Origin of the sequence: Oscillibacter valericigenes, from assembly GCF_021531435.1 — a bacterium.
Classification (GTDB): Bacteria; Bacillota; Clostridia; order Oscillospirales; family Oscillospiraceae; genus Oscillibacter; species Oscillibacter valericigenes_B.
Map to the genome: position 1 here is coordinate 55,151 of NZ_JAFBIS010000009.1, position 55,385 is coordinate 110,535.

At 58.8% G+C, this 55,385-nt stretch carries 60 protein-coding genes (2 of these 60 running past the window's edge); 55 read left to right on the forward strand and 5 right to left on the reverse strand.

Annotated elements, in window-relative coordinates; genetic code table 11:
- Positions 1-306 carry the end of a dTMP kinase gene (locus JQM68_RS06760; protein WP_235222237.1) on the forward strand. Its footprint begins 360 nt before the window's first position, so only the last 306 of its 666 coding nucleotides appear in the window; its start codon lies beyond the left edge, outside the window; its stop codon occupies positions 304-306.
- Positions 307-365: 59 nt separating this feature from the next.
- On the opposite strand, the gene JQM68_RS06765 is transcribed toward JQM68_RS06760, so the two are convergent.
- Positions 366-509, reverse strand: a complete 144-nt coding sequence (locus JQM68_RS06765; protein ID WP_235222238.1) for a hypothetical protein — start codon at positions 507-509, stop codon at positions 366-368.
- Between the two features lie 136 nt (positions 510-645).
- Here JQM68_RS06765 and mltG point away from each other — a divergent pair, with 136 nt between their 5' ends.
- The 4 genes from mltG (at position 646) to JQM68_RS06785 (ending at position 5,402) form a co-directional block, all read left to right on the forward strand.
- Positions 646-1,797 carry an endolytic transglycosylase MltG gene (gene mltG / locus JQM68_RS06770; protein ID WP_235222239.1) on the forward strand — a complete coding sequence of 384 codons (1,152 nt, stop codon included), beginning with the start codon at positions 646-648 and terminating at the stop codon, positions 1,795-1,797.
- Positions 1,787-3,010: a peptidase U32 family protein gene (locus JQM68_RS06775; RefSeq protein ID WP_235222240.1), complete on the forward strand. Its 1,224-nt coding sequence runs from the start codon at positions 1,787-1,789 to the stop codon at positions 3,008-3,010. The genes mltG and JQM68_RS06775 overlap by 11 nt, the downstream gene beginning before the upstream one ends.
- A gap of 33 nt (positions 3,011-3,043) precedes the next feature.
- A complete protein-coding gene (locus JQM68_RS06780) occupies positions 3,044-4,441 on the forward strand; it encodes an NAD(P)/FAD-dependent oxidoreductase (protein WP_235222241.1) in 1,398 nt (465 codons plus the stop codon).
- Positions 4,442-4,601: 160 nt separating this feature from the next.
- Positions 4,602-5,402 carry a helix-turn-helix domain-containing protein gene (locus tag JQM68_RS06785; protein WP_235222242.1) on the forward strand — a complete coding sequence of 267 codons (801 nt, stop codon included), beginning with the start codon at positions 4,602-4,604 and terminating at the stop codon, positions 5,400-5,402.
- A 37-nt stretch (positions 5,403-5,439) separates the two neighbouring features.
- Here the strand turns inward: JQM68_RS06785 and JQM68_RS06790 are convergent, their stop codons facing one another.
- The gene (locus JQM68_RS06790; RefSeq protein ID WP_235222243.1) at positions 5,440-5,970 is read right to left on the reverse strand and encodes a DUF5662 family protein; all 531 of its coding nucleotides are present in this window, start codon (positions 5,968-5,970) and stop codon (positions 5,440-5,442) included.
- Between the two features lie 119 nt (positions 5,971-6,089).
- Between JQM68_RS06790 and JQM68_RS06795 the strand changes: the two genes are divergently transcribed.
- From JQM68_RS06795 to JQM68_RS06815, 5 genes are all read left to right on the forward strand, one after another.
- Positions 6,090-6,536, forward strand: coding sequence for a hypothetical protein (locus JQM68_RS06795; RefSeq protein ID WP_235222244.1), 447 nt, complete (start codon positions 6,090-6,092; stop codon positions 6,534-6,536).
- 31 nt (positions 6,537-6,567) lie between these two features.
- Positions 6,568-6,762, forward strand: coding sequence for a hypothetical protein (locus tag JQM68_RS06800; RefSeq protein ID WP_235222245.1), 195 nt, complete (start codon positions 6,568-6,570; stop codon positions 6,760-6,762).
- A 324-nt stretch (positions 6,763-7,086) separates the two neighbouring features.
- Positions 7,087-9,732 carry an alanine--tRNA ligase gene (gene alaS / locus JQM68_RS06805; protein WP_235222246.1) on the forward strand — a complete coding sequence of 882 codons (2,646 nt, stop codon included), beginning with the start codon at positions 7,087-7,089 and terminating at the stop codon, positions 9,730-9,732.
- A 94-nt stretch (positions 9,733-9,826) separates the two neighbouring features.
- Positions 9,827-10,000: a DUF4250 domain-containing protein gene (locus JQM68_RS06810; protein ID WP_412758460.1), complete on the forward strand. Its 174-nt coding sequence runs from the start codon at positions 9,827-9,829 to the stop codon at positions 9,998-10,000.
- Between the two features lie 31 nt (positions 10,001-10,031).
- Positions 10,032-10,376, forward strand: a complete 345-nt coding sequence (locus JQM68_RS06815; RefSeq protein ID WP_235222247.1) for a histidine triad nucleotide-binding protein — start codon at positions 10,032-10,034, stop codon at positions 10,374-10,376.
- Positions 10,377-10,568: 192 nt separating this feature from the next.
- Here JQM68_RS06815 and JQM68_RS06820 read toward each other — a convergent pair whose 3' ends face one another.
- Positions 10,569-11,954: an S-layer homology domain-containing protein gene (locus JQM68_RS06820; protein ID WP_235222248.1), complete on the reverse strand. Its 1,386-nt coding sequence runs from the start codon at positions 11,952-11,954 to the stop codon at positions 10,569-10,571.
- A gap of 220 nt (positions 11,955-12,174) precedes the next feature.
- On the opposite strand from JQM68_RS06820, the gene JQM68_RS06825 reads away from it, so the two are divergent.
- The 6 genes from JQM68_RS06825 to JQM68_RS06850 all read left to right on the forward strand — a co-directional run bounded on the left by JQM68_RS06825 (position 12,175) and on the right by JQM68_RS06850 (position 18,471).
- Positions 12,175-12,396, forward strand: coding sequence for a helix-turn-helix domain-containing protein (locus JQM68_RS06825; RefSeq protein WP_235222249.1), 222 nt, complete (start codon positions 12,175-12,177; stop codon positions 12,394-12,396).
- Positions 12,393-14,630: a DNA internalization-related competence protein ComEC/Rec2 gene (locus JQM68_RS06830; protein ID WP_235222250.1), complete on the forward strand. Its 2,238-nt coding sequence runs from the start codon at positions 12,393-12,395 to the stop codon at positions 14,628-14,630. Before JQM68_RS06825 ends, JQM68_RS06830 begins: the two co-directional genes overlap by 4 nt.
- Positions 14,631-14,640: 10 nt before the next feature.
- A complete protein-coding gene (gene holA, locus JQM68_RS06835) occupies positions 14,641-15,696 on the forward strand; it encodes a DNA polymerase III subunit delta (protein ID WP_235222251.1) in 1,056 nt (351 codons plus the stop codon).
- A complete protein-coding gene (locus JQM68_RS06840; RefSeq protein WP_235222252.1) occupies positions 15,693-16,298 on the forward strand; it encodes a toprim domain-containing protein in 606 nt (201 codons plus the stop codon). The genes holA and JQM68_RS06840 overlap by 4 nt, the downstream gene beginning before the upstream one ends.
- Before the next feature lie 112 nt (positions 16,299-16,410).
- On the forward strand, positions 16,411-16,659 hold the full coding sequence (locus JQM68_RS06845) for a DUF6514 family protein (protein ID WP_235222253.1): 249 nt from the start codon (positions 16,411-16,413) through the stop codon (positions 16,657-16,659).
- Between the two features lie 81 nt (positions 16,660-16,740).
- Positions 16,741-18,471: a glutamine--tRNA ligase/YqeY domain fusion protein gene (locus tag JQM68_RS06850; protein WP_235222254.1), complete on the forward strand. Its 1,731-nt coding sequence runs from the start codon at positions 16,741-16,743 to the stop codon at positions 18,469-18,471.
- A gap of 41 nt (positions 18,472-18,512) precedes the next feature.
- Here the strand turns inward: JQM68_RS06850 and JQM68_RS06855 are convergent, their stop codons facing one another.
- Complete coding sequence (locus tag JQM68_RS06855; RefSeq protein ID WP_235222255.1) at positions 18,513-18,923, reverse strand: PaaI family thioesterase; 411 nt, start codon at positions 18,921-18,923, stop codon at positions 18,513-18,515.
- Positions 18,924-19,127: 204 nt separating this feature from the next.
- Here JQM68_RS06855 and JQM68_RS06860 point away from each other — a divergent pair, with 204 nt between their 5' ends.
- Positions 19,128-20,516, forward strand: a complete 1,389-nt coding sequence (locus tag JQM68_RS06860) for an MATE family efflux transporter (protein ID WP_235222256.1) — start codon at positions 19,128-19,130, stop codon at positions 20,514-20,516.
- A 36-nt stretch (positions 20,517-20,552) separates the two neighbouring features.
- Here JQM68_RS06860 and sigG read toward each other — a convergent pair whose 3' ends face one another.
- On the reverse strand, positions 20,553-21,323 hold the full coding sequence (gene sigG / locus JQM68_RS06865; RefSeq protein ID WP_235222257.1) for an RNA polymerase sporulation sigma factor SigG: 771 nt from the start codon (positions 21,321-21,323) through the stop codon (positions 20,553-20,555).
- Between the two features lie 143 nt (positions 21,324-21,466).
- On the opposite strand from sigG, the gene JQM68_RS06870 reads away from it, so the two are divergent.
- From JQM68_RS06870 to pknB, 38 genes are all read left to right on the forward strand, one after another.
- Positions 21,467-21,751, forward strand: coding sequence for a YlmC/YmxH family sporulation protein (locus JQM68_RS06870; protein WP_235222258.1), 285 nt, complete (start codon positions 21,467-21,469; stop codon positions 21,749-21,751).
- 207 nt (positions 21,752-21,958) lie between these two features.
- Positions 21,959-22,699: a 30S ribosomal protein S2 gene (gene rpsB / locus JQM68_RS06875; protein ID WP_235222259.1), complete on the forward strand. Its 741-nt coding sequence runs from the start codon at positions 21,959-21,961 to the stop codon at positions 22,697-22,699.
- A 53-nt stretch (positions 22,700-22,752) separates the two neighbouring features.
- A complete protein-coding gene (gene tsf, locus JQM68_RS06880; protein ID WP_235222260.1) occupies positions 22,753-23,673 on the forward strand; it encodes a translation elongation factor Ts in 921 nt (306 codons plus the stop codon).
- Positions 23,674-23,815: 142 nt separating this feature from the next.
- Complete coding sequence (locus JQM68_RS06885; RefSeq protein WP_235222261.1) at positions 23,816-24,475, forward strand: site-2 protease family protein; 660 nt, start codon at positions 23,816-23,818, stop codon at positions 24,473-24,475.
- Between the two features lie 10 nt (positions 24,476-24,485).
- On the forward strand, positions 24,486-25,268 hold the full coding sequence (locus JQM68_RS06890) for a segregation and condensation protein A (protein WP_235222262.1): 783 nt from the start codon (positions 24,486-24,488) through the stop codon (positions 25,266-25,268).
- Between the two features lie 19 nt (positions 25,269-25,287).
- Positions 25,288-25,941, forward strand: a complete 654-nt coding sequence (gene scpB, locus JQM68_RS06895; RefSeq protein WP_235222263.1) for an SMC-Scp complex subunit ScpB — start codon at positions 25,288-25,290, stop codon at positions 25,939-25,941.
- 80 nt (positions 25,942-26,021) lie between these two features.
- Entirely contained in the window at positions 26,022-26,633 is a 612-nt protein-coding gene (locus tag JQM68_RS06900) for a DUF2953 domain-containing protein (protein WP_235222264.1), read from the forward strand.
- Positions 26,634-26,649: 16 nt separating this feature from the next.
- Positions 26,650-27,048, forward strand: a complete 399-nt coding sequence (gene ytfJ, locus JQM68_RS06905) for a GerW family sporulation protein (protein ID WP_235222265.1) — start codon at positions 26,650-26,652, stop codon at positions 27,046-27,048.
- A gap of 72 nt (positions 27,049-27,120) precedes the next feature.
- Positions 27,121-28,197, forward strand: coding sequence for a D-alanyl-D-alanine carboxypeptidase family protein (locus JQM68_RS06910; protein WP_235222266.1), 1,077 nt, complete (start codon positions 27,121-27,123; stop codon positions 28,195-28,197).
- A 3-nt stretch (positions 28,198-28,200) separates the two neighbouring features.
- Positions 28,201-28,908, forward strand: a complete 708-nt coding sequence (locus JQM68_RS06915; RefSeq protein WP_235222267.1) for a pseudouridine synthase — start codon at positions 28,201-28,203, stop codon at positions 28,906-28,908.
- Positions 28,909-29,098: 190 nt separating this feature from the next.
- Positions 29,099-29,965 (forward strand): MurR/RpiR family transcriptional regulator, encoded by an 867-nt coding sequence (locus tag JQM68_RS06920; RefSeq protein WP_235222268.1) that lies wholly within the window; start codon positions 29,099-29,101, stop codon positions 29,963-29,965.
- The gene (locus JQM68_RS06925) at positions 29,958-31,193 is read left to right on the forward strand and encodes a BaiN/RdsA family NAD(P)/FAD-dependent oxidoreductase (protein ID WP_235222269.1); all 1,236 of its coding nucleotides are present in this window, start codon (positions 29,958-29,960) and stop codon (positions 31,191-31,193) included. The genes JQM68_RS06920 and JQM68_RS06925 overlap by 8 nt, the downstream gene beginning before the upstream one ends.
- Positions 31,194-31,207: 14 nt before the next feature.
- Complete coding sequence (gene cmk, locus JQM68_RS06930) at positions 31,208-31,885, forward strand: (d)CMP kinase (protein WP_235222270.1); 678 nt, start codon at positions 31,208-31,210, stop codon at positions 31,883-31,885.
- A complete protein-coding gene (locus JQM68_RS06935) occupies positions 31,882-32,517 on the forward strand; it encodes a lysophospholipid acyltransferase family protein (protein WP_235222271.1) in 636 nt (211 codons plus the stop codon). The genes cmk and JQM68_RS06935 overlap by 4 nt, the downstream gene beginning before the upstream one ends.
- Positions 32,514-34,481, forward strand: a complete 1,968-nt coding sequence (locus JQM68_RS06940) for a bifunctional 4-hydroxy-3-methylbut-2-enyl diphosphate reductase/30S ribosomal protein S1 (RefSeq protein ID WP_235222272.1) — start codon at positions 32,514-32,516, stop codon at positions 34,479-34,481. Before JQM68_RS06935 ends, JQM68_RS06940 begins: the two co-directional genes overlap by 4 nt.
- 173 nt (positions 34,482-34,654) lie before the next feature.
- Entirely contained in the window at positions 34,655-36,001 is a 1,347-nt protein-coding gene (locus JQM68_RS06945; protein ID WP_235222273.1) for a butyryl-CoA:acetate CoA-transferase, read from the forward strand.
- Between the two features lie 197 nt (positions 36,002-36,198).
- A complete protein-coding gene (locus tag JQM68_RS06950; protein ID WP_235222274.1) occupies positions 36,199-36,690 on the forward strand; it encodes a CarD family transcriptional regulator in 492 nt (163 codons plus the stop codon).
- A gap of 23 nt (positions 36,691-36,713) precedes the next feature.
- Positions 36,714-37,445: a 2-C-methyl-D-erythritol 4-phosphate cytidylyltransferase gene (gene ispD, locus JQM68_RS06955; protein ID WP_235222275.1), complete on the forward strand. Its 732-nt coding sequence runs from the start codon at positions 36,714-36,716 to the stop codon at positions 37,443-37,445.
- Positions 37,442-37,927 carry a 2-C-methyl-D-erythritol 2,4-cyclodiphosphate synthase gene (gene ispF / locus JQM68_RS06960; RefSeq protein ID WP_235222276.1) on the forward strand — a complete coding sequence of 162 codons (486 nt, stop codon included), beginning with the start codon at positions 37,442-37,444 and terminating at the stop codon, positions 37,925-37,927. The genes ispD and ispF overlap by 4 nt, the downstream gene beginning before the upstream one ends.
- Before the next feature lie 89 nt (positions 37,928-38,016).
- Positions 38,017-38,277, forward strand: coding sequence for a DUF3343 domain-containing protein (locus JQM68_RS06965; protein ID WP_235222277.1), 261 nt, complete (start codon positions 38,017-38,019; stop codon positions 38,275-38,277).
- Positions 38,264-39,388, forward strand: a complete 1,125-nt coding sequence (locus tag JQM68_RS06970) for an aminotransferase class V-fold PLP-dependent enzyme (RefSeq protein WP_235222278.1) — start codon at positions 38,264-38,266, stop codon at positions 39,386-39,388. Before JQM68_RS06965 ends, JQM68_RS06970 begins: the two co-directional genes overlap by 14 nt.
- Before the next feature lie 103 nt (positions 39,389-39,491).
- The gene (cdaA, locus tag JQM68_RS06975; RefSeq protein ID WP_235222279.1) at positions 39,492-40,376 is read left to right on the forward strand and encodes a diadenylate cyclase CdaA; all 885 of its coding nucleotides are present in this window, start codon (positions 39,492-39,494) and stop codon (positions 40,374-40,376) included.
- 4 nt (positions 40,377-40,380) lie between these two features.
- Complete coding sequence (locus JQM68_RS06980; RefSeq protein WP_235222280.1) at positions 40,381-41,667, forward strand: CdaR family protein; 1,287 nt, start codon at positions 40,381-40,383, stop codon at positions 41,665-41,667.
- Between the two features lie 17 nt (positions 41,668-41,684).
- Complete coding sequence (locus JQM68_RS06985; RefSeq protein WP_235222281.1) at positions 41,685-42,095, forward strand: SoxR reducing system RseC family protein; 411 nt, start codon at positions 41,685-41,687, stop codon at positions 42,093-42,095.
- A gap of 3 nt (positions 42,096-42,098) precedes the next feature.
- Entirely contained in the window at positions 42,099-43,004 is a 906-nt protein-coding gene (locus JQM68_RS06990; protein WP_235222282.1) for a DUF5685 family protein, read from the forward strand.
- On the forward strand, positions 43,001-43,642 hold the full coding sequence (locus JQM68_RS06995; RefSeq protein WP_235222283.1) for a J domain-containing protein: 642 nt from the start codon (positions 43,001-43,003) through the stop codon (positions 43,640-43,642). Before JQM68_RS06990 ends, JQM68_RS06995 begins: the two co-directional genes overlap by 4 nt.
- 19 nt (positions 43,643-43,661) lie before the next feature.
- Complete coding sequence (locus tag JQM68_RS07000; protein ID WP_235222284.1) at positions 43,662-44,540, forward strand: YicC/YloC family endoribonuclease; 879 nt, start codon at positions 43,662-43,664, stop codon at positions 44,538-44,540.
- Positions 44,541-44,543: 3 nt separating this feature from the next.
- The gene (locus JQM68_RS07005) at positions 44,544-44,798 is read left to right on the forward strand and encodes a DUF370 domain-containing protein (protein WP_235222285.1); all 255 of its coding nucleotides are present in this window, start codon (positions 44,544-44,546) and stop codon (positions 44,796-44,798) included.
- A complete protein-coding gene (gene gmk / locus JQM68_RS07010; protein ID WP_235222286.1) occupies positions 44,795-45,391 on the forward strand; it encodes a guanylate kinase in 597 nt (198 codons plus the stop codon). Before JQM68_RS07005 ends, gmk begins: the two co-directional genes overlap by 4 nt.
- 59 nt (positions 45,392-45,450) lie before the next feature.
- Positions 45,451-45,663 carry a DNA-directed RNA polymerase subunit omega gene (gene rpoZ, locus JQM68_RS07015; protein ID WP_235222287.1) on the forward strand — a complete coding sequence of 71 codons (213 nt, stop codon included), beginning with the start codon at positions 45,451-45,453 and terminating at the stop codon, positions 45,661-45,663.
- Positions 45,664-45,693: 30 nt separating this feature from the next.
- Entirely contained in the window at positions 45,694-48,138 is a 2,445-nt protein-coding gene (gene priA / locus JQM68_RS07020) for a replication restart helicase PriA (protein WP_235222288.1), read from the forward strand.
- An 18-nt stretch (positions 48,139-48,156) separates the two neighbouring features.
- Positions 48,157-48,657: a peptide deformylase gene (def, locus tag JQM68_RS07025; protein WP_235222289.1), complete on the forward strand. Its 501-nt coding sequence runs from the start codon at positions 48,157-48,159 to the stop codon at positions 48,655-48,657.
- 4 nt (positions 48,658-48,661) lie between these two features.
- Positions 48,662-49,576: a methionyl-tRNA formyltransferase gene (gene fmt / locus JQM68_RS07030; RefSeq protein ID WP_235222290.1), complete on the forward strand. Its 915-nt coding sequence runs from the start codon at positions 48,662-48,664 to the stop codon at positions 49,574-49,576.
- Between the two features lie 12 nt (positions 49,577-49,588).
- On the forward strand, positions 49,589-50,332 hold the full coding sequence (locus tag JQM68_RS07035) for a zinc metallopeptidase (protein ID WP_235222291.1): 744 nt from the start codon (positions 49,589-49,591) through the stop codon (positions 50,330-50,332).
- Entirely contained in the window at positions 50,329-51,654 is a 1,326-nt protein-coding gene (gene rsmB, locus JQM68_RS07040; protein WP_235222292.1) for a 16S rRNA (cytosine(967)-C(5))-methyltransferase RsmB, read from the forward strand. The genes JQM68_RS07035 and rsmB overlap by 4 nt, the downstream gene beginning before the upstream one ends.
- A 13-nt stretch (positions 51,655-51,667) precedes the next feature.
- Positions 51,668-52,708 carry a dual-specificity RNA methyltransferase RlmN gene (gene rlmN / locus JQM68_RS07045; RefSeq protein WP_235222293.1) on the forward strand — a complete coding sequence of 347 codons (1,041 nt, stop codon included), beginning with the start codon at positions 51,668-51,670 and terminating at the stop codon, positions 52,706-52,708.
- The gene (locus JQM68_RS07050; protein WP_235222294.1) at positions 52,705-53,442 is read left to right on the forward strand and encodes a Stp1/IreP family PP2C-type Ser/Thr phosphatase; all 738 of its coding nucleotides are present in this window, start codon (positions 52,705-52,707) and stop codon (positions 53,440-53,442) included. Before rlmN ends, JQM68_RS07050 begins: the two co-directional genes overlap by 4 nt.
- A 15-nt stretch (positions 53,443-53,457) precedes the next feature.
- On the forward strand, positions 53,458-55,385 hold the 5' portion of the coding sequence (pknB, locus tag JQM68_RS07055) for a Stk1 family PASTA domain-containing Ser/Thr kinase (protein ID WP_235222295.1). The gene runs 55 nt beyond the window's last position; the window shows 1,928 of its 1,983 coding nt (coding positions 1-1,928); it begins with the start codon at positions 53,458-53,460; the stop codon falls past the right edge of the window.

Below are 55,385 nucleotides of genomic sequence, written 5' to 3' on the forward strand. Positions count from 1 at the left end.
TATTTGGACTGGCTGTTTGACCTGGAATATCGCCTGCTGGGACTGCCAAAGCCCAATCTGGTCATTTACCTGGATATGCCCACGGAGATCACGGAGCAGATGATGCGCCGGCGGGAGCAGACCACCGGCACCCACGCTGATATTCACGAGCAGGATGAAGCGTATTTGAAAAACTGCCGTGCAAACGCGAAGGAGATCGTAAAAGCGTGCGGGTGGTCTGTCGTGGATTGCGCGGAGGATGAAAAGCCGCGCACGCCGGAAGACATCCATGCGCAGGTTTATCAACTGGTAAAGAAGCTGCTGTAAGGCCTGTCCCTGCCGAAAGCATGGAAAGCGGGACGCCTGGCGTCCCGCCGTTCCGAAGCTCAGCAGCAGCCGCAGTTGTCATCACGGTCGTGACGGCGATCACAGTCGCAGTCATGGTTGCCGCCGCAGCAGCAGAAGATCAGGATGAGGATGATGATCAGCCACAGGCAGGAGCAGTTATTGTTTCCGTTGTTGAACCACATGAATCTCACCTCACTTCAGGATAGTTTATGCGCCGGGGGCCCAAAGGGAGCCTGACCGCCGAAAAAAACACCGGGAAGCGAAATTGCAAATTGAACACCGTCCAGCGATACCGGGACGGAGAAAATGGAGGAGTCCATGTCTGATTTCAAAAGAGGAGATACGGCCAGTTGGGATACGGAGCAGGTGCGCAGCAGCCAGCAGCAGCACCCCCGCACCGCGACCCGTCGGCGCCGCCGCAGGCGGATCAACCCGCTGGCCTATATTTTGTTCGTATTGGTCGCATCCGCGATCCTGGCCTGTGTAGGCTGGCTGCTGATGAGCGACCTGTGCGCCTTTAACCGGGGCACGCCGGTAAAGGTGACTGTGGAGATCACGGCGGAGGACACGGTGTCCACGGTGGCGGATAAGCTGTATGATGCCGGGCTCATCAAGTACAAGTGGTTTTTCAGGACCTTTGCTGGGGTGGCCCACGCCAAGGACAAGATCGGTATGGGGACCTATGAGCTGAATACCGATATGGACTATAACGCCCTCATTACGGGAATGCACAGTTCCTCCGGCAACATGAACGCCGAGACCGTGCGTGTTACGATCCCGGAGGGCTATACGGTGCGGGATACCATCCGCCTGCTGGCGAAGAACAATGTCAGTACGGAGGAAGCGCTGCTGGACGCTGCCCAGAACTACAAGTTTGATTACAGCTTCATTGACAACGAGTCCACGGAGATTAGCCGTCTGGAGGGCTATCTGTTCCCAGACACCTATGAATTCTACACGAATATGAAGAAGCCCGCCGCGGCGCTGGAGAAGATGATCTCCAACTTCAACAGCAAGCTGGATGACGACCAGCTTGCCGTCGCCGAGGCCAGGGGCTATGACCTGAAGAAGATCATCACCATCGCGTCTCTGATCGAAAAGGAGACGGACGGCACCGACCAGGGGAAGATCGCTTCCGTGATCTACAACCGTCTGGAGGGTCCCGGCGACAAGGGCGGCACCTATGGCCTGCTGCAGATCGACGCGGCCCTGCTGTACGCCCTGCCGGACCACACCGGTGCCATCACCAACGAGGACAAGGCTGTGGATTCTCCCTACAACCTGTATAAAAACGCCGGCTTGCCTCCCACGCCTATCGCCAACCCCGGCATGAAGGCGATCCAGGCCGCTCTGGAGCCGGAAACCACCGATTACTATTACTATGCTCTGGGCAAGGACGGAAAGCATCATTACTCTACCACGCTGAATGAGCACAACAACTTCCTGAACAGCGGCGACTATGCGGGATAAGAGACCGGAACTGCTGGCTCCGGCAGGGGATATGGAGCGGCTGAAGATGGCGGTGCTGTACGGCGCGGACGCCGTGTACCTGGCGGGGACGGACTTTGGAATGCGGGCTTTTGCCGGAAATTTTAGTCCGGAAGAGCTGCCCGAGGCAGTGGCGTTTGCCCATGCGCACAATGTCCGGGTACACTGCACCATCAACACGATGCCCCGGAACGATGAAATTGCCCGCCTGCCGGAGCATCTGGAGCGTCTGAACGACGCCGGGGTGGACGCCCTGATCGTGGCAGACCTGGGGGCCTTTACCATGGCTGGGAAGTATGCCCCCAACTGCCAGCGGCATATTTCAACCCAGGCGAGCATCTGCAATTACGAGACCGCCCGGGCCTGGTACGACCTGGGCGCGTCCCGGGTCATTCTGGCCCGGGAGGTGGGCCTGGAGGAGATCCGGACGATCCGGGAAAAGACGCCGGAGGATCTGGAGATCGAGGCGTTCGTCCACGGCGCCATGTGCGTCAGCTATTCCGGCCGGTGCCTTCTCTCCAACTACATGACCGGGCGGGACTCCAGCCGGGGCGCCTGTGCCCAGCCCTGCCGCTACCAGTACGCCCTGATGGAGGAGAAACGCCCCGGCGAATACTTTCCCATTGAGGAGGATGAAAAGGGAACTTACATCCTCAATTCCCGGGACATGTGCATGATCGACCACCTGGGTGACCTGGTCGATGTGGGCCTTTCCAGCCTGAAAATCGAGGGCCGGGCTAAATCCGCCTATTACGCTGCCATCGTGACCGGCGCCTACCGCCATTGCCTGGATGATGCCATGGCAGGGAGAGAGACAGACCCCGTCTGGCGGGATGAAGTGGAACATGTCAGCCACCGGCCCTATTCCACAGGCTTTTACTACGGGCCTCCCGGCCAGTATTACGCGAATTCCCGGTACATCAGAGAGTGGCAGGTGGTTGCCCTTGTCACCGACTGCGACGCAGAGGGAAATGCCACCTTATCTCTGCGGAATAAGTTCCGCACAGGTGATACCGTCGAGCTGGTGGGGCCGAATCTGCGACCCTTTGCCATGACTGTGCCGGACATGACGGATGGGGAGGGGCAGCCCATGGACGAGCCCCGGACGCCCCAGATGGTATTCCATATGAAGCTGCCGCGGCAGGTGCCGGCTTTTACGCTGGTGCGCCATGCGGTGGAGCTTTCAGCCAAATAAACGCCAAACGGATTAAAATAAGGAGAGAAAACTATGAACGCAGACGTCGTCATCGTCGGCGCCGGCCCCGCCGGTATTTTCACCGCCCTGGAGATGATCAAAAAGGGCAGCAAGCAGAAAATCATCATGGTGGAGAAGGGCCAGGCGGTGGAAAACCGCCACTGCCCCAAGGACAAGACCCGCAAGTGCGTAAACTGCAAACCCTACTGCCACATCACCACCGGCTTTTCCGGCGCCGGAGCGTTCTCTGACGGCAAGCTGTCCCTCAGCTATGAGGTGGGCGGCGACCTGCCCACGCTGATCGGCGAGGACCTGGCACAGGAAACCATCAACTACGCCGATCAGATCTATCTGGAATTCGGCGCGGATACCCACATAGAGGGCCTGGAGCATGAGGAGGAGCGGAAAGAGATCCGCAAGCGGGCTATCCAGGCGGGATTGAAGCTGGTGGACTGTCCTATTCGCCACATGGGTACGGAAAAGGCCCAGGCTATCTATCTGGCTATTGAGAAATATCTCCAGGAGAACGGCGTGGATATGTACTTCGGCTACGAGTGCAGCAACCTGATCCTGGAGAGCGATGTCTGCAAGGGCGTTTCCATTTCCAACGGAAAGACCGATTTGGAAATTTACGCAAAGCATACCGTGGTGGCTACCGGCCGCCGGGGTGCCGACTGGCTGGAGAAGCTGTGCGCCGAGCACAACATCGCCCATGCCCCCGGCACCGTGGACATCGGCGTCCGGGTAGAGGTCCGCAACGAGGTCATGGAGATGGTGAACCGGGTCCTTTACGAGTCTAAGCTGGTGGGCTATCCCAGGCCCTTCAAGAACAAGGTCCGCACCTTCTGCCAGAATCCCGGCGGCTTCGTCAGCCAGGAGAACTACGACAACAACCTGGCGGTGGTCAACGGACACTCCTACAAGGACCTCAAGAGCGACAACACGAACCTGTCCATTCTCTGCTCCCACAACTTCTCCGTGCCCTTCAACCAGCCCATTGCCTATGCCCAGAAGGTGGGTGAGCTGACTAATATGCTGGCCAACGGTCAGATCCTGGTCCAGCGGTTCGGCGACATTTTGGACGGCAAGCGCACCTGGCAGAAGGAACTGGCCCAGTCCAACATCCGGCCTACTCTACCGGACGCCGTGGCCGGCGACATCACCGCCGCCATGCCTTACCGGGCCATGATCAATATCATCAACTTCATCCAGGCCATGGATCATGTGGTGCCCGGATTTGCCTCCTATGAGACGCTGCTGTATTCCCCCGAGCTGAAGTTCTACTCCAACCGGGTGAAGATGGACACCGACTTCAACACCAGTCTCCAGGGCCTTCACTGCCTGGGCGACAGCTCCGGCTGGACCCGTGGCCTGATGATGGCCTCCGTCATGGGCACCCTCATGGGCCGGAAGATCGCCGAAGAGGGCTGATCCAGGAGAATACAAAACCGCTGGGACCTCCCGGCGGTTTTTCCTTGCGGCACAAGGAATGCAACCTGTGGTTGACAAACTTCCACCCAACCCGTTCTTGTCAAAACGCGGTGGGTGTCTTATCATCAGCCCATCCAAACAGAAAGCGAGCGTGCCCTATATGGAATTTGCAGAAAAGCTAATGACGCTGCGGAAACAGGCGGGCCTGTCACAGGAGCAGCTGGCGGACCGGCTGGGCGTCACCCGGCAGTCAGTCAGTAAGTGGGAGAGCGGAACAGCATTCCCAGAGCTTGTGAAGCTGGTTACCTTGTCAGAGATGTTCGGCGTCAGCGTGGACTATCTGGTGAAAGACTATGTGGAGGAACCGGAACAGCAGAGAGCGGACAGCCCCGACACTGCCCGGCTGGAGCAGAAGGTGGACGATTTGACCCGGTATGTCAAGGGCTCCTTCTATGCCTATGACAGCCAGACCAAAATTTTCGGCCTGCCGCTGGTGTCCGTCCGGGTGGGGTTCGTGCGGAGACAGCAGATGTCCTGGGAGAATGTGGCAAAGGGCGTCTTTGCCATCGGAAACGTGGCAATCGGTGTAGTGTCTTTGGGGTTGGTCAGCGTCGGTTTGCTGAGCTTCGGATGCATCGCCCTGGGGCTGCTGGCGCTGGGAGTCATCGCTATGGGACTGGCCTCTCTGGGGGTGGTGGCGGCAGGGTGTATCGCCTTTGGCGTCTGCGCCATGGGACTGTATGCCGGCGGCGTTTGCGCCGTGGGCTTCAAAATCGCCGTTGGCGTGGCGGCCGCCGCCGGGGAAACAGCGGTGGGCTATGATGCTGACGCTCCCCAAGTTCTCCTGTGGGGCAGCGGATTGAGCAGGGAAGAGGTGGAAGCCTTTCTCCTGAGACATCACCCGGATTTATGGAAGCCGCTGCTGCGTTTCTTCAGCGCACTGGGCGCCAATATCAAATAAAAAAGGAAGCGCATCCTATACCAGATGCGCTTCCTTTTTATTTTCCCAGTACTTCCCGCCGCACAAAGTCAAAGGCGGCGTCTTCCCCCTGATCCCGGAGAGTCAGCAGGATGGTTTCCAGCAGCGCCTCCGTGTTGGGGTGGAGCAGCAGGCGCCGCTGTTTGCCCCGGAGAAAAAACTTATAGGGATCGCCCGGGTCAAAATCCTTTCCCCGGTAGACCTTGCTGGCGGCCAGCCGGTCGCAGAACATCTCCGCTACGTACTTTTTCGGCATTTCCACGCCGGAAATGCCGGAGCCGTCTGGATCGTAGTCTGTCCAAAATTCGAAGTGGTGGCGGTTGCGGCCCTTGTGATGCATCCAAGAGGCGCTGTATCCGTGGGCTTTCCGCTGGGCGTCGTTGGGGCTGTGGTCGCCCTGGAAGTATTTCGCCCCGGCCCAGAACTCGGTAGGAGAGTATTTGGAGAGGTCATGGGTCAGCCCCTGCCAGTACAGCCCCAGCCGGAAGCAGTATTTTCGCACCAGCGCCCGGTGGCGGTGGACGGTTTTCAGATGTGCCCAGATGTGCAAGAACAGTCACCTCGATGCTGAAGTCTTCCTGTATTATAGCATAAGCCCGAAAAAAAGACGAGAGGAATTTTGCATGGAAATTCCGCGCTCCGCGAAAACTAGCCTGGAGGTGGTTTCGGATGGAGTACGCGCTCTTTGAGTGTCCGACGGCGTGGAGACCCTGGCTCCCGCCCGGCGTCCGTGGACTGGAGCGGAAAGAGGAACTGGCGGAGCGGACCTGGGACCTGCTGGCCTTGACGCCTGCCGGCCTGCTGCACACGGAAAAGGGGCTTGTCCGCTGCCGCATCCTGCTGCTTCCCGGCGGCTGTCCGCTGGAGCTGGCGGCGCAGGTCCGAGCGGAGTGGGTCATTACCTACGGCCTGTCCAGCCGGGACAGCCTGACGCTCTCCAGCCTGGAAGACCCGGTATTGTGCGTGCAGAGGACTCTGCCGAGGCCCGATGGGGGCGTAGTGGAACCCCAGGAGTTTCCGCTCAGCGATCTGCCTGCCCCGGCGGAGGAGCTGCTGCCCCTGTTGGGGATGCGGGTGTTGCGGATGCAACTGACAGATGACGCCGCTCTCTGGTAAATTCTCCATAGAAAAAACAGGAGGCGGTTAGATGGTCTGGTATGGATGGTTAGCGCTGGCGGTAATTTTGGGCGGTACTGGCTGGCTCTGCGCAAAGCTCCATGACCCAAAGGGCGGCACGGTGGGCTGCTGCGGCTGCGGAAAGTGTGCCGGCACGGGGGAATGTGTCTACGTGAAAGAGCGGCGCCGCCAAATGGCGGAAGAAAAACGTGAAGAAAAACCCTGAAAATGCACAAAGGCTGTCTTGACAAAGCTTACAAAAAGGATATAATATCACTGTTCGATATGCCAAAGGCTATGACAAAGCCAGCTTTGCGAAACAGGTCTTAGCGAGAGGGGAGACGGTGAAAGCCCCTTGCCGACGGCGCTGAGCAGCCACTTTGAAGCAGTCCGCGACGAGCGGAACGGTTCATCCCCGTTACCGGATGGCTAAGATGCCCCTGCAAAGGGGATAATTAGGGTGGTACCGTGAAGCAAGCCTTCGCCCCTAACATGGGGTGAAGGCTTTTTTGATGTCAACAATAAAATCAACATAGGAGGAAGAAACATTATGGCACATCCCTACCACGGGCTGAACGAACTTCGGGAGATGTTCCTCAGCTATTTTGAGAGCAAGGGCCATCTGCGGCTGCCCAGCTTTTCCCTGATCCCTCCCGCCAACGACAAGTCCCTGCTGCTGATCAACTCCGGCATGGCCCCCATGAAGACCTGGTTCACCCGGGAGGAAGAACCTCCCCGGAACCGTGTCACCACCTGCCAGAAGTGCATCCGCACCGGTGACATCGAGAACATCGGCAAGACTGACCGCCACGGCACCTACTTTGAAATGCTGGGCAACTTCTCCTTCGGTGACTACTTCAAAAAGGACGCCATTCCTTTCTGCTGGGAGTTTTTGACGAAGGTCGTGGGCTTGGAGGAGGACCGCCTGTATCCCTCTATTTACCTGGACGACGATGAGGCATTCGAGATTTGGAACAAAGACATCGGCATCCCCGCCGAACGCATTTTCCGCTTCGGCAAGGAGGACAACTTCTGGGAGCACGGCGCCGGCCCCTGCGGTCCCTGCTCAGAGGTGTATTATGACCGCGGCCCCGAGCACGGCTGCGGCAAGCCCGGCTGCACCGTGGGCTGCGACTGTGACCGATACATCGAGGTGTGGAACAACGTGTTCTCCCAGTTCGTCAACGACGGCGAGGGCAACTACACAGAGATGACCCACAAGAACATCGACACCGGCATGGGCCTGGAGCGTCTGGCCTGCGTGTGCCAGAACGTAAACTCCCTGTTCGATGTGGACACCGTCATGAACATCACCAACAAGGTCAGCGAGATCACCGGTGCCCACTACGGCGAGAGCCACAAGACCGATGTCTCCCTGCGTGTCATCACCGACCACATCCGTTCCTCCGTTATGATGATCTGCGACGGCATCCTGCCCTCCAACGAGGGACGGGGCTATGTGCTGCGCCGTCTGCTGCGCCGGGCTGCCCGCCACGGCAAGCTCCTCGGCGTGGAGAAGCCCTTCCTGTATGAGGTGGTGGACACCGTCATCCACGAGAACGAGAGCGCCTATCCCGACCTGCGGGAAAAGCAGACCTATATCACCAAGGTCGTCCGCACCGAAGAGGAAAACTTCGCCAAGACCATCGACGGCGGCATGAAGATCTTCACCGATCTGCTGGCGGCTCACAAGGCCAAGGGCGAGACTGAGTTCTCCGGCGCTGACGCTTTCAAGCTGTACGATACCTACGGCTTCCCCATCGACCTGACCGCCGAGATGGTGGAGGATGAGGGCATGACTCTGGACCGCGAAGGCTTCGACCGTGAGATGGAGGAGCAGCGTGTCCGCGCCCGCAAGGCCCGGGAGGCGCTGGGCGACCTGGGCTGGGCCGGTATCGAGTTCGGCTCCGAAATGCCTGCCACCGAGTTTGTGGGCTATGACCACAATGAGGCTGACGGCAAGATCCTGGCTATCGTGGCCGACGAGGAGCTGCGGGACGAGGTAGTCTCCGGCGCTGACGCCATCCTGGTGCTGGATCAGACCCCGTTCTATGCCGAGATGGGCGGCCAGGTGGCCGACCACGGCGTCATCACCACCGCGAAGGGCGCCAGGTTTGAAGTGACCAACGTCCTGAAAAACAAGGGCGGAAAGTTCATGCATTACGGCAAGGTGGTCTCCGGCGAGTTCCAGGTAGGCAAACTCATTACTGCCTCCATTGATACGGAACGCCGCAAGGCCATCATGCGTGCCCACAGCGCCACCCATCTGCTGGACGCTGCCCTGAAGAAGGTCCTGGGTGACCACGTGCATCAGGCCGGTTCTCTGGTGGAGCCCGACCGCCTGCGCTTCGATTTCACCCACTTCGAGGCTATCACCCCGGAGCAGCTCAGCGAGATCGACCGCCTGGTAAACGACGCGATCCTGGAGGGCTATCCCGTGGTCACGGAGATCCTACCTATTGAGGAGGCCAAGAAGAAGGGCGCCGTGGCCCTGTTCGGCGAGAAGTACGGCGAGACCGTCCGCGTGGTGGAGATGGGCGATTTCTCCATGGAGTTCTGCGGCGGCACCCATCTGGACAACACCGCCAAGGCAGGCCCCTTCCGCATCAAGAGCGAGGCGTCCATTGCCTCCGGCGTCCGCCGTATTGAGGCCACCGTGGGTAAACTGACCCTGGAGACCGTGAACCGTAACCAGCAGGTGCTGTTCCACGCCGCCCAGATGCTCAAGACCAACCCCGGCGAGCTGGAGAATAAAATCGACCAGCAGCTCAACGAAATGAAGGAGATGCGTCATACGCTGGACAAGTTCAAGGCGGAGGCATCTCTGGGCGAGGCCCGTCAGTTCCTGACTGCCGCCAAGGATGTGGGCGGATTGAAGGTCCTGACCGCCGTCCGCAACGGCATGGACGCCAATGGCCTGCGCCAGATGGGTGACTTCCTTCGGGATAAGGAGCCTGCTGTCGTAGCGGTGTTGGCCGCCATCAACGGTGAGAAGATCACCTTCCTGGCTATCTGCGGCAAGGAAGCCGTTGCCAAGGGCATCAAGGCCGGCGACCTGGTAAAGAACGTCTGCGCCATCTGCGGCGGTAAGGGCGGCGGCAAGCCCGACAGCGCCATGGGCGGCGGCACCGATATGCTGAAGCTGGATGACGCCCTGGCCTCCGTGGACGATTTTGTGGCCGCTAAGCTGGGCTGAACCATGACGGCGGAGTTTTGCTCCTGGCTGGCGGAGGTCCATCCGGAGATCAGCCAGACTTCCGGAAAGAAAAAAGCGTAACGGAGGACTGCCCATGATCCCGAAAGACCCTGTGATCCTACTGAGCTTTATCAATACAAAGCTCCGTGACGAGTATGAGAGCCTTTCCGACCTTTGCGCCGCGCTGGACGCCGACGAGGTGGCCATCCGCCACACGCTGTCCGGGCTTGACTACCGGTACGATCCCGTGCATAATCAGTTTATCTGAGAGATTTTCACCAGAAGGGAGGCTATTTGACATGTCTGACTGCTTATTCTGCAAAATTATCGCCGGGGAGATCCCCAGCAGCAAGGTCTATGAGGATGACCTGTGCTATGCCTTTAACGACATCGCACCCCAGGCCCCGACCCATTTCCTGGTGGTCCCCAAGGCTCATATCACCTCGGTTTCCGCGATCACGGCGGAAAACAGCGCCGTGGTGGCCCACATCTTCGAGGTCATTGCCAAGCTGTCCAAGGAACTTGGCTTTGCCGAGGCCGGTTACCGCGTGGTGTCCAACATCGGCGAGGCCGGGCAGCAGTCCGTACCCCATCTGCACTTCCATGTGCTGGCGGGCCGGGATATGACCTGGCCTCCGGGCTGATTTGTGCTGACGCACTTAAAGGGGGGACATCCGTCTCCCCTTTAAATTCCCCCTCACCAGTGACGCCGCGTCACTGGTGAACGCCGCCCAAGGCGGCTGGGTCAACGTATTTTTGGCAGGCACATGTCCTGCCAAAAATGATTAAAATAAAAAACAGCGTCTCGAATCGAGGCGCTGTTTTTTTGCGGTTTGTCAGGCGGCAGCTTCGCCCATCTGACTGGGATCGATCTCCTCATAACCGGAGAAGTCGGGGAAGGTGATCTTCACGGCCTTGCCGGTGGCATTGACGGTCATCAGCATGTCGTAGTCATAATCCGCAGACATGGAGATAGCCTGACCGTCCTCCAGAGGCATATCAATCTTCATGGAGGCGGTAAAGTTCATGGCGACCTTCTTCATGTTCCCCTTGCTGTCCACGGTGTAGGTGGCGGTCATTTTGCCGAAATGCATATCGAGACCGTCAGTCTCATCGCCCAGCATGCCCATCACACCGGCCAGCATACTGTTCACGCCTTCGCCGATGACAATGGTGTACTCCGTGTTGGAGCCAACCTTCCTGGAGGACACGGAATCCAGCATGGCAAGGCCGCTGACGTCCATCGCGGTCACATCCACCATAGACAGGCTGTTAATAGCGGCCATCTGGTCCTCCACGGAATATTTCACCTTCAGCTCTTCGCCAGCCATGCTGGTTGAGACATACGCATAGCCGTCCTTCATCCACATGTTTACCTTGACCGTTTCGCCTTCGGCTGTGGTCTCGGTGGTGTAGGCCATCTGAATGTTGGCGCCGTCCATGATCATTTTCATGTTGCCCTTGATGGCGGAGGGGACCGTCATGGTCTCGCCGTCAGCGGTCATGGTCATGTTCATCTTGACATCCATGTCCACATCCATTGCGTCGTCATCCATGGCGTCCATAGCCGTTGTCATCGCCCGGTACGCTTCAATTTTTTCGGTCAAGGGCTGGGCGGCCTTGGCGTCGATGGCGCCGGACTTCACCAGGCTGTCCAGCAGATAGGTCTTGCCGTCGGACATGTCGGCGGCCAGGGCCTGATATGTGAGGGCGGCAAGGTCATCCCGCAGGAAGTCGCCGGGGAACATGACGGCATCATAGAACCCCTTCTCCTTGGCGAAGGTCAGGGCGTCGGCATACTGGAAATCGGTGCCGTCCTTGTAGCCCAAAGCCCGCAGCAGGAAGACCACATAGTTCTGGGCGCTGCACTTGTTGGCGGAGCCGAAGGTGGTGGCGGTGGTCCCGTTGGTGATACCGTTGGTGTACAGCCAGGCGACATAGGGGGAGGTGAATGCGCTGACGTCGGTAAAGGGATGCTTGATCTCTCCGGACTCATAGGCGGCCTTGGCGGTATCCTCGGCGCCGTAGAGCCGTACCAGCATGATGGCGGCCTCGGAGCGGGTGGGGGCGCGGTCCAGCTCAAAGCCGTTGCCGGTTCCCCGGAACATACCGATGGCGGACAGGTCCTCGGCCACGGCGTCAAAGTCGGAAGCGGACGCGGTCACACACAGTGCCACGGTTAAAAGCAGCGTGGTACACAGCAGGGTGAGAAAACGCTTCATACATATGCTCCTTTCCAAATTGCGGCATTTTGCCGTTTCTTATCATCATCATAGTTGTGTGATTTGGGCATGTCAATGAAAAAACGGTAACAATTTGTAATCCACGCAAATTTTCTGGATATTGAACGGAAGTCATGCTATGATACATTTTGTGGCTCCGAATGGGCACAATTACCCCGTGGCATGTTGCCAATTGGTAACATTTTGCTGGGTGATATTTATGGAGATCAAACGCCTCCGGGATTTACGCGAGGATCACGACAAAACACAGCAGCAGGTAGCAGATGTATTGAATATGCATCGGAGCGTCTACCGCCGCTATGAAGGCGGAGAACGGGAAACGCCGGCATGGGTGGTCGTAAAGCTGGCCGACTACTACAAAGTCAGCACCGATTACCTGCTGGGCCGCACGGATGACCCCACGCCGCCCAAGGGAAAATGAGAATCCTGGCCACGTTCACGGGCGCGTTCGCCCTGGGCATCTTTCTGGCGCAGTACCTGCTGCCGGTGGAATGGCTGCTGCCCTGCGGAGCGGCTGCTTTTGTGCTGGCGTTCGGCAGGCTGTTTCTCCGAAATGATACGGGCCGCCGTGTGCTGCTGGTGGGTGTGGGGCTGGCGTTGGCTTTCGGTTATGACTGGCTCTATATCCGGCAGGTGCAGCGGCCCATGGAGGAGCTGGCGGGGACCCAGCGGGAGATGACCATGACCCTCTGTGATTATGCCATTTCCACTGGTTACGGCGCCAAAGTCACTGTCCGGCTGGAGGACTTTCCCGGCAAGGCTGTCTATTACGGGGAAGAGAAACTGCTGGAACTGGAGCCGGGGCAGACTGTCACGGACCTGGTCCAGCTGCAAAGCGCCGCCCGTATCCGGGACGACGATGTGACTTCTTTCACTTCCAAGGGCGTGTTCCTGCTGGCCTACCGCCGGGGAGAGGCGTCCTACGGCGAGGGTACTTCCGCTTCGCCCCGCTGGTGGCCCGTCCGGATGGGACGCGCCATGCAGTCACGCATTGCGGAGCTGTTCATGGGCGATGAAGCCGGGTTCCTGACCGCCATCCTGACAGGAGACAAGTCCCGGCTTTCCGATGAGGGCGCCGCGGCGCTGTCGGAGGCGGGACTGTACCACATTCTGGCGGTTTCCGGGATGCACTGCGGCTTCTTGCTGGCGCTGGTGACCTATCTGACAGGAAAACACCGCCGTCGTCTCACGGCACTGTGCGCTCTGCCGCTGCTGGCGTTCTACGCGGCCCTCACCGGGGGGAGCCCCTCCGTCCTGCGCTCCTGCGTCATGCTGGCCTTTCTGCTGGCTGCGCCGGTTTGCCGCCGGGACAGCGACGGCCCCACGGCCCTGCTTGCGGCCCTGTTCCTGATTTTGCTGGCAAATCCCTTTGCCGCCGCGTCCATCAGCCTGCAGCTGTCCTTTACCGCCATGGCGGGCATCCTGTTCCTGACGCCAAGGCTGTACCGCCTGCTGATGCACGGCAGGAAAGGGAACCGGGTGACCCGCTTCCTGGCGGCTGGCTTTTCCGCTACCATGGGTGCTCTGGTGTTCACGGTGCCCCTGTCCGGCTGGTACTTCGGCACGCTGACGCTGATCTCGCCCCTGAGCAATCTGCTGTGCCTGTGGGCCGCCAGCGGTGTGTTTGTGCTGGAGCTGGTGACGGTCCTGCTGGGCTTTTTCTGCCTGCCGCCGGCAAAGCTGCTGGCGGTGGTACCGGCCCTGCTGACCCGGTATATTTTGCTTATGGCGGGATTGCTGGCGAAAATTCCATACCACGCGGCGTATTTTGCGAATCCATATCTGAAATACTGGCTGGCCTATGCCTATATCCTGTTCCTGACGGCCTGGCTGCGCCGGAAAGCACCCCGACGGAAGTACGCCCTGGCGGCCATCCTGACTTGCCTGACCCTGGCGCTGACCGTCAAGCTGGGGGAGTGGCGGTATCACGCCGGCCTGGACGTCAAGGTGCTGGACGTAGGCCAGGGGCAATGCGTTCTGCTGGCTTCCGGCGGAGATTTTACTCTGGTGGACTGCGGCAGCGGCAATAGTTGGTACGGCCCGGGCGAAATAGCCAGCCAGCATCTGCGGGCCATGGGCTGCCGGAAGCTGGACCGTCTGGTGCTGACCCACTACGATTCCGACCATATCAGCGGCGTCCGAAGCCTGCTGGCCCGGATGGACGTGGACACTCTGCTGGTGCCGGAGCTGGCAGATGACGGTCTGGGCGGCGAAATTCTGGAGCTTGCCCGTGAACACGGCGTCACGGTGGAGACTGTGGAAAGCAGAACGGAGCTCCCCATGGGGAAAGCCGTTCTGACGGTGCTGCCGCCGGTAGGGGAAGGGGAGGACAATGAACGGGGCCTCTCCGTTCTGGCTTCCGCCGAAGACGCGGACATCCTGATCACCGGCGACATGGACGCCGCCACGGAACGAAAATTTCTGGAGGCCTATGACCTGCCGGACATTGAAGTTTTGGTGGCAGGGCATCACGGCTCCAAATATTCCACATCCAACGACCTGCTGGACGCCCTGACCCCGGAGACCGCTTGTATCAGCGTCGGCAGCAACAGTTACGGCCATCCCGCGGACGAGACGATGCGGCGTCTGGCGGAGCACGGCTGTGCCATCTACCGCACGGATATGCAGGGAACGATCCACTTATCACTGAATTGAGGAGAACGACATGGCATACGCGAAAAAGCCTCCAAAGAGCAGCGAGGCATATCAGAAATTCAAAGCCGACCTGTCCGCCGGGACGGTGGGCTGCGCCTATATTTTTTACGGCGAGGAGAGCTACCTGCGGGAATACTACCTGGGAGAGCTGCGAAAAAAGTTGGTGCCCGCCGGATTTGAGGAATTCAACTACCACCGTCTGGAGGGCAAGGACCTGACCGTCCAGGCCCTGACGGAGATGGCGGAGGCCATGCCCATGCTGTCGGAGCGGACTCTCATCGTGGTCACGGACTTCGACATCTTCAAACTGGGAGAGGAGCAGCGGGAGAAGCTGATCGCCCTGCTGGAGGATATTCCGCCCTACTGCTGCCTGGTGTTCGTCTACGACACCGTGGCCTACAAGCCCAACAAGACCATGAAAAAGCTGTGCAAGGCCATTGGAGACCATGTGCAGGCGGTGGAGTTCCAGGCCCAGGACAGCAATGACCTCATAGCCTGGATCGCCCGCCGCTTCCGGGCGCTGGACAAGGAGATCGACCGCCAGACAGCGGAGTATCTCATCTTCACCTGCGGCGGCCTGATGACCGGGCTGGTACCCGAGATCTCCAAGATCGCCGCCTACGCTAAGGGAAAGGCGATTACGCAGAAGGACATCGACGACGTGGCGGACCCGGTGCTGTCAGCGGAGGTGTTCAAGCTCAGTGATGCGGTGCTCCAGGGCAATTATGACCTGGCGGCGTCCATTTTGGGAGACCTCTTGAAAATGCAGACGGAGCCCATTATGATCCTGGCGGCCCTGGGCAGCCAGCTCCGGCGTATTTACACCGCCCGGCTGGCCATCGACAGCGGCAAGGATAAATACTGGCTGATGGAGCTGTGGGACATGAAGTCGGACTATCCCGCCAAGCTCCTGCTCAGCGCCGCCAAACGGACCACTGCCGATTGGTGCGCCGACGCGGTGAAGATGTGCCAGGTGCTGGACCGCCGGATGAAGAGCGAGAAAGGGATCGATGCGGCAGGGGAGCTGAAGCTCCTGCTGGTGCGGCTGGGGGCGAAGCGGAAATGAAAAAGGTCAAAGAGGTCATCGTGGTGGAGGGCCGCTACGACAAAAACGCCCTCAGCCAGGTGGTGGATGCCACTGTCATTACCCTGGGCGGCTTTTCCGTGTTCAACGATAAGGAGAAGCTGGCCTTTCTCCGCCGTCTGGCGGAAAAACAGGGGCTCATCGTCCTGACGGACAGCGACGGCGCGGGCTTCGTCATCCGCAATTACCTGAAAGGCGCTCTGCCGAAAGAGCTTGTGAAGCAGGCGTATATCCCGGACATTTACGGAAAGGAGCGCCGCAAGCGCACTCCCGGCAAGGAGGGCAAGCTGGGCGTGGAGGGCATGAAGCCCGATGTCCTTCTGGCGGCATTGGCGCGGGCGGGAGCTACCTTTCTGGATGAAGAAAACGGGACCGGGGCTGCTGGAGAGCCCATCACCAAAGCGGACTTATTCGAACTGGGGCTCACCGGCGGGCCGGACAGCGCCGCGAAGCGTCAGGCGATCCTCCGGGAACTGGAGCTGCCGGAGCACCTGACGGCCAACGGGCTGCTGGAGGCGCTGAACCTCCTGTACAGTCGGGAGAGTTTTTTGGAATTCGCTAAAAAGTTGTTAGAAAATGGATGATTTTCCCATATAGGCAACTGTTTTACACACTTTGAATTTCCACTCCGACATGATTCGACAAAATGTGTCAAGGAGAAGTGATATTTTGTTGAATCAGAAAGGAGTGATTCCGATGCGCAGAATATTAGCCGGTACGGCAGGCTGCCGGGAACTGCCAGTACGGTATTATCTTCTGGTTGAGGAACAGGTCAACGAAACGGAAACTTATGGAATTGGCGTGGAGTACGGTGAGGAAAGAGTGGATGTCCCTGACATCACACCATCTCAGAAGGGTGTCTCCGTGCTGCTGGACACGATGATCCGGGGGACGGTCACGCCGGTGACCCTGCGGGATGTGGCGGAGGACTGGCTCCTGGCCTGAAATAGCTGATTGCCCTTGCAATTTTTAAAGAGATTCTGTATAATACAGTCCTATGCTGATAAACAGGAAGGACTGACAGCCATGGCTGACGAAATCAAGACTATGCAGGAGGAAGTACCCGAGAGCCGGAACTTCATCCATGCTTTTATCGAGGAGGACATCGCCCCCGGCGGACAGTTTGAGGGCATGACCGTTCACACCCGGTTTCCGCCGGAGCCTAACGGCTATCTGCACATCGGCCACTGCAAGGCCTTGACCATCGACTTCGGTACCGCCGAAAAGTTCGACGGCATCTGCAATCTGCGGTTCGACGACACCAACCCCGCCAAAGAGGACACGGAGTTTGTGGACGCCATCCAGGATGACATCCACTGGCTGGGCTTTGACTGGGACGACCGGATGTTCTACGGCTCCGATTATTTTGAGAAGACCTATGAACTGGCCGTTGGCCTCATTAAAAAGGGGCTGGCCTATGTCTGCGAGCTGTCTCCCGAGGAGTTCAAGGAGTACCGGGGCAGCATCGGCGTTCCCGGCAAGTCTCCCTGGCGGGACCGTCCCATCGAGGAGAGCCTGGACCTGTTCGAGCGGATGAAAAACGGCGAGTTCCCCGAGGGCAAGTACACTCTCCGGGCCAAGATTGACATGGCCTCCGGCAACTTCAATATGCGGGACCCTGTCATCTACCGCATCCGCTACATTGAGCATCACCGCCAGGGCACCAAGTGGTGCATCTTCCCCATGTACGACTTTGCCCATCCCATTCAGGACGCTCTGGAGGGCATCACCCACAGCCTTTGCTCCCTGGAATATGAGGCCCACCGGCCCCTGTACAACTGGGTCATCGAGCATGTCGACGTGCCCTGTCATCCCCGGCAGATCGAGTTCGCCCGCCTGGGTATCAACTACACCGTCATGAGCAAGCGGAAGCTCCGCCGTCTGGTGGAGGAGGGCCGCGTCTCCGGCTGGGACGACCCCCGGATGCCCACCCTCTGCGGCCTGCGCCGCCGGGGCTACACCGCCAAGTCCATCCGCAATTTCTGCGACCGCATCGGCGTGTCCAAGGCCGACTCCACCGTGGACTACGGCTTCCTGGAGCACTGCCTGCGGGAGGACCTGAACGAGACGGCGGAGCGTGTCATGGGCGTTCTGCGGCCCATCAAGCTGACCATCACCAACTATCCCGAGGGCAAGACCGAGACCGTCACCGTGGAGAACAATCCCCTGGACCCCGCCGCCGGCACCCGGGAGGTCAGCTTCTCCAGAAACCTGTATATCGAGGCCGACGACTTCCTGGAGACCCCGGTGCCCAAGTACAAGCGGCTGTTCCCGGGCGGCCCTGAGTGCCGTCTGAAGGGCGCCTACCTCATCACCTGCACCGGCTGTGTGAAGGACGAGAACGGAAATATTACCGAGGTCCTGTGCGAGTACGATCCCGACAGCCGCGGCGGTGACCCCGCCGATGGCCGGAAGGTGAAGGGCGCCACCATCCACTGGGTGGACGCCGCCACTGCCATTGACGCCGAGGTCCGCCTGTACGACTATCTGTTCACCGACCCCGATCCCGACGGTGCGGACAAGGATTTCATCGACTGCCTGAACCCGGATTCCCTGGAAGTTCTCCAGGGCTGCAAGGTGGAAGCTGGCCTGAAAGCCGCCGCTGAAAGCTATGAGCAGACGGAGAAGAAGGGCAGGACCGCCCCGTCCTTCCAGTTCATGCGCCTGGGCTATTTCTGCCTGGACAGCAAGGACTCCACGCCGGAGCACCTGGTGTTCAACCGCAGTGTGTCTCTGAAAGACAGCTTCAAGAAATAAAACAGCGCCGCCGCTTTTCATGTTGAAAAGCGGCGGTGTTTTTAAATATCAAGCTTTTCGGGGAGCTGGTAAAAAGTAAAAGTCCCTGTACCCAGCAGGGTCCCTTTCTGATTGGTGATACGCACATCAAAAACAGAGACCGTTTGCCCGTGCTTCACTTCCTTTGCCTCCGCGGTCAGAAGATCTCCCACATTGGCGCTGTGGAAGAAATTGTAATTGGCGTTCATGGTGACGGCCTTATATCCGTAAGAGGCCATGGCGGAGCCGCAGGCGGTATCCGCCATGGTAAAATAGACGCCCCCGTGGGGCACGCCCAAGGGGTTGACATCCTCCGGAGTGACGGCTTTCGTGACCCGGGCATAGCCTGGGCCGATTTCTTCCACCAGGACATTTTGCCGCTGGACATAGGGATTGTTGGTATTGCGGTATTCTGCCATTTTCTGATAATCCATGACAAACCTCTTCCTTGCTATATTTTTGAAATATCATACGCTTTTTCACCGCTTTCGTCAATTTTCTTCTGGCCGATTTGTGCAAAACTTCCTTTGCGGTTTTCGGGAAAAATGCTATAATCATGTATACAGCGTGTAGCGTAACTGCGTAAATCCGGTTGCGCGGCACGCTTTTTTTTGCGCTTTTTTGAAGGAGGAAACACTATGAACGAATCGGCCAACAGCTTTTTGGAACAGGAAAAACTGGGAAAGCTGATGGGGAAGTACGCCATCCCCTGCATCATTTCACTGCTGGTAGCGGCGCTTTACAACATTGTGGACCAGATCTTTATTGCCAACGCCGACTACCTCGGCTCCTACGGCAACGCCGCTAACACGGTGGTCTTTCCCCTGACCGTCGTGGCGCTGGCAATAGCGGTGATGATCGGCGACGGCTGCTGTGCCTATGTCAGCATCTGCCTGGGAAGCCGGAACCAGAAGCACGCGGGCAGAAGCGTGGGCAACGCTGTGGCGCTGTCTGTGGTATCGGGCCTGGTCCTGACGGCCATCTATCTGTTGTTCAGTGACGGCATCCTGACCGCGTTCGGCGGCCGCGTGAACGAGGAGACGTTTTACCATTCTCAGGAGTATTTCTTCTATATCACCCTGGGCCTGCCGTTCTATATGTTCGGTCAGGCTTTGAACCCCATCATCCGTTCCGACGGCAGCCCCCGGTTTGCCATGAGCTCCACGCTGGCCGGCGCACTGGTAAACATCATTCTGGACCCGGTGTTTATTTTCGTGTTCCGCTGGGGCATGATGGGCGCGGCGGTTGCCACTGTGCTAGGACAGGTTCTGACAGCGTTTCTGGCTATCTGGTATCTCTTCCATATGAAGGCGATCCATCTGGAGAAAGAGAGCTTCCGGCCGGACTGGACGGTGATCCGACACTTCATCCCCCTGGGCGTTTGCAGCTTCCTGTCCCAGATCTCCCTGGTGGCAGCTATGGCGGCCATCAACAACATGATCCGCAAATACGGCGCACTTGACCCCATTTTCGGCCAGGCGGAGTATGCCCAGATCCCTATGGCTGTGGTGGGCATTGTGATGAAGTTCTTCCAGATCGTCATTTCCATTGTGGTAGGCATGGCCGCGGGCTGTATTCCAATTGTTGGTTACAATATCGGCGCCGGCCGGAAAGACCGGGCCAGGACACTATTTCGCTACCTGTTGACGGCGGAGGCAGTGGTGGGCATCGCGGCGCTGCTGGCGGCGGAGCTATTGCCCGGACAGCTGATTCAAATTTTCGGCGCTTCCAACGAGAGCGTCTACTATACGCAGTTTGCTGTCAAGGCTTTCCGCGTCTACCTCTGCCTGCTGCCCTTTGCCTGCGTCAACAAGGCGACCTTCATCTACCTGCAGTCCCTGGGAGAGGCTCTGCTGTCCACGGTGCTGTCCATGGTGCGTGAGGTGGTGTTCGGCGTCGGTTTCGCCCTGCTGCTTCCGGTATTTCTGGGATTGGACGGCGTGCTGTGGTCCATGCCGGTGTCCGATGCGCTGACGTTTATCATCTCCACCGCCGCAATCATCCACACCTGCCGTAAATTACAGTAAAATGGAAAAGAGACCCGATTTGGGTCTCTTTTTTTCTCAAATATTCTTCTTGATCGTATTGATGGCGCCCTTTTCCAGCCGGGAGACCTGGGCCTGGGAAATTCCAACTTCGGCGGAGACCTCCATCTGGGTCTTTCCCTCGTAGAACCGCAGGGACAGGATGCGCCGTTCCCGCTCGTCCAGCCGGGCAAGGGCGTCCTTCAGAGCGATACGGTCCGTCCACAGCTCGTCGGTGTTCCGGGTGTCGCTGACCTGATCCATGACGCAGATGGCGTCGCCGCTGTCAGAATACACCGGCTCATACAGGGAGACCGGGTCCACGATGGCGTCCATGGCGAAAACCACTTCCTCCCGGGGAAGGCTCAGCTCCCTGGCGATCTGTTCCACAGTCGGCTCCCGCTGGCTTTCCGCAATAAGCCGGTCCCTGGCCTGAAGGACGCGGTAGGCCGTATCCCGCATGCTCCGGGATACCCGGATGGAGCTGTTGTCCCGCAGGTAGCGCCGGATCTCTCCGATGATCATAGGCACGCCGTAGGTGGAAAATTTCACCGGCTGGGTGATGTCAAAATTGTCAATGGCCTTGATGAGCCCCACGCAGCCCACCTGGAACAGGTCATCCGCGTTTTCGCCCCGTCCGGCGAACCGCTGGATGACGGACAGTACCAGCCGCAGGTTTCCCTCGATGAGCTGGCGGCGGGCCTCCTGGTCGCCCTCCTTTGTCCGCCGCAGCAGTTCCATGGTCTCATCATTTTTCAAAACCTTCAGCTTCGCCGTGTTGACTCCCGCGATCTCGACTTTTCCCTGCATCGAAAACCGCCCCCTGCCTCTTGTAAACTTCTGTGAGCAGTATTGCCAGAGCCGATTTTTCCTATACTGGGAGCTTTTGTCACATTCTGGGCACATAGGACAGACGCCCCGCCGCATAAGCTTTCCACAAGGAGGGATGCGCGATGCAGTGCAGGATCAGAGACTTGCGGTGTAAAGAGGTCATCAACATCTGCGATGGCTGCCGGCTGGGTTTTGTGGGGGATGTGGATGTCAAGGTGCCGGAGGGTCAGGTGGTGGCTATCGTGGTCTTTGGCCCCTGCCGCTTTTTCGGGCTGTTCGGCAGGGGAGAGGAGTTTTACATCCCCTGGGACTGCATCCAGCGCATCGGGGATGACATCATCCTCATCGACAAGCCCTTCCAGCGGCGGGACCCGAATCTGGAGCGGAGGCGCCGCCGGAAATTCTGAGCGGTGAAAACCGGGAAAAACCTCTGTATTTTCAGATATTTCTTGGAAAAAATACTTGCATTGACCATACAGCTGTGATATTATATTTCAGCATTCCGCACGGTGCGTCGACTTTCTGTTCGTGCCCGGGTCCCCAAAACCTAGGTCAGCAGAGGGGATGAAGCCGCCGGAGGTAAAAACGAAATTGATTTGGAGGAACAAACAAACATGGCAAATTCTAACGTCGTATCCATGAAAGCCCTGCTGGAGGCAGGCGTCCACTTCGGTCACCAGACCCGCCGCTGGAACCCCAAGATGGCCCCCTATATCTACACTGAGCGCAACGGCATCTATATCGTGGACCTGCAGAAGACCGTCCGCAAGCTGGAGGAGGCTTACAACTTCGTCCGTCAGCTGAGCGAGAGCGGCCAGTCCCTGCTGTTCGTCGGCACCAAGAAGCAGGCTCAGGAGGCCATCCGTGAGGAAGCTACCCGCTGCGGCCAGTACTATGTCAACGCCCGTTGGCTGGGCGGCATGATGACCAACTTCAAGACCATGCGTACCCGTGTGGACCGTCTGAACCAGCTGAAGGCCATGCAGGAGGACGGCACCTTCGATATGCTGCCCAAGAAGGAAGTCATGAAGCACCTGGGCGAGATCGAGAAGCTGGAGAAGTATCTGGGCGGCGTGAAGGAAATGAAGAAGCTGCCCGGCGCCCTGTTCATCGTGGATACCCGCAAGGAGCGCAACGCCATCGCCGAGGCCCACAAGCTGGGCATCCCCGTGGTCGCTATCGCCGATACCAACTGCGATCCCGACGAAATCGACTATGTCATCCCCGGCAACGACGATGCCATCCGCGCCATCAAGCTGATCTCTTCTATCATGGCCAACGCCGTGCTGGAGGGCAAGCAGGGCGAGCAGACCGCCGAGGCCGCCGAGGAGAAGGCTGCTGAGGACGCTGAGTAATCAGGACGTTTCAAGCGCGGCGCGCTTGTATCAAGATATTGGAGGAAAATAAAATGGCTTTTACCGCAGCTGATGTGAAGAACCTGCGCGAAATGACCGGCGTGGGTATGATGGATTGCAAGAAGGCTCTGACCGCCTCCGACGGCGACATGGATAAGGCCGTCGAGTGGCTGCGCGAGAAGGGCATGGCCGCTTCCGCCAAGAAGGCCGGCCGTATCGCCGCCGAGGGCATGGCTTACGCTACCGTCGTGGACGGCGTGGGCGTCGTGGTCGAGGTCAACGCCGAGACCGACTTCGTGGGCAAGAACGAGAAGTTCGTGAACTTTGTCAAGGGCGTGGCCGCCACCGTGGCCAAGGAGAACCCCGCCAACCTGGAGGCCCTGATGTCCTGCAAGTATGTTGACACTGACCTGACCGTGGAGCAGCAGCAGCAGGAGATGGTCCTCGTCATCGGCGAGAACATCAAGGTCCGCCGTTTCGCCCGCTTCGCTGACGGCGTGTCCGTTTCCTATGTTCACGCCGGCGGCAAGATCGGCGTGCTGGTGAACCTGGAGACCGACCTGCCCGCCGAGAAGGTGGAGGAAGTCGGCAAGGACGTGGCTATGCAGATCGCCGCTCTGAATCCCCGCTTCTGGGATAAGGCTCAGGTCACTGAGGACGTCCTGGCCGAGGAGAAGAAGATCATGATGGTCCAGATGGCCAACGATCCCAAGATGGCCAACAAGCCCGAGCAGGTCCGCGAGAAGATCGTCATGGGCAAGCTGAACAAGTTCTATGCCGAGAACTGCCTGCTGCAGCAGGAGTTCGTGAAGGACAACTCCATGTCCATTGAGAAGTATATCGCCTCCGCCGCCAAGGCGCTGGGCGGCACCATCACCTTCAAGGACGCCGTGCGTTTCGAGAAGGGCGAGGGCATTGAGAAGAAGCAGGAGAACTTCGCCGAGGAGATCGCCTCCATGGTGAAGAAGGCTTAATCTTTCCAACATTGAAAGGGCGGACGCGTATGCGTCCGCCTTTTTTGCTTCCGTAAGCAAAATACGGGATTTTCCTTGTATTTAGTGGCGTGAACTGGTATAATACTCCTATATTTTGGGCTATTATGAGTTGGAGCGCGCTATGCTGCATTATCTTCAGGAATTATTTCGGGCGTTGGACATGGTTTCCCTGCTGGACGCCGTCCTCCGTGTGGCGGCTGTCTTGCTGTGTCTGACCGTTCATGAGACCTGCCATGGACTGGCGGCCTATGCACTGGGCGACCCCACCGCCAAATCCATGCACCGGCTGTCCCTGAATCCGCTGCACCATATCGACTGGTTCGGCCTGTTTATGATGTTCGCGGCAGGATTTGGCTGGGCAAAGCCGGTGCCGGTGGACCCCCGGTATTTCAAGAAACCGAAGGAGGGCATGGCCCTGACAGCACTGGCTGGGCCGGTCTCCAATTTTCTGCTGGCGCTGCTCCTCATGTTCATCAGTAAAATGATTTACCTTTACGCCCCTTATTCCGCGGCGCTGGATGTGCTTTTTACCTTCTGCCTTTACACAGCGGCGCCTTTGTCTATCGGTCTGGGGCTGTTCAATCTCATTCCCATCCCGCCGCTGGATGGCTCCAAGGTTATTGCGGTGCTGCTGCCGGACCAGACGTATGTGAAGCTGATGCGGTATGAGCGGTACGGGATGCTGCTGCTCTTGGCGCTGTCCCTCCTGGGGATTTCCGGCGGTTTTATCAGCGGCGCCATTATGCGGGTGTATGAGGTATTTTTCAACTTGATCTATTGAGGTGGGCTTTTTGGAAAACCCTGTATTTAAATTGGAAAAAGTGGTCCGCTCCCGGACGGAGGAGATGCAGGACTTTGAAGGGCCTCTGGACCTGATCCTGTTTTTGCTGAGCAAGAACAAGATGGAGATCCAGGACATCTCTATTTCCCTGATCTGCGACCAGTATCTTCTGTGGCTGGAGCAGCGGCAGAAGATGGATCTGGAGGTGGCCAGCGAATTCGTCACCATGGCCTCCCATCTGGTGTATATCAAGACCAGGATGCTGCTGTCCATCGAGGATGAAGAGGCCCAGAGCGAGATGGACGCCCTGATCCAATCCCTGGAGGAGCGGCGCCGGAACGAGAATTATATCCGCGTCAAGACCCTGGCTGCCAAGCTGGGTCCCATGGGGGAGTTTGGCCGCAATATCATCACCCGGAACCCGGAGCCGGTGAAGCGGGGCAAAATCTACGAATACGATCAGGAGCGGGCGGATCTGGTGCTTGCCATGGCGGAGATCCAGAACCGGGCGGAACGCGCCCTGCCGCCGCCCAAGGCCGCTTTTCAGGATATTGTTCAGCACGAGCCCTATCCTGTGGAGAGCAAGGCCCGGGAAATTATTCGACAGCTCAAGGAACACGGCATCACCCGGTTTCGACTGCTGTTCCGGAACAATCGGAGCCGCAGCGAGATCGTGGCGACATTTCTGGCAGTGCTGGAGCTCTGCCGGGCCCGTGTGCTGCGGCTGGCTGGTTCTGAGACGGACTGCACCGTCCGTCAGGAAGGCGAGCTGCCGGACAATCTGATGCTGTAATTCACAGAAGGAGACTGCCATGGAAAGCATGGAGATGAAAGAAATCGAATCCGCTATTGAGGGCATCCTGTTCGCGTCCGGGGAGCCTGTGCACGTGGAGCGCATCTGCGTGGCGCTGGACATGGACCGCCCCACCGTGGAGCAGGTGCTTCAAAAGCTGATGGACTACTACGCCTATGAGCGCCGGGGTATCCGCCTGCTGCACATTGAGGATAGCTGGCAGCTTTGCTCCGCACCGGATTACGCGGATGTCATCCGCAAGGCTTTTGAGATTCGCAAGCCCGCCAAGCTGAGCCAGCCGGCGTTGGAAGTGCTGACGATCATCGCCTATTACCAGCCCACCACCCGGGCTTATGTGGACCAGATCCGGGGCGTGGACAGCTCTTATACGATTGGGCTTCTTTTGGACCGAAAGCTGATCGAGGAATGCGGCCGGCTCCAGGTGCCCGGCCGGCCCCGGCTGTACCGCACCACCAAGCAGTTCCTGCGGGCCTTCCATTTGACCAGCCTGGAGGACTTGCCGGAAATGCCGGACCTGGGCGGGGAGGGACAGATGCGCCTGAATGAGGACGGCCAGATTGTAGACCCCGCTGAGGAGGCGGAGATCACCGGCGCCGATACGCCGGAGGAGGCCGCTTTCCCGGAATCCGGTACCGAAGCGCCAGAAGAATAAACATTCATAACAGCTTTGGCGGGAGGTGAGATGCATTGACAGTCGTATTGTGGATACTGGGCATTTTGCTGGCGCTGCTTGTGCTGCTGTGCCTGACCCGGGTGGGTGTCTATGCGGTATTCGGCGATGCGCTTGCGCTGGATGCCAAGATCGGCCCCTTCCGCATCCATATCCTGCCCGGCAAGAAACAGGATAAAAAGAGGGAAAAACGGGCAAAAAAACCGAAAGAAGCAGAAAAATCGGAGGAAAAAGCAGAAAAAAAGCCGTGTTTTCCCAAGCCTTCCATGGCGGATATCCGGGAGGCGGTATCCGTTCTCTGGCCGCCGCTGAAGCGGGCGCTGAACCGCACCAGACGGGGAGTGCGCATCCACCCGATGGACTTGTGCGTGACCCTGGGCGGCCAAGAGGACCCGGCTGCCGCCGCGCAGCTGTATGGGGAAGCTCACGCCGGTGTCTGGGCGGTCATGCCTGTGCTGGAGCGGCTGCTGGTCATTCCTGAGCCCCATATCCATATAGGGATCGATTTCAATGCATCTGAGACGAAAGTTGAGGGAGAGCTTGGCGTTACGGCCAGAGTCGGCACGCTGCTGGCAGTAGGCGCCACCGTCGCATTCCCGGCACTGAAATGGTTCCTTCGTTATCGGAAAAAACAAAAAAAGCAGCCGCCGGAGCCAAAAGCGGCAACAGCTTGAGAAAGGATGGTCATAGATGGAAAACAAGATGGAGAACAAGAACCCACTGAGCGATATGATGCGCACCACGATGGAAAAGGTGCGGGAGATGGTGGATACCAACACCATTGTCGGCCAGCCCATCACTACCCCGGACGGCGTGACCCTGATCCCCATTTCCAAGGTCAGCTTCGGCTTTGGCAGCGGCGGCGGAGATTATGGCAAAGCCCCGAAGGAGAACTTCGGCGGCGGCGCGGGCGCCGGCGTCAAGATCGACCCTGTGGCGTTCCTGGTCATCAAGGATGGAACTACCCGCGTCCTGCCGGTAGCCGTGCCTCCCGCGTCCACCGTGGACCGCATCGTGGACATGGCGCCGGATATCATGGATAAAGTGGAAAAATTTTTCGACAAGAAAGAAGCAAAAGAAACGCTCTGAGAGGGGTATACTACCATCACTGTGAACAAATGAGGTGATGGCGGTATGCACCGGCGTATTCCGGCATTTTTTATGGCAGCATGGCTGCTGTTCAGTATATTCCCTTGTCAGGCAAAAGCAGTGGGGACCTCTGCCGCCTCCGCGATCCTGATGGATGCGGACAGCGGCCGGGTGCTGTATGAGCAGAACGCCGACGCCCGGATGCTGATTGCAAGCACCACGAAGATCCTGACCGCGCTGGTGGCCATCCGGGAGGGAAATCTGTCGGATGTGGTCACGGTCAAGCGGGAGGCCACGCTGACGGAGGGATCCTCCATGTACCTGAAAGAGGGGGAACAGCTGACCCTGGAGGCGCTGCTCTACGGGCTGATGCTTTGCTCCGGAAACGACGCTGCAGTGGCCATTGCGGACCATGTGGGCGGCAGTCAGAAGTGCTTTGTAAAACTGATGAATGAAACGGCCCGGGAGTTGGGAATGGAGGATTCCTCCTTTGCAAATCCCAATGGCCTTGACGCGGAGGACCACTATTCCACCGCACGGGACATGGCGAAGCTGGCCTGTGCCGCGGTGAAGAACGAAACACTGCTCCGCATCGCCTCCACCCAGAGCGTTACCATCGGCGGACGTACCATGACGAACCACAACAAGCTGCTGCGGTATGTGGACGGCTGCCTGGGCCTCAAGACCGGATATACCCGGGCCGCTGGCCGGACGCTGGTAAGCTGCTGTGAGCGAAACGGACAGCGGTTGGTGGCGGTGACGCTCCAGGACGGCAACGACTGGGCGGACCATGAGGCGCTGTATAACTACGGCTTTTCCACCTATCCCGCTCACAGGGCGGCAATTCTGGGCAAAACGCTGTACCAGGCGCCTGTGAAGGACGGGCTTCGGGATACCGTATCCCTGGCGGCGGCTGAGAGCTTTTCCTGGCCGCTGGCGGAGGGGGAACAGCTGGAGATGCGTGTGGAACTGGATACGCCTCTGACAGCTCCTGTGATGGCCGGCAGCAGGGCCGGAGAAGCCGTATTTACCCTGGATGGCAGGGAAGTGGGCCGGGTGGAGCTGCTGTGCGGCGAATCCGTCCCGCCGAAGCTGGAGTCCGCCATGGCAACACTGAAACGAGGGTTTTCCTTTTCCGATGAGGATTGACAGATGGAAGAACGACTGCAAAAATTGCTTTCCGCCGCCGGGGTATGCTCCCGCCGGGCGGCGGAGGCTTACATCGCGGCTGGCCGGGTCACGGTCAACGGCATTCCGGCGGAGCTGGGTCGGCGGGCCGACCCGGAAAAAGATGACATCCGGCTGGACGGCAAGCCCATTTCCGGCCCAGCGGAGCCGGTGTATCTCCTGCTGAACAAGCCACGGGGATATGTCACCACGCTTTCCGATGAAGAAGGCCGGAAAACAGTGGCGGACCTTGTGCGGGACTGCGGCGCGCGGGTGTATCCCGTGGGCCGTCTGGACCTGGATTCCGAGGGACTGCTGCTGATGACCAACGATGGAGCGCTGATGCAGCGGCTCATCCATCCCAGCGGTGAGATAGATAAGACGTATCAAGTTTCCGTCTATGGCCCCGTGCAGGGCTGCGCGGCGCGGCTGGCGTCCTTGACGGATCTGGAAGGGGAGTCGATCCGCCCGGCCCGGGTGGAAGTCCTGCGGCAGGGCAGGGAGACGGCGGAGCTTTCCATGACCATCCATGAGGGCAAAAACCGCCAGATCCGGCGGATGTGCGCTGCCTGCGGCCTGACGGTGAAACGCCTGCGGCGGGTGAAAGAGCACACGTTGGAACTGGGCGATCTGCCGGTAGGAGCATGGCGTTATCTGATGCCGGAGGAAGTAAAAGCCCTGCAGGAAGGATAAACAACCGCGGACTGCGGCTGCTTATCCTTCTTTTTGCAAGAGGCAGAAAAAAACTCGCAAAAAACATTTTCTTTTCCTTGCTTGTGTGCTATACTGAAAAGCGTTGAAAATCAGACAATGGTCTGATTTTTATAATGTCGGAGGCAAACAAACAGCCTCCAGATGATAGACAGACACGGAGGGAAAGACCGTGGCAAAGAGTATTTTACATACGATAGAGAGCAGTATGAGCGGGTTTTCCAAGGGTCAGAAACGGATCGCCGGCTATATTTTGGAGAATTACGATAAAGCCGCTTTTATGACCGCCAGCAAGCTGGGCAAACTGGTAGGTGTCAGCGAATCCACCGTGGTGCGGTTTGCTTCGGAGCTGGGCTACGACGGCTATCCCAGTATGCAGCGGGCCTTGCAGGAGATGATCCGCAGCCGCCTGACCTCCACGCAGCGCATCCAGGCGGCAGGCGACCTTTTTGATCGCCAGGACCTGCTGGGCGCCGTTTTGCAGTCCGATATCGACAAGCTGCGGGAGATCGTGGCCGAGGCGGACCGGACGGAGTTTGACAATGTGGTGGAGCGTATCATGGGAGCCCGCCATATCTATATTCTCGGTGTCCGATCTTCTTCCTTTGTGGCCGGATATTTGAATTTTTACATGCACCTGCTGTGCGAGAATGTGACGCTGGTGCAGTCCAACGCGGCGGGAGAGATCTTCGAGCAGCTCTTCCGCATCGGGCCGGAGGATGTGATGCTTGCCATCAGCTTTCCCCGGTACTCCAAGGTGACTATGAATACGGTAAAATTCGCCCAGGACCGTGGTGCCAGCATCATTGCCATCACCGACAATGAACTGTCTCCGGTCTACCAGATGTCTGATGCGGCGCTGCTGGCGCCCTGTGAGATGATCTCCTTTGTGGATTCCATGGTGGCGCCCCTGTCCCTCATTAACGCGCTGCTGGTGGCACTGGCACACCGCATGGGAACAGATGTGGCCACCACCTTCGCGGAGCTGGAGGACATTTGGAACGAATACGGCGTATTCGGAAAGATGGATGATGAGTAAAGAGATCGTAGTGGTCGGCGGCGGCGCCGCCGGCATGATGGCCGCCATCTCCGCGGCGGAGAAGGGCGCCCACGTGACCCTGCTGGAGCCCAATGAACGGCTGGGTAAAAAATTGAACATCACCGGAAAGGGTCGTTGCAACGTTACTAACGACGCGGGGCTGGAGGAACTGCTGGCGAACACGCCGAAAAACGGCAAATTCCTATACAGCGTCTTTTCCCGCTTTGATGGCCGGGATACCAAAGCGTTTTTCGAAAGCCTGGGCGTTCCGCTGAAAACGGAGCGGGGGAACCGGGTGTTCCCGGTGTCCGACCGGGCTTTTGACATCAGCGGCGCCCTGGAGCGGCGTCTGAAAGCTTTGAAGGTCGTTCTGCGCCGGGACCGGGCGGTATCTCTGGACATCCGGGACGGTATGGTTTGCGGTGTGACTGGCGAAAAGGGAAGTTATCCGGCGGAGGCTGTCATTCTGGCAACCGGAGGCGTCAGCTATCCCGCCACCGGCTCCACTGGGGAGGGACACCGCATGGCGGCGGAGGCCGGGCATACGGTGACGCCGCTGCAGGGTTCACTGGTACCGCTTCGGGAGCAGGGGAATAACTGTGCCCGGATGCAGGGACTGAGCCTGCGGAACGTGAGCCTGACGGTATTTGAGAACGGCAAAAAAATCTACACGGATTTCGGCGAAATGCTGTTCACCCATTTCGGCGTCAGCGGTCCTCTGATTTTGTCCGCTTCCGCCCACATGCGGCGTTTCGAGAAAAAGGCGTACCGCATCGAGATCGACCTGAAGCCTGCGCTGGACGAGCAGCAGCTCGACAAGCGGCTTCTGTCCGATTTTGCAAAATATGCCAACAGCGACTTCTGCAATGCCCTGGATGATCTGCTGCCGCAGAAGCTGATCCCGGTCATCGTGGAGTTATCTGAAATCCCGCCTCACCAGAAGGTCCATGACCTGACCAAGGAACAGCGGCGGGGACTTCTTCAGTTGCTGAAGCATTTTTCCGTTGCTATCGCCGGGCCCTGCCCGGTGACGGACGCCATTGTGACCTCCGGCGGCGTCAAGGTGGGGGAAATTGATCCTAAGACCATGGAATCAAAGCTTGTAAAGGGGTTATACTTCGCAGGTGAGTTGATCGATGTGGACGCATATACCGGCGGCTTCAACCTTCAGATCGCCTGGGCCACAGGCCGTGCCGCCGGCTTCGCTGCGGCGGAGAATGAGACATGACAGGAGAGACGACTATGCAGACCATCAACATTGCCATTGACGGACCCTCCGGCGCCGGAAAGAGCACCCTGGCCCGGAGTATTGCCGCAAAACTTGGCTATTTATATGTGGATACCGGCGCCATTTACCGCACCATCGGTTATCATGCCCTCACCGCCGGCATCGACCCCAAGGACGAGGCGGCGGTGGCCGCGGCCCTGCCCGGCCTCCGGGTGGAGCTGACTTATGGGGAGGACGGCTTGCAGCATATGTTCCTGAACGGACAGGATGTCACAAAGGAGATCCGGCTGCCGGAGGTATCCATGTACGCCTCCGCCGTGTCCGCCCATCCGGCGGTACGGGCGTATCTGCTGGAGATGCAGCGGGAACTGGCCCGCACCAATAATGTCATCATGGATGGCCGGGACATCGGCACGGTAGTCCTGCCGGATGCTCAGGTGAAAGTGTTTTTGACGGCTTCCCCGGAAGCCCGTGCCCGGCGGCGGATGCTGGAGCTGGAGCAGCGGGGCATCCCCCAGCCTTTTGAGCAGATCCTGACGGATATTCAGGAGCGGGACTGGAATGACTCCCACCGGGCCGCGGCGCCTCTGCGCCAGGCGGAGGACGCCGTTTTGCTGGACACCACGGAGCTTACCTTCCAGGAGAGCGAAGCGGCCTTGCTGCATATCATTCGGGAGAGGACGGAAGCATGAAACCGACAAATGGATTTTTCGTTTTTGTATATTACGTGCTGGGATTTATCCTGCGGATCATCCATCCCACCACGGTAGAAGGCCTAGAGAAGCTGCCGAAAAGCGGCGTGCTGCTGTGTCCCAACCACTCCAGCAACTGGGACCCGGTGCTGCTGGGCACCCGGCTGCCTGTGAATTACCGGCTCCACGCCATGGCAAAGGAGGAGCTGTTCAAAAATCCCATCCTGGGGTGGATCATCCGGAAACTGGGCGCGTTCCCCGTCAGCCGGGGCAACAACGACATCCAGGCCGTCAAGACCGCCATTCAGGTCCTCAAAGCCGGAGACAATCTGCTGATCTTTCCGGAGGGAACTGTGGTCCGCAACGGCGTGGGCTACATAGACGGCCTGCCGGCCCACGCCAAGAGCGGCGCGGCTATGATCGGCGTCCGCACCGGCGCAAAGCTGGTCCCGGTATTTATGGACGGAGAGAAAAAGCTGTTCCACCGGACCCGCATCATTTTCGGCGACCCCTATGAGCCCCATTACACGGGACGCCACGGTACGGCGGATGAGATGCAGAAGATCGCGGATGACCTTCTGGAGCAGGCCTATGCCCTGGGCGGCCAGGCCGTGGGAGGGAAGCCCCTGTGAGCGGAAAAGTACTTCTGGCGGAGAGCGCCGGCTTTTGCTACGGCGTCCAGCGGGCGGTGGAGCTGGCGGAAAAGACCGCCGCGGAACAGGGAAGCTGCTGGATGCTGGGCGATCTGATCCACAATGCCCATGTGGTGGCGGAGCTGGTGGAGCGCGGTGTTCACAAAACGGCGGACAGCGCTTCTCTGGGGGCGGGGGATACCGTCATCATCCGTTCCCACGGAGAACTGAAAAGCGTTTTGGACGAGCTGGAGCGCCGGGGAGCCCGGTGTGTCAACGCCACCTGCCCCAATGTGGTGCGCATCCAGCGCCTGGTATCCCAGGCGGAGCAGGAGGGACGGCAGCCGCTCATCATCGGGGAGCCGCACCACCCGGAGGTGATGGGCGTGGCCAGCTGGTGTGCCCATCCGCTGGTTTTTGACGGGCCGGACTCCGTAAAATTGTGGCTGTCGGAAAATTCTGAAAACCGTGAAACCCCTCTGACAGTAGTGGCTCAGACCACCTGTATTCGTGAACTTTTTGAAACTTCTTGGAAAATCCTAAAAAAAGAGTGTACAAACGTAAAAATTTTTGATACAATATGCAATGCTACGCATAAGCGGCAAACGGAAGCGGCGTTCATCGCCGGCCAAGTGGACGTGATGGTCGTGGTAGGGGACCGGAAGAGTGCCAACACAAAGCACCTGACGGAGATCTGCATGAAGGAGTGTCCCCGCGTGCTCCAGGTGGAGAGCGCGGACGAGCTGCCCCATGGGATCTTTACCGGATGCTCTGCGGCGGGACTGACAGCCGGCGCCTCCACACCTGCGGGCATTATTAAGGAGGTATATGCAACGATGAGCGAAGAAATCAAAGCGGCCGAGGGCAAAGAGGAGTCCTTCGAGGAATTACTGAATCAGTCTTTCAAAACTTTAAATACAGGAGAGAAGGTAACCGGCATCGTCACGGCCATCACCCCGACTGAGGTCCAGGTGGATGTGGGCGCCAAGCAGGCCGCTTACATCAAGCTGAGCGAGCTGAGCGACGACCCCACCGCAAAGCCCGAGGACATCGTCAAGGTCGGCGATGAGATCGAGACCTATATTGTCCGCGTCAACGACGTGGAGGGTTATGCCGAGCTGAGCAAGAAGCGCCTGGACGCTGTCAAGGTCTGGGAGAACATCGAGACCGCCGTGGAAGAAAAGACCGTCATGGAGGGTACCGTCACCGAAGAGAACAAGGGCGGCATCGTCGTTTCCGTGAAGGGCGTCCGCGTGTTCGTGCCCGCTTCCCAGAGCGGCCAGCCCCGCGGCGCTGACCTGTCCGCCATGAAGGGCCAGAAGGTGCAGCTGCGCATCACCGAGGTCAACCGTGCCCGCCGCCGCGTGGTGGGCTCCATCCGCTCCGTCTCTGACGAGGCCCGCAAGGCCGCTCAGGAGGCCGTGTGGGGTTCTATCGAGGTGGGCAAGCACTACACCGGCACCGTGAAGTCCATGACCAGCTACGGCGTGTTCGTGGACATCGGCGGTGTGGACGGCATGGTACATATCTCCGAGCTGTCCTGGAGCCGCATCAAGACCCCCTCTGAGGTCTGCAAGGTCGGCGACACCCTGGATGTGTATGTCATCTCCTTCGACCCCGAGAAGCACAAGATCTCCCTGGGCGTCAAGGATCACAGCGTTGATCCCTGGACCGTGTTCATGAACAAGTACAGCGTGGGCGATGTTGCCTCTGTCCGCATTGTCAAGCTGATGACCTTCGGCGCCTTTGCCGAGGTCGTGCCCGGCGTGGACGGCCTGATCCACATTTCCCAGATCGCTGACCGCCGCATCGAGAAGCCCGAGGATGTCCTGTCCGAGGGCCAGATCGTGGACGCCAAGATCACCGCTGTGGACGAGGAGAAGAAGAAGATCTCCCTGTCTATCCGCGCGCTGCTGGCTCCCACTGTTGAGGAGGCCGCTGAGGAGGCTCCCGTCGAGGAGTAATTTTGTCCGAAAAGAGGCAGACCAGTTCCGGTCTGCCTCTTTATTTGAAAAAACTTGTGATTTTTTTCACGTTTTCATTGCATTGTCTGTTTGTATCTGTTATAATCTTGACAATGCGATGTATGACTATATGCAATCTCATCATACAACAAATCAGACAGGGAGGAAGAAACATGAGTTATCTGGAAGAATACCAGCAGAAGCTGACTACGGCTGAAGAGGCTGTCAAGGTCGTTCAGTCCGGCGACTGGCTGGATTATGGCTGGAGCATCTGCTCCGCAAATGCTTTGGACAAGGCACTGGCAAAGCGTATGGAGGATCTGACGGACGTCAAGATCCGCGGCGGTATTCTGACCCGCCGTCCCGCTATTTTTGATGTGCCGAATGCCGCCAATCATTTTTCCTGGAACTCCTGGCATATGTCCGGCATTGAGCGTAAAGCCATTAAGGACGGGTTTGCTTTCTACATTCCCCTGCGTTACTCTGAGCTGCCCGGCTATTACCGTAACTGCATCAAGTCTCTGGATGTCGCCATGTTCCAGGTGGCACCCATGGACGAGCACGGCTATTTCAACTTCGGCCCCGGCGGTTCTCATCTGAAGGCTGTCTGTGACTGCGCCAAGACCGTGATCGTTGAGGTCAACAAGAATATGCCTGTCTGCCTGGGCGGTTTCGAGAACTGTGTCCATATCAGCGAAGTGAATATGATCGTGGAGGGTGAGAACCCGCCCATGGAGACGCTGGGCGGCTCCGGTGAGCCCTCTGATGTGGATATGGCCATTGCGAACCTGGTGGTTCCCGAGATCCCTGACGGCGCCTGCCTGCAGCTCGGCATCGGCTCCGTGCCCAACGCAATCGGCAAGATGATCGCCAAGTCCGATTTGAAGGACCTGGGCGTTCACACCGAGATGTACGTAGATGCTTTCGTCGACATGGCCGAGGCCGGCAAGCTGACCGGCGTCTGCAAGCCCTTCGACAAGGGCCGTCAGGTCTACGCCTTTGCCGCCGGCTCCCAGAAGCTGTACGACTATATCAACAACAACCCCGCCTGCATGGCTGCCCCTGTCAGCTATGTCAACGATATTGCGCGGGTGTCCCAGATCGACAACTTCATCTCCATTAACGGCGCGGTGGATATCGACTTGTTCGGCCAGGTGTCCTCCGAATCCTCCGGCACCCACCATATCTCCGGCGCCGGCGGCCAGCAGGACTTCGTCATGGGCGCCTATCTGTCCAAGGGCGGCAAGAGCTTCATCTGCTGCTCCTCCACCGTGAAGGACAAAAAGACCGGCCAGCTCCAGTCCCGTATCCGTCCCACGCTGATTGAAGGTTCCATTGCTACCTGCACCCGTACCAACCTCCACTGGCTGGTGACGGAGTACGGCAAATTCAACGCCAAGGGCAAGTCCACCTGGGAGCGTGCCGAGGGCCTCATCAATATTGCCCATCCCCAGTTCCGTGATGAACTGATCGCTGAGGCGGAAAAAATGCATATTTGGCGTCGTTCTAACAAGAAGTAAAGATATGTGATATGATAAAACAGCGGGCGTTCTGATGAACACCCGCTGTTTTTTTCGAAAATCGTTGCAATTATTTGCAAAAATGCTTGTAAAAGCAGGAAAATATCGGTATAATATATTTTAAATAGCGATACTTTGCAAAGAGCGGCCAAAGCGGATACCAAAATCAAGGCGAACGGACGAGAAAGGATAATGCCATGTTCAGCATTGGGGATCTGGTCGTGCATCCGATGCACGGCGCCGGTGTGATCGACGATATTGTCCAGGAGCGGGTTGCAGGCACCACAAAGGAATATTATGTGTTCAAGATGCCTATGGGCGGCTTGATTCTGAAGATTCCCACGGAGAACAGCCAGGCCATCGGTATCCGCAAGGTGATCTCCGCGGCGGAGGCAAACGCGCTGCTGAGTGAGATCCCGTCGATCAGCGTTGAACACAATGCGAACTGGAACAAGCGTTACCAGGAAAATTTGGTGCGCCTGAAAAGCGGAGACCTCCGCGAAGTGGCCCAGGTGGTCAAGGGACTGATGCGCCGTGACATGGTCCGGGGACTTTCCACCGGAGAGCGGAAGATGCTGCACAGCGCCAAGCAGATCATGCTTTCAGAGCTGGTCCTGGTTCTACAAAGTGATTATCCATCCATGGAAGGGCGGCTGGACCGCGCGATGATGCAGAAAGCCGCGAATTGACGTACCCTGAGAGGAATTATGATATGCTGCCATTTTTGAAAAAAATGCGGGAGAGCAGAAGACCTTTCTGCACCGCTTTGGTGGCCGCCGCCGGCAGTTCCAGCCGGATGGGCGGCGTCAATAAGCTGCTGGAGCCCTTGGACGGTATCCCGGTCCTGGTCCGCACGCTGACGTCTCTGCAATCGTCCCAGCGGGTGGATGAGATCGTGGTCGCCACCCGGGAGGAGGATCTGGTGGAGATCTCCCAGCTCTGCCGTACATATGGGATCAGCAAGTGCACAAAGGTCATCCGCGGCGGGGACAGCCGTGTTCATTCCGTCCTGCTGGCCGCACTGGAGGCATCGCCGGAGGCGTCGCTGCTGGCGGTGCAGGACGGTGCCCGGCCGCTGGCCACGCCGGAGCTTATCGACCGGGTCATTGCAGCCGCCAGGCGCTGCGGCGCGGCGGCTCCCGCCGTGCCGGTAAAGGATACCGTGAAGGTGGTGCGGGACGGTGGTGCTGTGGCGCAGACGCTGGTGCGGGAAAGCCTGCGGGCGGTCCAAACGCCCCAGGTATTTGAAGCCGATCTGCTGAAAGCTGCCCTCCAGTCCGCCGTGGACAAGGGAACAGCCGTTACCGACGATTGCAGCGCGGTAGAGCAGCTGGGCAAGGTCGTGTTTCTGGTGGAAGGCGATGAAGCCAACATCAAGATCACGACGCCCATCGACCTCACCCTGGCAGAGGCCATTTTGCAGGCAAGGGAGAACGGGATATGACAAGTCTGCGTATCGGACACGGTTATGACGTCCACCGTCTGGTGGAGGGACGGAAGCTGATCCTGGGTGGTGTGGACATCCCCTGGGAGAAAGGTCTGCTGGGCCATTCCGACGCGGACGTGCTCGTCCACGCGGTCATGGACGCGCTGACCGGCGCCGCCCGGCTGGGAGACATCGGCAAGCTGTTCCCGGACACCGACCCGGCTTATGCGGGCATTTCCAGTCTGAAGCTGCTGGCGGAAGTCGGCCGGCTGCTGGGGGAGAAAGGCTTTGCGGTGGTGAATATTGACGCCACGCTGCTGGCTCAGGCGCCGAAGGTGGGGCCGTATAAGCAGCAGATGGCGGAGAATATCGCCGCCGCCCTGGGTATCAGTCCGGAGCAGGTAAATGTGAAGGCCACCACGGAGGAGGGCCTGGGCTTTACAGGGGACGGCTCCGGTATGGCGGCTCACGCCGTGGTACTTTTGGAGATCACACGATAAGAGACTGCCAAGGGACGCGCCATGCGGCGCGTCCCTTTTCGCACCTTTTCCGATTCTGTCCGTAGACTGGATAGAAAGGAGGAGTGTCTATGGACTACTACTTGATCCTGGCCCGTTCCGTGACCTACGCCCAGCGTATGCAGTGGGCACTGGAAAGGGTGGGCCTCCGCTGCCAGATCTATCGGGCGCCCCGGGAACTGACGGACCTGGGCTGTGCCTATGCCGTACAGCTGGCGGCGGCGGACCTCAAAACAGCTTTGATCGCGCTTCACAGGGAAGCCTTGGACCCTGTTCAAATATTTCTCAATCAGCGGGGAATCTTCCGGGAGGTCGGCCATGATCTACTTTGACAGCGCGGCCACCACCTTCCAGAAGCCGCCCGCTGTGGCGTCGGCCATGCAGGAGGCGCTGAAAACCATGAGTTCTCCGGGGCGGGGCGGCTATCCAGCCGCCATGCGGGCGGCGGAGACGGCGTTCCAGTGCCGGAGCGAACTGGCGGAACTGTTCGGCGTCGGAAATCCCGAACGGGTGGTTTTTACGTCCAACGCCACCCACGGGCTGAATATTGCCATTCAGAGCCTGGTGCCGCCGGGCGGACGGGTAGTGGTCTCCGGCTATGAGCACAACGCCGTGACTCGGCCGCTGGAGGCGCTGAAAGCGGATGTCGTTACAGCGGAGGCGCCGCTGTTTGACCAGCAGGCGGTCATTGCCGCCTTTGACCGTTTTGTCGGTCCCGGGGTGGATGCTGTAGTCTGCAACCATATCTCCAATGTCTTTGGCTTTATCCTGCCAATTGAGAAGATCGCGGCCATCTGCCAGGAACGGGGCGTTCCCATGATCATCGACGCCTCCCAGTCCGCCGGGGTACTGCGGCTGGAGATGGACCGGCTGGGAGCTGCTTTCATTGCCATGCCGGGACATAAGGGGCTGTACGGCCCCCAGGGAACGGGCGTGCTGCTGTGCGGAGAGAATGTGCCGGTAAAGCCTCTGATGCAGGGCGGCACCGGGAGCCTTTCCATGCAGCAGGAGATGCCTGATTTCCTGCCGGACCGACTGGAGGCCGGCACTCACAACGTACCCGGCATCGCAGGCCTTCTGGCTGGCGTACGGTTTGTCCGGCAGCGGGGGATGACGGACATTCTTGACCGGGAGCGGCGGCTGACGCTGCTGGCCGTGGAAGGGCTTCGGGCCATCCCCGGCGTCAAAGTCTTTGCCATGCCGGGACTGCGGGCGCAGGCCGGCGTGCTGTCTTTTGTCCCGGAGCACAAGGACGTGGAGGAAATCGGCGGCGGCTTGGCGGAAAGCGGGATCGCCGTCCGGTCAGGTATCCATTGCGCACCCTTCGCCCATAGAAGCGCCGGGACGCTGGATACGGGTACCGTGCGCCTGAGTTTTTCTGATTTCAATACCAGGGAGGAAGTCTACCGCCTTTTATCCGTGCTTCCGGGACTTCTGCGCTGATTTTTCTGAACAGTCCGTGAATTTTCCCCGGATTCGCCTTGCAATCTACTGGCATATTTTATATAATTAATGTATTCATGGCCTGAAAGGGATGAGGACAAAAATGGATGGAAGTTTCACCGAACTGCTTGCCGATATCGGCCGGTATGTGCTGTCGATTCAGGTCACGGACTATCTGGACATCGCTATCATGGCTTTTGTGCTCTACAAGGTACTGACATGGGTACAGAGCACCAAGGCCGCCAGCCTGCTGAAGGGACTGTTCGTATTTTTGGCGGCACTCATGCTGTCCTCCGTATTCAAGCTCCACGGCATCAACTATTTGCTGAGCCGCATGGTGGACCTGGGCGTGCTGGCGCTGATCGTCCTTTTCCAGCCGGAGATCCGCCGGCTGTTGGAGCAGATGGGCAGCCGCCGCTTTATGGCGTTCTTCACCCATGCGGAATCCACTAATGTCATGGAACAGATGATTGGCCAGACAGTTTTGGCCTGCACGGAGATGTCCCAGTCCCGTACCGGCGCCCTGATCGTGTTTGAGCGGGAGATCCTGCTGGATGATATGGTACGAAGCGGCACGGTGCTGGATGCCGCCGTCTCCAGCGAGCTGCTGAAAAACATTTTCTTTGTGAAAGCGCCCATGCACGACGGCGCCGTCATCGTGCGCCACGGCCGGGTGCTGGGCGCCGGCTGTATGCTGCCGCTGAGCAAGAACGTGAACCTTTCAAGAGACTTGGGGATGCGGCACCGGGCCGGCATCGGTATGAGTGAAAACTCCGACGCGGTGGTGGTCATCGTCTCCGAGGAGACCGGTTCGATCTCTGTGGCCATTGGCGGAATGCTGAAGCGCCACTTGAAGCCGGAAACGCTGGAAAACCTTCTGCGGAACGAACTGCTTCCGCAGGATGCGGATGAATCGGACAAGCAGAAGTTCAGCCTGATGAATCTGCTTCGCACCAAAAAGGACGGAGGTGCGGACGATGGGGAATAAGAAGATGAACAGACGGAAAGCCTTCTATATCCTGGTGGCAATTCTGGTCTCCGCCGCGATCTGGTTTTATGTGGATGAATTCGGCAACAACGGCAGCGCCCGGCTGGTGGAACAAAAGGTGACGGACATCCCGATCGAATATACTTCGGAGGATACCCTGACCGACCGGGGACTGATGCTGCTCAAGGATGGGACGAGCCAGACCATCGATTTGACTTTCAGGGGTGCCCGCCGTCTTGTTACGCATCTGGACCGCAGCAAGATCCGGGTGACGGTGGACCTGTCTGCCGTATCCAGAGCGGGCGTTCAGGGCGTTGGCACGTCGGTTTCCATATCGGACCGGAAATTTTTGCTGAACAATAACGTCACCATCACAGACCGCAGCTTTTATAACGCCACTGTAAACGTCAGCGAATTGAACAGCAATACCGTGGAGGTCCGCTGCGAGGTAACAGGCAATGTGGCGGACGGCTATTCCGCCGGCGAGGTTACGCTGTCCCAGAATAGCCTGGAAATTCGGGGCCTTGCTAAGGATATTGACCCGGTGGCCTACGCAAAGGTCACGCTGGATATTGGCAAGAACGCGGTGGAATCCGTGTCGCAGAGCCTGCCTATTCAGTTCTATGACCGCTATAACCGCCTGATCGAAAGTGAGGACATCTATCCCACCGTGGAGGCTATTCAGGCCACGCTGCCGGTGTTCGTCACCAAGGAGCTGGCGCTGGTCATCGATTTTAAGGAAGCTGCCGGTGCCCGGGTGAGCAATCTGGACTATACCATCAGCCCATCCACCATCACCGTCTCCGGTGATGCCGGAAAGCTGAAAAATGTCAACTCTATCGTTCTGGGTGAGTTTGACCTGCTGAATCTGCTGGACGAGGGTGCTTCCACCAACACCTATCCCATTATCATCCCTGATGGCTGCCAGAATCTCAGCGGCGTCACCCGCGCTATGATGCAGATCAAGTTCAAGGATATTGCCAGTGCCGAGGTGACAGCGACGCAGATGGAATACGCGGCACTGCCCGAGGGCAAGGAAGCGGAGGTTCTGACGGAAGAGTTGCCGGTGACGGTGTTCGGCACCACGGAGGAAGTGGCGGCCATCACCAGTGAAAACCTGATCGTGACCGCTGACCTGACGGATTATACCGCTGCTTCCGGCACTTATACAGTCCCTGCCACTATATCGGTGAAGGGAACCGGAGATATTGGTATCCTGGGCAAATATCAGGTCCAGGTGACGATCCGCGAAGTCACGGCGGAGGAAGAGGAACCGCCGCTTGAGGAATAACACAGGAGAGACATATTATGACCCAAATCGCAACTGTTGAACGCATCATCGATACAGACCACGCGGAGATCTCGGTGCCCCGGAAATCCGCCTGCGGACACGATTGTGAGGAGTGCGCCGGCTGCGGCGTCAGCGGCGCGGCTGTTCACGCCAAGGCCGCCAATCCCATTGGCGCGCTTCCTGGCCAGAAGGTGGTCGTGGAAAGCAGCACACAGAAAATGCTGGGCATTGTGGCCTTTGTCTATTTGATCCCTGTAGCGCTGTTTCTGGCCGGCTATCTGCTGGCAGCCCTTGTGACAGTCAGTGTGGCTGTTCAATACACGATCGCGATTGCGGCTTTTCTGGCCGGCATTGGCTTCGCGGTCCTGTATGACCGCCGCTTGAAGGCAAGAGGTGGGATCTCTTTTACCATTGTGAAGCTGTTCTGAGACATGTTCGGCTATGTGAGACCGCCGCTCCAGGCGCTGCCCCAGGAGGAGAAAGAGCGGTTTCGCCGGATGTACTGCGGACTGTGCCACGCGCTGGGCCGGCAGTACGGCCAGGCGGCCCGCTTTATTCTGAACTATGATTTCACCTATCTTGCGATCCTGCTCTCCGAGCCGGAGGAGGGGCCCGTTTCCAGCGCCCGCTGTTATGCAAGCCCTGTTCATCGGCGGGCGTATCTGGAACCGACCGCCGCTATGGAGCTGGCCGCGGATGAGAGCGTGATCCTGGCCTATTGGCAGCTGCGGGACGGCGTGGCAGACCACGACTGGTTCCACGGCGCCAAGTACCGTGCAGCCTCGGCGGTGCTGGAATCCGCCTACCAGAAGGCAGCGGCCAAGCGCCCCGGTTTTGACGAGGCGGTGCGGACGCAGCTCAGCCGTCTTTCCGAATTGGAAGCGCAGCGGTGTTCCTCCATGGACCAGGCGGCGGACGCCTTCGCGGTGCTGCTGGGCAGCGCCGCCGGGGAGGTGGACGACCCTGTCCGCCGCAGGGTGCTGGAGCAGCTGCTGTATCACCTTGGCCGCTGGGTCTACCTAGTGGACGCGGCGGACGATTTGAAGCAGGACGCGGCGGTGGGCAGCTACAATCCCGTGGCCCTGCGGTTTGGCCTGACAGACGGCGCATGGACGGCGGAGGCCCGCCGGGAATTTGCCCTCTCGCTGGACCACTCCATCCGCATGATGGCCACCGCGTTTGAACTTTGGGATTTCGGCGTTTGGACGCCGGTTCTGGAAAAGACGATTTATCAAGGACTCTTCCAGGTTGGCAAAGCTGTTCTGGACGGAACGTTCCGCAAAAGCTGCCGGGAAGATGAGAGAAAGAAACTCAAGAAGGTCGAGGAAAGCAAATGAACGATCCCTATCAAATTCTTGGTGTGCCGGAGACCGCTACTGACGAGGAGGTCAAGCGGGCCTACCGGGAACTGGCACGGAAGTACCACCCGGATAACTACCATGATAATCCCCTGGCCGATCTGGCGCAGGAGAAGATGAAAGAGATCAATGCCGCCTACGAGGAAATCACCAAAATGCGCAGCGGCGGACGCTCCGGAGGGACTTCCGGCGGATATGGGAACTACCGGGGCAGCACCGGCGGATATCAGCAGCAGTACAGCAGCCAGTCCTCCTCCGGGAGTTCTGTGCTCCAGCAGGTGCGTATCGCCATCAACACCGGCAATATCAGCCGTGCGGAGGCGCTGTTGGCAAATTACAGTGACCACAACGCCGAGTGGAATTTCCTGCGGGGCGCCGTCTGCTACCGGCGGGGCTGGATGGACGAAGCGAAGCGGTACTATCAGACCGCCTGCCAGATGGATCCCGGCAATACCGAGTACCGTCAGGCACTGGAGTTTATGGAGCGCGGCACGCAGTCGGCCTACCGGCCCGATAACGGGCAGTTCGGCACGGAGATGTGCGGCGGCAACCCCTGCCTGCCCCTGTGTTGCCTGTGGACGCTCTGCAACGGCGGCGGGTACTGTTTCTTCTGCTGAGAAATAGGAGGAAGTAAACATGATCAAGAGTATGACCGGCTACGGCCGGGCAAGGGAAGTGCTGAATAAGCGGGACATCACCGTGGAGGTACGTTCTGTTAACAATCGCTATTTGGACTGCACAGTGAAAATGCCCCGGATGTACGCCTTTGCGGAGGATGTAGTGAAGCAGCATGTACAGAAGGCTATCTCCCGGGGAAAGGTGGACGTGTTCATCACCGTGGACGCCTCCGCCGCGGACGTGGCGAAAGTCACCGTCAACCGGGAGCTTGCGGCCCAGTACGCCGCGGCTTTGGGAGAGCTGGCGGAAGTCTGCGGCACCGAACCCCATGTGACGCCGGAGCAGCTGTCCCGCTTTCCGGATGTGCTGACCGTCACCAAGGCCGATGAGGACCTGGAGACCGTCAGCGCCGACCTGTGCGCCGTATTGGATGAGGCTCTGGCGGCGTATAATACCATGCGGGCCGTGGAAGGCGCCAAGCTGGCGGAGGACATTGGGAACCGCCTGACCTACATTGAGAACTATACCAGCCAGGTAGAGGAGCGTTCTCCCCAGACCGTAGCGGAGTACCGGGCCAAGCTGACCGCCCGGATGCAGGAGGTGCTTCAGAGCACCACCATCGACGAACAGCGCATCCTGACCGAGGCTGCCATCTATGCCGACAAGGTGGCTGTGGATGAGGAGACTGTCCGCCTGCGGAGCCATGTGGCCCAACTGCGGACCATGCTTGCCTCCGACGAACCCATGGGCCGGAAAATGGACTTCCTCATTCAGGAGGTCAACCGGGAGTCCAACACCATCGGCTCCAAGTGCAACGATGTGGCCATCGCCCAGGTGGTCGTTGGCCTGAAAGCCGAAGTGGAGAAGATGCGTGAGCAGGTCCAGAATGTGGAGTAAAGCATGAAGCTCATCAATATCGGATTTGGCAATCTTGTCAGTGAGGAGCGGCTGGTGGCAATCGTCAGCCCGGATTCCGCGCCCATCAAGCGGATGGTGCAGGAGAGCCGGGAGCGGGGAATGCTCATCGACGCTACTTACGGGCGAAAAACCGCGTCCATTTTTATTATGGACAGCGATCATGTGATCCTGTCGGCCCTGCCGCCGGAGAAATTCGGCGTCCACAGGGCAGAGGAAGAGGAAAGAGGGACAACATGAAAAAGGGAAAAACATTTATTATTTCCGGCCCCTCCGGCGTCGGAAAAAGCACTGTTTTGAGCGCGCTGCTGGAAAGGCGGCCCAATGTGTACTTCTCCGTTTCCGCTACCACCCGTGACCCCCGTCCGGGCGAGCTGGATGGTATCCACTACCACTTTATGGATGTGGACTCCTTCCGCAAGTGGATCGCCATGGACCAGTTCCTGGAATATGCCGAGTATGTTGGAAATTTCTACGGCACGCCGAAGCGGTTTGTGGACGAGGCCATGGAGCAGGGCAAGGATGTCATCCTGGACATTGAGGTCCAGGGCGCCATTCAGGTCACCAGCAAGCGGCCGGACACCGTGCGCATCTTTATCGCTCCGCCCAGCTGGGCAGAGCTGGAGCGCCGCCTCACGGAACGCGGCACCGACAGCAAGGACAAAATTCAAAAGCGTCTTCTGCGGGCCAAAGTGGAGTTCCAGACGGCCCATACCTATGATTATTTCGTCATCAATGACACCGTGGAAAACGCGGTGAAGGAACTGGACGCTATCATGACGGCAGAGCACTGCAAGCCGAAGGAACGCATGGAAATCATCAACGGCAGATAATACCTTTACGTATTTCAAAATAAATTTTTAGCCAAACGGCAGAATGGAAGTAGATCATTATGATGCTGTATCCCGCAATGAATAAACTGACCAGCTATGTTCCCAACCGCTATATGCTGGTAAATGTAGTGGCCCGCCGGGCCCGCCAGATCGCCGAAAACGCGGAAGAGATCGGTGAACATCTGGATGAGAAGCCGGTGACGATGGCGATCAACGAGGTGGCCGAGGGCAAGCTGGACGCTACCCGGATGGATCTCACCATCGAGGAATAAAACGCGCAAACAGCAAAGGAGGGGCGAGGCATGGAGACCGCTGTCATTGTAAAAGTCGCGGTCAGCGCCGCGCCCTATTCCATTGACAAGCCCTATGACTATCTGGTGCCGCAAGAACTGCTGGAGCAGGCTGTGCCCGGCGTACGGGTCACGGTGCCCTTTGGCCGGGGCAACCGGGAATCTGAGGGCATCATTCTGGCCCGGGGCAGCGGGGAGAAGCTGCCTGGCCTGAAGCCGGTGAAAGCCCTGCTGGACCGGGAGCCCGTTCTGGATCAAGACGGCATCTCCCTGGCGCTGTGGATGCGTCAGCGGTATTTCTGCACCATGTTCGAGGCGGTCAAGACCATTCTACCTGCCGGACTGTGGTATCAGTTCCGGGAGGTCTGGTGTTTGGAGGATGACCAGGAGGGCAGGGAGAAGGCCGGAACCGTCAAGGGCGGCACCACTGTTTGTGAGGCATTGGCCGCCAACGGCGGACGGTGCGATCTGGAAACGCTGCGAAATCTGTGCGGTGAGAAGGTGCCTGCCGTGCTGAAAGCACTGCAGAAGGCGGGGCTTGTCCGGTGTGAGACCACCGCGAAGCAGAAGATCAGCGACAGAAAGCGCCGCATGGTGGAGCTGGCCGTCAGCGCCGAGGACGCTTTGGCCCTGACGGAAGCCCGAAAACGTTCCGCACCGATGCGCTATGAGGTGGTGCGGCTCCTGGCCTCCACAGGCCGGGCCTCCGCTGCCGATATCTGCTATTTTACCGGCGCCTCCATGCAGACTTTACGGGGGCTGGAGAAAGCCGGCATCCTGGCCTTTTCGGAAGAAGAGGAACTTCGTGTTCCGGAAATGAAGGATAACGAACCTGGGCCGCCTATCGAGCTGAACGAAGAGCAGCAGGCCGCTTTTGAGGCAGTCATGGAACTGACAGCTCATCCTAACGGGGAAGTGGCTCTCCTCCACGGCGTCACCGGCAGCGGCAAGACCCAGGTCTATCTGCGTCTGGTGCAGGAGGTTCTGCGGCAGGGCAAGACTGCTATCGTCCTGGTGCCGGAGATCGTGCTGACTCCTCAGATGATGCGGAAATTTTCCTCCTATTTCGGCGGCGATGTGGCGATGCTCCACAGCTCTCTTCGCATGACAGAGCGGTACGACCAGTGGAAGCGTATCCGCCGGGGAGAGGTCCGGGTGGTACTGGGTACCCGCTCCGCTATTTTCGCACCCCTGAAAAACCTGGGCCTTATCATCATGGACGAGGAGCAGGAGGGGAGCTATCAATCGGAAAACCCGCCCCGGTATCACACCCGGGACGTGGCGAAATACCTCTGTGCCAAACACGGCGCCACGCTGCTGCTGGGCTCCGCCACGCCGACGGTGGAGACCACCTGGGCGGCGGAGGAAGGCGCCTATCATAAGCTGTCGCTGCGCCGCCGGTACAACGAAAGCGCGCTGCCCCAGGTGCTGGTGGCAGACCTTCGGGAAGAGATCCGGGAGGGAAATTCCGGGCTCATCGGCCATGTGCTCCGGGAGGAACTTGAGAAAAACCTAGCCGCCGGAGAACAGAGCATTTTGTTTTTGAACCGCCGGGGCAGCAGCCGGTATGTGCTGTGCGGCGAGTGCGGCTATGTGCCGGAATGCCCCCGGTGCAGCGTACCCATGACCTACCACTCCGCCAACGGGCGGCTGATGTGCCATTACTGCGGACACTCCCAGCGGGCCTTTGAGACCTGCCCGGAGTGCGGCGGCATTATGAAGCACATTGGCGCCGGAACGCAGAAAGTGGAAGAAGAGCTTCAGGCGATGTTCCCGGGAACCGGCATCCTGCGGATGGACGCGGACACCGCCGCGGGCAGCCACGAAAAGCTGCTGGACCGCTTTGAAAAAGAGCGTATTCCGATCCTTCTTGGCACCCAAATGGTGGCCAAGGGATTAGATTTTGAAAATGTGACCCTTGTGGGCGTACTATCCGCCGATATTTCCCTGTATGTGGACAACTACCGGGCGGCAGAGCGGACGTTCAGCCTGCTGACTCAGGTGGTCGGCCGGGCCGGACGGGGCAGCAAGCTGGGCCGGGCCGTTATTCAGACTTATACGCCCGGAAACGATGTCATCCAAAGCGCGGCCCGTCAGGATTACGACAGCTTTTACAAAAGCGAGATCCGAATGCGCCGCATGCGGCGGTATCCGCCGTTTGCGGATCTGTTCACGCTCACTGTTTCCGGCACGGAGGAGGGCGCCGTTTTAAGGGCCGCCGCCGGAGTACGGGAACAACTGCGAAAGCTGTTCGTTCAAGATAGCGCTGTGGAGGTGTTGGGCCCCGCGCCCGCGCCGGTGCTAAAGCTGAACAACCGGTTCCGTTACCGCTGCGTGCTGGTGGGGAAGAACGACAAGACCACGCGGGAAAAAATCAGTTGGCTTCTGAAAGACTTTGCCAATGACCGTGCAAACCGCGGATTGAATATATTTGCAGACTGTAATACGCTGGAATGAGCGAGGAGGATAAAAGTAATGGCATTGCGCAAAATTGTAGAGCAGGGCGACGAGTGCCTGACCAAGGTCTGCCGTCCCGTAACCTCTTTTGACAAGCGGCTCCATGAGCTGCTCGACGACATGACAGAAACGCTGGCCGACGCCAACGGCGCCGGTCTGGCAGCGCCCCAGGTGGGCGTGCTCCGCCGCCTGTGCATCGTGATGGACGAGGAGTCCGGGGAGTATCTGGAGCTGATCAATCCGGAAATCGTGGCCCAGAGCGGCGAGCAGACCGGTCTGGAGGGCTGTCTCAGCGTCCCCGGCAAGTGGGGGATCGTCACCCGGCCCGAAAAGGTCCGGGTCCGGGCCCAGGACCGCTTCGGCGATTGGTTCGAGGCGGAGGGCGAGGGGCTGAACGCCCGCTGCTTCTGCCATGAGCTGGAGCATCTGGACGGCCACCTGTACACCGAGCACATCGACCACTTCCTGTCCGACGAAGAGCTGCGGGCGTATCTGGAAGCGGAAGAGAGAGGGGAGTAAGCCCATGCGCATCCTGTTCATGGGAACGCCGGATTTCGCAGTGGCCTCCCTGAAGCGTCTGGTGGAAGACGGCCACGACATCTGCGGTGTGTTTACGCAGCCCGATAAACCTAAAAACCGGGGACACAAGCTCACGTTCTCCCCTGTAAAGGAATACGCATTGACACAAAATCTCGCTGTTTACCAGCCTCTGAAAATGCGGGACGGCGAGGCAATGAGCTTTGTGGAGTCTCTGGCTCCCGAACTGATCGTGGTGGCGGCCTACGGCAAGATCCTGCCGGAGGACATTTTGAACTATCCGAAATATGGCTCCATCAACGTCCACTCATCCCTGCTCCCTAAGTACCGGGGCGCCGCGCCCATCAATTGGGCCATTCTGGACGGTGAAGCCGAAACCGGTGTTTCCATTATGTATATGGCAAAGGAGCTGGATGCCGGCGACGTGATCCTGCAGAAAACCACAGCCATCGGCGAGGACGAGGACGCGCTGGCGCTGACCACACGCCTGGCGGAGCTGGGCGCGGAAGCGCTGTCCGAGGCGGTGGAGGCTCTGAAAAACGGTACAGCTGGCCGCACGCCCCAGGACGGAAGCAGACAGACTTATGCGTCCATGCTCTCCAAAGAGATGTCTCCCATTGATTGGGGCCGTTCCGCCCGTGCTATCAGCTGTCAGGTACGGGGCCTGATCCCCTGGCCCTGCGCTTTCACAGAGCTGGCGGGTCAGCGGTTCAAGGTCTACCGTACCGCTCCCGGCGGGGAGACGGAGAAAGCCCCGGGCACCATCCTATCCGCCGGAAAAGCGGGCATTGAAGTGGCCTGCGGCGATGGGAAGAGCCTGTATATTACGGAGCTCCAGGCGGAGGGCGGCAAGCGCATGGCGGCGGCAGCCTATTTGCTGGGCCATCCAATTCAACTCTAAGCGAGGGATACTATGCCTGTTGATTCTTATATTTACGCGGGGGGCTACGGGACGTTTCTGGCCAACAACATCTATTGCCTCCTGGTGATCCCTGTCTTTTTGCTGTCCCTTTGGGCCCAAATCCAGGTCAGCGGGAACTTTCGGCGGTACAGCGCCGTCCAAAACCGCAGACGTCTCACCGGCGTCCAGGCGGCGGAGGCCGTTTTACGGGCCCACGGCGTCTATGACGTTGGGATCCGGCCCTGCCGGGGAAGCCTGACGGACCACTACGACCCCCGGGACAACACCATCTACCTCTCCGAAGATGTGTTTAACGCACCCACCATCGCGGCGGTCGGTGTTGCCGCCCATGAAGCAGGCCACGCGGTACAGTACGCGGTGGGATACGGCCCTATCCGTTTGCGGAGCGCCATTATACCCGCTACCCAGTTTGGTTCCCGGTTTTCTTTCATTCTGCTGCTCCTGGGGATGCTGTTTTACAGCCAGCAGTTGTTCCTAGTAGGCATCCTGCTGTTTTCCCTGACGACTTTTTTCCAGCTGGTGACCCTGCCGGTGGAGTTTAACGCCTCCCATCGGGCCATTGAAACGCTGGAAGGGCAGATGTTGCTGGATGAAGAGGAGATCGGCGGAGCGAAAAAGGTCCTGCGGGCGGCGGCGCTGACATATGTGGCGGCATTGCTGATGTCCATTTTGCAGCTGCTGCGCTATGTGCTGATCTTCCTGTCGCGGAACAACCGCAGGGGAGGCCGGGAATGAACCAGTCTGCCCGTGCCACGGCCCTGCGGGTGCTGGTGAGCTGCCGAAATAACGGCGCCTGGGCGGACGCCGCCCTGAAAGCCCAGATCAGCCGTGACGGGCTGTCCGGCCCGGATGCGGCGCTGTGCAGCCGCATCGTTTACGGCGTCATGCAGAACCGGATGCTGCTGGACTTTTATATCGGCGCCTATTGCACCCAGAAACCGGATCACCTCCAGCCGCCGCTGTTGGAAATTTTGCGCATTGGCGCGTATCAGATCATATACCTGGATAAAATTCCGGACAGCGCCGCAGTCAACACCTCCGTAGAGCTGGCAAAGCTGGCAAAACGGTGGCAAGCCTCTGGCCTTGTCAACGCTGTTCTCCGTAAGCTTTCCCAGAATAAAAAGGCGCTGCCGCCTGTCCCTGAACGGGACGATGTGCAGCGGCTTTCCATCCAATACAGCCATCCCAAGTGGTTCGTGAAGCGTCTGGTGAGTTTGCTGGGCAGGGAGGAAGCGGAACGGTTCCTGGCCTGTGATAATCAAATTGCCCCCATCACGGTCCAGGTCAATCCGTTGAAAACCACTTTGGAAGCGCTGACAGAGGAACTCCAGCAAGCAGGTATCTCAGTACAGCCTCATAGCTGGGTACCGGACTGCCTGGAACTCTCCGGCACTGGTGATTTGGCCGCTCTGCCGTCTTTTCGGGAGGGAAAATTTCTGGTTCAAGACCCCGCCGCCCGGCTAGTGTCCCTCATTGCGGGCATCCGCCCCGGTCAAAAGGTACTGGATGTATGCGCCGCCCCCGGCGGCAAATCCCTCAGTGCGGCTTTTGCCATGGCCGGGAACGGCTCGATCGTGGCCTGTGACCTCCACGAAAATAAGCTCAAGCGTATTCAGGAGAGTGCTGACCGCCTCGGTGTGAACATCATCACCACCCAGGCTGCGGACGGCCGGGTGTTCCGGCCAGAGTGGGAAGCAAGCTTTGATACCGTGCTGGTGGATGCCCCCTGCTCCGGTCTCGGCATCATCCGCAAGAAGCCGGACACCCGGTATAAAAAGGCGGATGATTTGTTTACACTTCCTGTTGTTCAGGCTGCTATTTTGGACAATGCCGCCCGGTATGTCCGGCCCGGCGGCACGCTGGTCTACTCTACCTGCACCATTCTGCCGGAGGAAAATGAGCAGGTAACAGAGGCTTTTCTGGCGGAGCATGCGGACTTTGGGCTGGAGCCCTTTGAACTGCCCCTGCCTGTTGGGAAGTCGGACGGCTCCCTGACCCTGTGGCCCCAGCGCCATGATACGGACGGCTTTTATATCTGCCGCATGACGCGGCGCTAAGCAAGAGGATGCTATGCGAGATTTGAAATCCATGACTCTTGAGGAAATGACGGAGGCCCTGAAAGCCATGGGCCAGCCGGCTTTCCGGGGTAAGCAGGTCTTTACCTGGCTCCATAAGGGCGTCACCTCCTTCGATGAGATGACCAACCTGCCCAAGGACCTGCGGGACAGGCTGAAAACTGAATTTATCCTGACAGTGCCGAAAGCGGCACGGAAGCAGGTCTCCAAACAGGACGGCACCATCAAGTACTTATGGGAGCTGGCGGACGGGAACTGCATTGAGTCCGTCCTGATGCGTTACCACCACGGAAACACCGTGTGTATCTCCTCGCAGGTAGGCTGCCGGATGGGCTGTGCCTTTTGCGCGTCCACCATCGCCGGCAAGGTGCGGGACCTGACGCCTGCCGAAATGTTGGACCAGGTACTTTTCACCCAGCTGGATTCCGGCCTGGAGATCAGCAATATCGTGCTGATGGGTATTGGCGAACCCATGGACAACCTGGATACCGTGCTGCGTTTTCTGGAACTGGTAAACCACCCAGACGGCATGAACATCGGGATGCGGCACATCTCTCTGTCCACCTGCGGCGTGATACCCGGTATCCGACGTCTGGCAGACCTGGGCTTGCAGCTCACCCTGTCCGTGTCCCTTCACGCGCCGGACAGTGAGACCCGGTCGAAGATCATGCCTGTAAACCGGGCCTACGATGTGGATGAGCTGTTTGCAGCCTGCCACGACTATTTCAAAAAGACCGGCCGCCGCATTTCCTTTGAATACGCCATGATCGACGGCGTCAACGACCAGGATTGGCAGGCTGATCTGATCGCCGCAAAGCTGAAGGGAATGCCCGGCCATGTAAATCTGATCCCGCTGAATGATGTGGTGGAGAGTCCCTTCAAGCCCTCCAAGCGCATCGCGGCTTTCCAGAAGCGGCTGGAGACCCACGGCATCACCGCCACAGTGCGGCGCAGCCTGGGCGGTGATATAGACGCCTCCTGCGGACAGCTCCGCCGGAAAGCCATGGAGGAAGCGGGGAAAGGAGAGAACGGATGAAAGCTTGGGGAATCACGGACATCGGCCTTGTCCGTAAAGAAAACCAGGATGCTTATATGATACGGGAGGCCGCATCCTCCGGCCACATGATTTGTGTGGTCTGCGACGGCATGGGCGGCGCCGCGGGCGGCAAGCTGGCCAGTCAGCTTGCTGTGGAAACTTTCACAGCCGAGCTGGAGCGAATTCTGGACCGGGATATGACGCCGGAGCAGCTTCGGGAAGCTTCTTCTTACGCGGTTTCCAAGGCCAATGATGTGATCCGGGAAACAGCGAAAAAAACAGAAGGTTACCAGAGTATGGGCACCACGCTGGTATCCGCGGTGTCCTACGACGGCGGCGTTGTCATTACCAATGTGGGTGACAGCCGCGCCTATCATATCAGTAAACACCACATTACCCGCGTCACCAAGGACCACTCCCTGGTGGAACGCATGGTGGACCGCGGCGACATCACAGCTGAGGAGGCCCGCCGCCATCCCAGCCGCAATCTGATCACCCGTGCACTGGGGCCCGACGCGGATGCCCAGTGCGACGGCTACATCTGCCCCATGGAAGCAGGGGAGTATCTGCTGCTCTGCACCGACGGACTGGTCAACACGGTCACAGACCAGGAAATGCTGCATGAGATCCTGCACCGTGCGTCGCCGGAGGACTGCCTTGCGCATCTGCTGGAGATCAGCAGATCCCAGGGCGCCCCTGACAACGTGACGGCGGTCCTGATGCGGAACCTGTAAGGAAGGAGGAGACGTATGGATCAGTACATTGGAAAAATGCTGGATAACCGCTATGAGATCCTGGAGCGCATCGGCACAGGCGGCATGGCGGTGGTCTATAAGGCAAAATGCCACCGTCTCAACCGCCTGGTGGCCGTGAAGATTTTAAAGGCAGACCTGGCCCAGGACGAGGACTTCCGCCGCCGTTTCAACGCGGAGTCCCAGGCTGTCGCACAGCTGTCCCATCCCAACATCGTGTCCGTTTACGATGTGTCCCGGGGCGGCGATACCGAGTATATCGTCATGGAGCTCATTGACGGTATCACCCTGAAGCAGTATATGGAAAAACGGGGCCAGCTGAACTGGCGGGAATCCCTGCACTTTATCACCCAGATCATGCGGGGCCTCAGCCACGCCCACAGCCGGGGCATCGTCCACCGTGACATCAAGCCCCAGAATATCATGGTCCTGCGGGACGGCAGCGTAAAGGTGGCCGATTTCGGCATCGCCTGCCTGGAAAACTCCGCCCAGACCCTGACCCAGGAGGCACTGGGTTCCGTCCACTATATCTCTCCCGAACAGGCCCGCGGCGACCGTACCGATGCCCGCAGCGATATCTACTCCGCCGGCGTTGTTCTCTATGAAATGCTGACCGGACGGCTGCCTTTTGAGGGAGATTCCGCCGTTTCCGTGGCAATTCAGCATCTCAGTTCCATTCCTCTGGCTCCCCGGGAGATCAATCCCGATATTCCTGAGCAGCTGGAACTGATCTGTATGAAGGCCATGGCTTCGGATATTGACCGGCGGTATGTCTCCGCCGACGATATGATCGCGGATCTGGAGGCTTTCCGAAAGAATCCCGGCGTCAGCCTGGACTTTGAGTTAGCGGACCTGCGTCCTGAGGAAGAGGACGAGCCCACCCGTCCCATCCGGATAGCTCCGTCCCATGGCGCCGCCTCCGCTGTGCAGCAGCAACACAAAGCGCCGCCCGCCCATGAGCGGGAACGCCGCCGGGACTATGATGACGATGAGCCCCGCGGCGGCAAAAAGCAAACCGTGCTGCTGGTCATTGTAGGCATTTTGGCAGTGGCCCTGGCAGCGGTACTGTTCCGCTCTGTCCTGGGCTCTATCGAGCCTCCGGTATCCGAACAGTATGTGGTGCCCAGTGTGCTTGGCTGTACAGTGGAGGAGGCCCTGGAAAAAGACGGTGTGAAGGACATCTTTACGATCACCGTCAAGGAAGACCCGGTGTACAGCGATTATCCTGTGGGCACCATCGCCCGGCAAGATCCCTCTCAGGGAGATCACCGCAAAGGTGACAACTGCGTGATCAATGTCTGGCTCAGCGCAGGCGAGGAGACCGGCGAAATGCCCTATGTGCTGAACAAGACCGTGCAGGAAGCCAAAGCGGATATGCGGAACCTGATCGAGAAGTACGATCTGGTCATTGACGATTCCGAGGAACAATTCAGTGAGGACGTCACAGAGCGGTATATCATCTCCAGCGACCCTGAATTCGGTGAGCCGCTGCGGAAAGGCCAGACCGTAAAGCTGGTGGTCAGCAAGGGCCCCGAGCTGAAAGACGTGCCGGTGTCCAATTTCGTCGGTATGATCTACGGTGACTCCAAGACGACGGAACTGCTTCAAAAGTCCAAACTGACCTGTACGGACGCCGATGTGGAGATCGTAAACAGCGACCGTCCCGGCGGCGAGATCATCTGGCAGAGCCTGACTCCCGGCGATACCGCCAAAGAATGGGATACGATCAAATTCCAAGTCAGCTCCGGCCTTGCGGCAGTCAGTGTCACCGATCCCATCCCTCTGCCTCAGGACGGCCGGGAAAAGGTGTTGGTGGAAGTCTATGTCGGCGATGATGAAAAACCGCAGTACAGCGAGACCCACAATTGCTCTGACGAATATGCCTATGTCACACTGACAGGCACCGGTATGCAGAAGATACGGGT

What these genes read in the sequence shown, in the direction of transcription:
- JQM68_RS06765 (WP_235222238.1), bottom strand. Translation starts at nt 509, where the DNA reads ATGTGGTTCAACAACGGAAACAATAACTGCTCCTGCCTGTGGCTGATC.
- mltG (WP_235222239.1), top strand. Translation starts at nt 646, where the DNA reads ATGTCTGATTTCAAAAGAGGAGATACGGCCAGTTGGGATACGGAGCAG.
- JQM68_RS06775 (WP_235222240.1), top strand. Translation starts at nt 1,787, where the DNA reads ATGCGGGATAAGAGACCGGAACTGCTGGCTCCGGCAGGGGATATGGAG.
- JQM68_RS06780 (WP_235222241.1), top strand. Translation starts at nt 3,044, where the DNA reads ATGAACGCAGACGTCGTCATCGTCGGCGCCGGCCCCGCCGGTATTTTC.
- JQM68_RS06785 (WP_235222242.1), top strand. Translation starts at nt 4,602, where the DNA reads ATGGAATTTGCAGAAAAGCTAATGACGCTGCGGAAACAGGCGGGCCTG.
- JQM68_RS06795 (WP_235222244.1), top strand. Translation starts at nt 6,090, where the DNA reads ATGGAGTACGCGCTCTTTGAGTGTCCGACGGCGTGGAGACCCTGGCTC.
- JQM68_RS06800 (WP_235222245.1), top strand. Translation starts at nt 6,568, where the DNA reads ATGGTCTGGTATGGATGGTTAGCGCTGGCGGTAATTTTGGGCGGTACT.
- alaS (WP_235222246.1), top strand. Translation starts at nt 7,087, where the DNA reads ATGGCACATCCCTACCACGGGCTGAACGAACTTCGGGAGATGTTCCTC.
- JQM68_RS06810 (WP_412758460.1), top strand. Translation starts at nt 9,827, where the DNA reads ATGATCCCGAAAGACCCTGTGATCCTACTGAGCTTTATCAATACAAAG.
- JQM68_RS06815 (WP_235222247.1), top strand. Translation starts at nt 10,032, where the DNA reads ATGTCTGACTGCTTATTCTGCAAAATTATCGCCGGGGAGATCCCCAGC.
- JQM68_RS06820 (WP_235222248.1), bottom strand. Translation starts at nt 11,954, where the DNA reads ATGAAGCGTTTTCTCACCCTGCTGTGTACCACGCTGCTTTTAACCGTG.
- JQM68_RS06825 (WP_235222249.1), top strand. Translation starts at nt 12,175, where the DNA reads ATGGAGATCAAACGCCTCCGGGATTTACGCGAGGATCACGACAAAACA.
- JQM68_RS06830 (WP_235222250.1), top strand. Translation starts at nt 12,393, where the DNA reads ATGAGAATCCTGGCCACGTTCACGGGCGCGTTCGCCCTGGGCATCTTT.
- holA (WP_235222251.1), top strand. Translation starts at nt 14,641, where the DNA reads ATGGCATACGCGAAAAAGCCTCCAAAGAGCAGCGAGGCATATCAGAAA.
- JQM68_RS06840 (WP_235222252.1), top strand. Translation starts at nt 15,693, where the DNA reads ATGAAAAAGGTCAAAGAGGTCATCGTGGTGGAGGGCCGCTACGACAAA.
- JQM68_RS06845 (WP_235222253.1), top strand. Translation starts at nt 16,411, where the DNA reads ATGCGCAGAATATTAGCCGGTACGGCAGGCTGCCGGGAACTGCCAGTA.
- JQM68_RS06850 (WP_235222254.1), top strand. Translation starts at nt 16,741, where the DNA reads ATGGCTGACGAAATCAAGACTATGCAGGAGGAAGTACCCGAGAGCCGG.
- JQM68_RS06855 (WP_235222255.1), bottom strand. Translation starts at nt 18,923, where the DNA reads ATGGATTATCAGAAAATGGCAGAATACCGCAATACCAACAATCCCTAT.
- JQM68_RS06860 (WP_235222256.1), top strand. Translation starts at nt 19,128, where the DNA reads ATGAACGAATCGGCCAACAGCTTTTTGGAACAGGAAAAACTGGGAAAG.
- sigG (WP_235222257.1), bottom strand. Translation starts at nt 21,323, where the DNA reads ATGCAGGGAAAAGTCGAGATCGCGGGAGTCAACACGGCGAAGCTGAAG.
- JQM68_RS06870 (WP_235222258.1), top strand. Translation starts at nt 21,467, where the DNA reads ATGCAGTGCAGGATCAGAGACTTGCGGTGTAAAGAGGTCATCAACATC.
- rpsB (WP_235222259.1), top strand. Translation starts at nt 21,959, where the DNA reads ATGGCAAATTCTAACGTCGTATCCATGAAAGCCCTGCTGGAGGCAGGC.
- tsf (WP_235222260.1), top strand. Translation starts at nt 22,753, where the DNA reads ATGGCTTTTACCGCAGCTGATGTGAAGAACCTGCGCGAAATGACCGGC.
- JQM68_RS06885 (WP_235222261.1), top strand. Translation starts at nt 23,816, where the DNA reads ATGCTGCATTATCTTCAGGAATTATTTCGGGCGTTGGACATGGTTTCC.
- scpB (WP_235222263.1), top strand. Translation starts at nt 25,288, where the DNA reads ATGGAAAGCATGGAGATGAAAGAAATCGAATCCGCTATTGAGGGCATC.
- ytfJ (WP_235222265.1), top strand. Translation starts at nt 26,650, where the DNA reads ATGGAAAACAAGATGGAGAACAAGAACCCACTGAGCGATATGATGCGC.
- JQM68_RS06910 (WP_235222266.1), top strand. Translation starts at nt 27,121, where the DNA reads ATGGCAGCATGGCTGCTGTTCAGTATATTCCCTTGTCAGGCAAAAGCA.
- JQM68_RS06915 (WP_235222267.1), top strand. Translation starts at nt 28,201, where the DNA reads ATGGAAGAACGACTGCAAAAATTGCTTTCCGCCGCCGGGGTATGCTCC.
- JQM68_RS06925 (WP_235222269.1), top strand. Translation starts at nt 29,958, where the DNA reads ATGAGTAAAGAGATCGTAGTGGTCGGCGGCGGCGCCGCCGGCATGATG.
- cmk (WP_235222270.1), top strand. Translation starts at nt 31,208, where the DNA reads ATGCAGACCATCAACATTGCCATTGACGGACCCTCCGGCGCCGGAAAG.
- JQM68_RS06935 (WP_235222271.1), top strand. Translation starts at nt 31,882, where the DNA reads ATGAAACCGACAAATGGATTTTTCGTTTTTGTATATTACGTGCTGGGA.
- JQM68_RS06945 (WP_235222273.1), top strand. Translation starts at nt 34,655, where the DNA reads ATGAGTTATCTGGAAGAATACCAGCAGAAGCTGACTACGGCTGAAGAG.
- JQM68_RS06950 (WP_235222274.1), top strand. Translation starts at nt 36,199, where the DNA reads ATGTTCAGCATTGGGGATCTGGTCGTGCATCCGATGCACGGCGCCGGT.
- ispD (WP_235222275.1), top strand. Translation starts at nt 36,714, where the DNA reads ATGCTGCCATTTTTGAAAAAAATGCGGGAGAGCAGAAGACCTTTCTGC.
- ispF (WP_235222276.1), top strand. Translation starts at nt 37,442, where the DNA reads ATGACAAGTCTGCGTATCGGACACGGTTATGACGTCCACCGTCTGGTG.
- JQM68_RS06965 (WP_235222277.1), top strand. Translation starts at nt 38,017, where the DNA reads ATGGACTACTACTTGATCCTGGCCCGTTCCGTGACCTACGCCCAGCGT.
- JQM68_RS06970 (WP_235222278.1), top strand. Translation starts at nt 38,264, where the DNA reads ATGATCTACTTTGACAGCGCGGCCACCACCTTCCAGAAGCCGCCCGCT.
- cdaA (WP_235222279.1), top strand. Translation starts at nt 39,492, where the DNA reads ATGGATGGAAGTTTCACCGAACTGCTTGCCGATATCGGCCGGTATGTG.
- JQM68_RS06980 (WP_235222280.1), top strand. Translation starts at nt 40,381, where the DNA reads ATGAACAGACGGAAAGCCTTCTATATCCTGGTGGCAATTCTGGTCTCC.
- JQM68_RS06985 (WP_235222281.1), top strand. Translation starts at nt 41,685, where the DNA reads ATGACCCAAATCGCAACTGTTGAACGCATCATCGATACAGACCACGCG.
- JQM68_RS06990 (WP_235222282.1), top strand. Translation starts at nt 42,099, where the DNA reads ATGTTCGGCTATGTGAGACCGCCGCTCCAGGCGCTGCCCCAGGAGGAG.
- JQM68_RS06995 (WP_235222283.1), top strand. Translation starts at nt 43,001, where the DNA reads ATGAACGATCCCTATCAAATTCTTGGTGTGCCGGAGACCGCTACTGAC.
- JQM68_RS07000 (WP_235222284.1), top strand. Translation starts at nt 43,662, where the DNA reads ATGATCAAGAGTATGACCGGCTACGGCCGGGCAAGGGAAGTGCTGAAT.
- JQM68_RS07005 (WP_235222285.1), top strand. Translation starts at nt 44,544, where the DNA reads ATGAAGCTCATCAATATCGGATTTGGCAATCTTGTCAGTGAGGAGCGG.
- gmk (WP_235222286.1), top strand. Translation starts at nt 44,795, where the DNA reads ATGAAAAAGGGAAAAACATTTATTATTTCCGGCCCCTCCGGCGTCGGA.
- rpoZ (WP_235222287.1), top strand. Translation starts at nt 45,451, where the DNA reads ATGATGCTGTATCCCGCAATGAATAAACTGACCAGCTATGTTCCCAAC.
- priA (WP_235222288.1), top strand. Translation starts at nt 45,694, where the DNA reads ATGGAGACCGCTGTCATTGTAAAAGTCGCGGTCAGCGCCGCGCCCTAT.
- def (WP_235222289.1), top strand. Translation starts at nt 48,157, where the DNA reads ATGGCATTGCGCAAAATTGTAGAGCAGGGCGACGAGTGCCTGACCAAG.
- fmt (WP_235222290.1), top strand. Translation starts at nt 48,662, where the DNA reads ATGCGCATCCTGTTCATGGGAACGCCGGATTTCGCAGTGGCCTCCCTG.
- JQM68_RS07035 (WP_235222291.1), top strand. Translation starts at nt 49,589, where the DNA reads ATGCCTGTTGATTCTTATATTTACGCGGGGGGCTACGGGACGTTTCTG.
- rsmB (WP_235222292.1), top strand. Translation starts at nt 50,329, where the DNA reads ATGAACCAGTCTGCCCGTGCCACGGCCCTGCGGGTGCTGGTGAGCTGC.
- rlmN (WP_235222293.1), top strand. Translation starts at nt 51,668, where the DNA reads ATGCGAGATTTGAAATCCATGACTCTTGAGGAAATGACGGAGGCCCTG.
- JQM68_RS07050 (WP_235222294.1), top strand. Translation starts at nt 52,705, where the DNA reads ATGAAAGCTTGGGGAATCACGGACATCGGCCTTGTCCGTAAAGAAAAC.